At 60.6% G+C, this 57,671-nt stretch carries 43 protein-coding genes (1 of these 43 running past the window's edge); 27 read left to right on the top strand and 16 right to left on the bottom strand.

Annotated features, from left to right (window positions below; all coding sequences use genetic code 11):
- Both NW862_RS05315 and gcvT read left to right on the top strand, forming a co-directional pair.
- On the top strand, positions 1–679 hold the 3' portion of the coding sequence (locus tag NW862_RS05315) for an energy transducer TonB (protein ID WP_414426988.1). It extends 464 nt beyond the left edge of the window; the window shows 679 of its 1,143 coding nt (coding positions 465–1,143); its start codon lies beyond the left edge, outside the window; its stop codon occupies positions 677–679.
- 162 nt (positions 680–841) lie between these two features.
- A complete protein-coding gene (gene gcvT, locus NW862_RS05310) occupies positions 842–1,966 on the top strand; it encodes a glycine cleavage system aminomethyltransferase GcvT (protein WP_414426987.1) in 1,125 nt (374 codons plus the stop codon).
- Here the strand turns inward: gcvT and NW862_RS05305 are convergent.
- Both NW862_RS05305 and NW862_RS05300 read right to left on the bottom strand, forming a co-directional pair.
- Positions 1,963–2,919, bottom strand: a complete 957-nt coding sequence (locus NW862_RS05305) for a sigma-70 family RNA polymerase sigma factor (RefSeq protein ID WP_414335953.1) — start codon at positions 2,917–2,919, stop codon at positions 1,963–1,965. The genes gcvT and NW862_RS05305 overlap by 4 nt on opposite strands.
- Positions 2,920–3,692: 773 nt before the next feature.
- Positions 3,693–4,913, bottom strand: coding sequence for a hypothetical protein (locus NW862_RS05300; protein ID WP_414426986.1), 1,221 nt, complete (start codon positions 4,911–4,913; stop codon positions 3,693–3,695).
- 239 nt (positions 4,914–5,152) lie between these two features.
- Here NW862_RS05300 and ccsB point away from each other — a divergent pair, with 239 nt between their 5' ends.
- The 5 genes from ccsB to NW862_RS05275 all read left to right on the top strand — a co-directional run bounded on the left by ccsB (position 5,153) and on the right by NW862_RS05275 (position 11,511).
- Complete coding sequence (ccsB, locus tag NW862_RS05295; RefSeq protein ID WP_414335454.1) at positions 5,153–6,163, top strand: c-type cytochrome biogenesis protein CcsB; 1,011 nt, start codon at positions 5,153–5,155, stop codon at positions 6,161–6,163.
- Positions 6,164–6,247: 84 nt separating this feature from the next.
- Positions 6,248–6,631, top strand: coding sequence for a LapA family protein (locus NW862_RS05290; protein ID WP_414335441.1), 384 nt, complete (start codon positions 6,248–6,250; stop codon positions 6,629–6,631).
- 88 nt (positions 6,632–6,719) lie between these two features.
- Positions 6,720–8,330 carry a trigger factor gene (tig, locus tag NW862_RS05285; RefSeq protein ID WP_414335443.1) on the top strand — a complete coding sequence of 537 codons (1,611 nt, stop codon included), beginning with the start codon at positions 6,720–6,722 and terminating at the stop codon, positions 8,328–8,330.
- A gap of 222 nt (positions 8,331–8,552) precedes the next feature.
- Complete coding sequence (locus NW862_RS05280) at positions 8,553–10,022, top strand: S41 family peptidase (RefSeq protein ID WP_414335445.1); 1,470 nt, start codon at positions 8,553–8,555, stop codon at positions 10,020–10,022.
- Positions 10,023–10,161: 139 nt separating this feature from the next.
- Complete coding sequence (locus NW862_RS05275) at positions 10,162–11,511, top strand: adenylosuccinate synthase (RefSeq protein ID WP_414335446.1); 1,350 nt, start codon at positions 10,162–10,164, stop codon at positions 11,509–11,511.
- Between the two features lie 15 nt (positions 11,512–11,526).
- On the opposite strand, the gene NW862_RS05270 is transcribed toward NW862_RS05275, so the two are convergent.
- A complete protein-coding gene (locus NW862_RS05270; protein WP_414335448.1) occupies positions 11,527–12,288 on the bottom strand; it encodes a hypothetical protein in 762 nt (253 codons plus the stop codon).
- 192 nt (positions 12,289–12,480) lie between these two features.
- Here NW862_RS05270 and NW862_RS05265 point away from each other — a divergent pair, with 192 nt between their 5' ends.
- From NW862_RS05265 to NW862_RS05250, 4 genes are all read left to right on the top strand, one after another.
- Complete coding sequence (locus tag NW862_RS05265; RefSeq protein WP_414335449.1) at positions 12,481–12,966, top strand: ureidoglycolate lyase; 486 nt, start codon at positions 12,481–12,483, stop codon at positions 12,964–12,966.
- 316 nt (positions 12,967–13,282) lie between these two features.
- A complete protein-coding gene (locus NW862_RS05260; protein ID WP_414426985.1) occupies positions 13,283–13,438 on the top strand; it encodes a hypothetical protein in 156 nt (51 codons plus the stop codon).
- Positions 13,439–13,454: 16 nt separating this feature from the next.
- Positions 13,455–14,624, top strand: coding sequence for a CAP domain-containing protein (locus tag NW862_RS05255; protein ID WP_414335452.1), 1,170 nt, complete (start codon positions 13,455–13,457; stop codon positions 14,622–14,624).
- A gap of 417 nt (positions 14,625–15,041) precedes the next feature.
- Positions 15,042–17,585, top strand: coding sequence for a DNA gyrase/topoisomerase IV subunit A (locus NW862_RS05250; protein WP_414426984.1), 2,544 nt, complete (start codon positions 15,042–15,044; stop codon positions 17,583–17,585).
- 47 nt (positions 17,586–17,632) lie between these two features.
- Here NW862_RS05250 and NW862_RS05245 read toward each other — a convergent pair whose 3' ends face one another.
- Entirely contained in the window at positions 17,633–18,205 is a 573-nt protein-coding gene (locus tag NW862_RS05245) for a hypothetical protein (protein WP_414334288.1), read from the bottom strand.
- A gap of 218 nt (positions 18,206–18,423) precedes the next feature.
- On the opposite strand from NW862_RS05245, the gene NW862_RS05240 reads away from it, so the two are divergent.
- The 3 genes from NW862_RS05240 (at position 18,424) to NW862_RS05230 (ending at position 22,285) form a co-directional block, all read left to right on the top strand.
- Positions 18,424–19,299: an SDR family NAD(P)-dependent oxidoreductase gene (locus NW862_RS05240; protein ID WP_414367972.1), complete on the top strand. Its 876-nt coding sequence runs from the start codon at positions 18,424–18,426 to the stop codon at positions 19,297–19,299.
- Positions 19,300–19,459: 160 nt separating this feature from the next.
- On the top strand, positions 19,460–21,346 hold the full coding sequence (gene ftsH, locus NW862_RS05235) for an ATP-dependent zinc metalloprotease FtsH (protein WP_414334292.1): 1,887 nt from the start codon (positions 19,460–19,462) through the stop codon (positions 21,344–21,346).
- Between the two features lie 126 nt (positions 21,347–21,472).
- A complete protein-coding gene (locus NW862_RS05230) occupies positions 21,473–22,285 on the top strand; it encodes a class I SAM-dependent methyltransferase (RefSeq protein WP_414334294.1) in 813 nt (270 codons plus the stop codon).
- 157 nt (positions 22,286–22,442) lie between these two features.
- Here the strand turns inward: NW862_RS05230 and NW862_RS05225 are convergent, their stop codons facing one another.
- The 5 genes from NW862_RS05225 to NW862_RS05205 form a co-directional block, all read right to left on the bottom strand.
- Positions 22,443–24,392, bottom strand: a complete 1,950-nt coding sequence (locus NW862_RS05225) for a tetratricopeptide repeat protein (RefSeq protein ID WP_414426983.1) — start codon at positions 24,390–24,392, stop codon at positions 22,443–22,445.
- A 15-nt stretch (positions 24,393–24,407) separates the two neighbouring features.
- Positions 24,408–25,889, bottom strand: a complete 1,482-nt coding sequence (locus NW862_RS05220) for a site-2 protease family protein (protein WP_414367971.1) — start codon at positions 25,887–25,889, stop codon at positions 24,408–24,410.
- Between the two features lie 47 nt (positions 25,890–25,936).
- A complete protein-coding gene (gene acsF / locus NW862_RS05215; RefSeq protein WP_414334298.1) occupies positions 25,937–27,028 on the bottom strand; it encodes a magnesium-protoporphyrin IX monomethyl ester (oxidative) cyclase in 1,092 nt (363 codons plus the stop codon).
- A gap of 98 nt (positions 27,029–27,126) precedes the next feature.
- Positions 27,127–31,734, bottom strand: coding sequence for a glutamate synthase large subunit (gene gltB, locus NW862_RS05210; RefSeq protein ID WP_414349248.1), 4,608 nt, complete (start codon positions 31,732–31,734; stop codon positions 27,127–27,129).
- A 291-nt stretch (positions 31,735–32,025) separates the two neighbouring features.
- Entirely contained in the window at positions 32,026–33,012 is a 987-nt protein-coding gene (locus NW862_RS05205; protein WP_414334301.1) for a hypothetical protein, read from the bottom strand.
- Positions 33,013–33,364: 352 nt separating this feature from the next.
- Between NW862_RS05205 and NW862_RS05200 the strand changes: the two genes are divergently transcribed.
- Positions 33,365–34,381, top strand: coding sequence for an ATP-binding cassette domain-containing protein (locus NW862_RS05200; protein ID WP_414334302.1), 1,017 nt, complete (start codon positions 33,365–33,367; stop codon positions 34,379–34,381).
- Positions 34,382–34,435: 54 nt separating this feature from the next.
- Entirely contained in the window at positions 34,436–35,290 is an 855-nt protein-coding gene (locus NW862_RS05195; protein ID WP_414334304.1) for an ABC transporter permease, read from the top strand.
- Between the two features lie 24 nt (positions 35,291–35,314).
- Here the strand turns inward: NW862_RS05195 and NW862_RS05190 are convergent, their stop codons facing one another.
- Positions 35,315–35,530 carry a hypothetical protein gene (locus tag NW862_RS05190; protein ID WP_414334306.1) on the bottom strand — a complete coding sequence of 72 codons (216 nt, stop codon included), beginning with the start codon at positions 35,528–35,530 and terminating at the stop codon, positions 35,315–35,317.
- Positions 35,531–35,648: 118 nt separating this feature from the next.
- On the opposite strand from NW862_RS05190, the gene NW862_RS05185 reads away from it, so the two are divergent.
- From NW862_RS05185 to NW862_RS05170, 4 genes are all read left to right on the top strand, one after another.
- Positions 35,649–36,299 carry a class I SAM-dependent methyltransferase gene (locus tag NW862_RS05185; protein ID WP_414334308.1) on the top strand — a complete coding sequence of 217 codons (651 nt, stop codon included), beginning with the start codon at positions 35,649–35,651 and terminating at the stop codon, positions 36,297–36,299.
- Positions 36,300–36,381: 82 nt separating this feature from the next.
- Positions 36,382–37,404, top strand: coding sequence for a thiamine-phosphate kinase (gene thiL / locus NW862_RS05180; RefSeq protein ID WP_414367966.1), 1,023 nt, complete (start codon positions 36,382–36,384; stop codon positions 37,402–37,404).
- Between the two features lie 304 nt (positions 37,405–37,708).
- Complete coding sequence (locus NW862_RS05175; RefSeq protein ID WP_414334709.1) at positions 37,709–38,302, top strand: hypothetical protein; 594 nt, start codon at positions 37,709–37,711, stop codon at positions 38,300–38,302.
- 84 nt (positions 38,303–38,386) lie between these two features.
- Positions 38,387–39,916, top strand: coding sequence for a S10 family peptidase (locus NW862_RS05170; RefSeq protein WP_414334708.1), 1,530 nt, complete (start codon positions 38,387–38,389; stop codon positions 39,914–39,916).
- Between the two features lie 10 nt (positions 39,917–39,926).
- On the opposite strand, the gene cysS is transcribed toward NW862_RS05170, so the two are convergent.
- The gene (gene cysS, locus NW862_RS05165; RefSeq protein WP_414426982.1) at positions 39,927–41,477 is read right to left on the bottom strand and encodes a cysteine--tRNA ligase; all 1,551 of its coding nucleotides are present in this window, start codon (positions 41,475–41,477) and stop codon (positions 39,927–39,929) included.
- Between the two features lie 403 nt (positions 41,478–41,880).
- Here cysS and NW862_RS05160 point away from each other — a divergent pair, with 403 nt between their 5' ends.
- The 3 genes from NW862_RS05160 (at position 41,881) to NW862_RS05150 (ending at position 46,505) form a co-directional block, all read left to right on the top strand.
- Entirely contained in the window at positions 41,881–43,482 is a 1,602-nt protein-coding gene (locus NW862_RS05160) for a LysM peptidoglycan-binding domain-containing protein (RefSeq protein WP_414426981.1), read from the top strand.
- 90 nt (positions 43,483–43,572) lie between these two features.
- Positions 43,573–44,913 carry an FIST N-terminal domain-containing protein gene (locus tag NW862_RS05155; protein ID WP_414334705.1) on the top strand — a complete coding sequence of 447 codons (1,341 nt, stop codon included), beginning with the start codon at positions 43,573–43,575 and terminating at the stop codon, positions 44,911–44,913.
- 74 nt (positions 44,914–44,987) lie between these two features.
- Positions 44,988–46,505, top strand: coding sequence for a leucyl aminopeptidase (locus tag NW862_RS05150; protein WP_414334711.1), 1,518 nt, complete (start codon positions 44,988–44,990; stop codon positions 46,503–46,505).
- Between the two features lie 128 nt (positions 46,506–46,633).
- Here NW862_RS05150 and smc read toward each other — a convergent pair whose 3' ends face one another.
- The 3 genes from smc to rpmH form a co-directional block, all read right to left on the bottom strand.
- On the bottom strand, positions 46,634–50,176 hold the full coding sequence (gene smc / locus NW862_RS05145; protein WP_414334704.1) for a chromosome segregation protein SMC: 3,543 nt from the start codon (positions 50,174–50,176) through the stop codon (positions 46,634–46,636).
- A gap of 75 nt (positions 50,177–50,251) precedes the next feature.
- On the bottom strand, positions 50,252–50,632 hold the full coding sequence (gene rnpA, locus NW862_RS05140; protein ID WP_414334703.1) for a ribonuclease P protein component: 381 nt from the start codon (positions 50,630–50,632) through the stop codon (positions 50,252–50,254).
- Between the two features lie 59 nt (positions 50,633–50,691).
- On the bottom strand, positions 50,692–50,832 hold the full coding sequence (gene rpmH / locus NW862_RS05135; RefSeq protein WP_011434477.1) for a 50S ribosomal protein L34: 141 nt from the start codon (positions 50,830–50,832) through the stop codon (positions 50,692–50,694).
- A gap of 214 nt (positions 50,833–51,046) precedes the next feature.
- On the opposite strand from rpmH, the gene dnaA reads away from it, so the two are divergent.
- Positions 51,047–52,450 carry a chromosomal replication initiator protein DnaA gene (dnaA, locus tag NW862_RS05130; protein ID WP_414426980.1) on the top strand — a complete coding sequence of 468 codons (1,404 nt, stop codon included), beginning with the start codon at positions 51,047–51,049 and terminating at the stop codon, positions 52,448–52,450.
- A gap of 221 nt (positions 52,451–52,671) precedes the next feature.
- Entirely contained in the window at positions 52,672–53,271 is a 600-nt protein-coding gene (locus NW862_RS05125) for a hypothetical protein (protein ID WP_414426979.1), read from the top strand.
- Between the two features lie 218 nt (positions 53,272–53,489).
- Here the strand turns inward: NW862_RS05125 and NW862_RS05120 are convergent, their stop codons facing one another.
- The gene (locus tag NW862_RS05120) at positions 53,490–53,798 is read right to left on the bottom strand and encodes an OB-fold nucleic acid binding domain-containing protein (protein WP_414334700.1); all 309 of its coding nucleotides are present in this window, start codon (positions 53,796–53,798) and stop codon (positions 53,490–53,492) included.
- A gap of 264 nt (positions 53,799–54,062) precedes the next feature.
- Positions 54,063–54,752 (bottom strand): hypothetical protein, encoded by a 690-nt coding sequence (locus NW862_RS05115; RefSeq protein ID WP_414426978.1) that lies wholly within the window; start codon positions 54,750–54,752, stop codon positions 54,063–54,065.
- A 442-nt stretch (positions 54,753–55,194) separates the two neighbouring features.
- Here NW862_RS05115 and NW862_RS05110 point away from each other — a divergent pair, with 442 nt between their 5' ends.
- Both NW862_RS05110 and NW862_RS05105 read left to right on the top strand, forming a co-directional pair.
- The gene (locus NW862_RS05110; RefSeq protein ID WP_414337322.1) at positions 55,195–56,913 is read left to right on the top strand and encodes an ABC-F family ATP-binding cassette domain-containing protein; all 1,719 of its coding nucleotides are present in this window, start codon (positions 55,195–55,197) and stop codon (positions 56,911–56,913) included.
- A 13-nt stretch (positions 56,914–56,926) separates the two neighbouring features.
- The gene (locus tag NW862_RS05105; protein WP_414337323.1) at positions 56,927–57,562 is read left to right on the top strand and encodes a riboflavin synthase; all 636 of its coding nucleotides are present in this window, start codon (positions 56,927–56,929) and stop codon (positions 57,560–57,562) included.
- Positions 57,563–57,671: the final 109 nt, after the last annotated feature.

Genomic DNA, 57,671 nt, shown 5'->3' with positions numbered 1-57,671 from the left:
AACCCCAACTGCAGCCCCACCTCCGCCCACCCCAGCCCCCCGACCCACTCCCACCCAGACCCCGCCGCCCGTGGCGGCTGCTCCTCCTGCCACGCCGGCTCCCACGCCTCCCCCCACCGCCGAGCCTCTACCCGTGCAGCCCAGCGAGCGGGCTTCGGATCTCAGCCAATTGCAGCCCGTTGCGCCTGCTCCCCAACCGCCGACGGAGGTTCTCCCTGCTGAGCGGCCCTCCGATTCTTCCCAGTTGGGGCCGCCCATCAGCGCTTCCGCTCCCAGTGATGGGGCTGGGATCCAGGGCAGAGGAGCCAGCGGCTTGGCCAACCCCACCCAGTCGGCTCCCAACCCCCCCAGTGTGGCGGCGCGGGCCAATGTGGATTGGGGCCCTTGGCTGGCAGCTTTGCAACGGAAAGTGGAACAAAATTGGATCCCAGGGCAGACCGGCACTTCCCGCCGCACGGTGGTGATCTTCACCGTGGGTCGAGCCGGCGACCTACAGAGCATTCGCTTAGGGCGCACATCTGGCAGCCAACAAACCGACGACGCGGCGCTGACGGCGATTCAGCGGGCGGCACCCTTTTTGCCTCTGCCTGAAGCCTATGAGGGCAACTCGGTGACGATCAACTTCACCTTCGACATCAACGTGTTGGGACAATTAACCGTAGGTGGATCGGCTAACTGACAACGGCCTCACGGTGCTGCCTCCCAAAACGTCGCAGCAGAACTGCAGGGATCGCTCCAGCTTGTCAATTGCGGATCATGGCAGGGACAGAAGGCACTGGACAAGCTCGGAGAATCGGCGACGGTGCGTTTATCCTAGTCCTTGATTCTTAGAGATCCGTTGATGGGCACAACTTCCCTGCAGCGCACCCCCCTGTTTCCCTTCCATCAAGCCTTGGGGGCGCGGTTTGTCTCCTTTGCCGGCTGGGAAATGCCCCTGCAGTACCAAGGGGTGGTGGCCGAGCATCGAGCGGTGCGGGAGCGGGCGGGCGTCTTCGACATCTCCCACATGGGCAAGTTCGAGCTCTGGGGGCCAGAGCTGGGATCCCACCTCAGCCGGCTGGTGCCCAGCGACCTGGCCGCCGTTCGGGCGGGATCCGCTCGCTACACGGTTTTGCTCAATCCGCTGGGGGGCATTGTGGACGATGTCATCTTCTACCGGCATCCACCGCAAGGGGAGCTGGAGCACTGGAGCCTGATCGTCAACGCGGCCACCCGCCACAAAGATAGGGAGTGGCTGCAGCAGCAGGGGATCCCTGGGCTGGAACTGCAGGATCACACCGAGTCGCAGGTGTTGCTGGCGGTGCAGGGGCCGGCAGCGGAAGAGGTCCTTCAGCCCTTTTTGGCGGGATCCCTGAAGGCTTTGCGCCGCTTTCAACACGGGCAGTTTGCTCCTCAAAAAGGGGGATCCTCAGGGGCAAGGGTCTTTGTGGCCCGCACCGGCTACACCGGAGAAGACGGCTTTGAGATCTTGCTTAGCCCCCCAGAGGGCTGCTGGCTCTGGGAGCAACTGGTGCAGGCAGGAGTACAGCCCTGTGGCTTCGGCTGCCGCGATACCCTGCGCCTAGAGGCTGCTTTTTGCCTCTACGGCCAGGACATGGACGAGAGCACGACTCCCCTGGAAGCTGACTTGGGTTGGTTGGTCAACAATCCAGGGGACTACATTGGCAAGCTGGCCCTCGAACGTCAACGCGAGCAAGGGATCCCGCGTCGCCTGGTGGGGTTTCGCCTATTGGATCGAGCCATTCCCCGCAGCGGCTATGCCATCTACGCTCCCAACTCCCCTGAGCCGATCGGGCGGGTAACCAGCGGCAGCCATTCTCCTACCTTGGGCTACGGCATTGGCCTGGGATATGTGGATTCAACTTGGGCCAAGGTGGGATCCCGGCTGGAGATTGAGATTCGGGGCCAGCGCCGGCCCGCCGAAGTGGTAAAAAAGCCCTTCTACAGAGGGGCAGGCTCCGGTTAGCTTGGGGAGTTGAGCTGTCTGCCGGCCTTGGGGGTGGAGTATTCCTGCTGCAGCCGCCGCAATTTCCGCAGGGCCCGCCGCTCAATTTGCCGGACTCGCTCCCGCGAAAGACCGATGTGCTCCCCGATCTCCCGCAACGTCAGGCCCTTCGACCCATCCAGCCCATAGCGGGCCACAATTACCTGCTGCTCGCGTTCGCTCAGTTGGCCCACCAGAGCGCGCACCTCCTCGCAATGGGCAACCCGGTTCAGATGTTCGACCGGATCGTTGTCCTCGTCGGGGATAAAATGTTGCAGCTCGGTGCCGTCTTCGTCCCCTACTCCCACATTCAAAGAACGCATCTCCGCCATGTGGCGGGTGATCAGTTCGCGGTAGTTGTCGCCAATATCCAGCGAATCGAAAACTTCCTCTGCGGCAGGCCGGGATCCCCTTTCGGCGGACAGCTCGCGGTAGCGCCGCTTCACCTGGGAGACCTTCTCGTACATGTGGGCGGGCAGCCGGATCAGGCGCCCCTTGTTTTGGATGCCGCGGTTCACGCTCTGCCGGATCCACCAGGTGGCGTAGGTGGAGAACTTGTACCCCCGCGTGGGATCGAACTTTTCCACGGCGCGAGTGAGGCCGATGGTGCCCTCCTGAATCAGATCCAGAAAGGGCAGACCGCGGTTGCGGTAGCGCTTGGCAATCGACACCACCAGGCGCAGGTTGCACTCCACCATGCGCTTCTTGGCGGCTTCCCCCTGCCGCAGGATCTGCTGCAGCTCCTCTAAAGGGATCCCCAGCCGTTGGCTCCAATCCTCCAGCGACTCGTGCTGCCGCCGCTGCTCCAGAAGGGCCATCATCCGCTGCACTTGGTGGGCCAGACGCAGTTCTTCCTCGGCAGTGAGCAACGAGTAGCGCCCAATGATTTTTAAGAAACGCCCCACTGCGTCTTGCAGCTCAAGATTTTCCGACATATCCAACCCCACACCATAAGTTGATGCCCTGTCAGAATCTTCTCTTCTGCTGTCGCGTCAAGCTTTCTTCCCACTAGGAAGCCGACCTTGCTGCAAACAGCACCTTATTCATATCAGCACAAAAGCATTCTCGTAAAGGCTCTAACCTTAAAAAAATTGAGCTGATGCCGAGTGTTCGACTCACTAAATTTGTTGAGCCTGATTCACTAGACTCTACCAGTAGTGTATATTTTCCTATTTTGACGGACAGTAACCCCACGGCAAGGAATGCCGGAGAAATCAAGCATCTTATAAATCTAAGTTTAAAACCTAGATAGCCTGAGGAAAAATATTCTAGATTTTGGATGAGTTTTTAATTGCTAAATTGGATTTATTGGAGACAAGAAAAATTGTTTTTTATCTGATTCGTAGAACCGGAGATGGCTATTTTTGCTTGCGGGATCATCAGAAAAGCTTTAGTCGTTTCAAATGGCAATGAAACGGTTTGTGATGTCAATCTCTAACTCTCCTCCCCTAGAGGCAGAGAGGCTAAAGGTGAGGCGGGTTTCCCTTGGGAGAGAAGCCAGGAGCGCTTGGGAAGTGTCTCGACCGATTTGAAATGGCCATTACTTGGCAAGGAATAGAACAATTCATGGGTGCGCTTTTGGAACACCCTGAGGATGAGGACGACTTGCTGGGGAACAGGTCTGTGCCTCTATCCCCAAATCTAGTGGAAATTATCGTCGTTATTCGATTTTAGACACTAGCAGCGGAGTCGGGATTTTTGTATCACCCTATCGCTCAACTGAGAGGATCGGGCTGTGGAGTCCCGGGGGGAAAAGCCGCAACCCCTGCTGGCGCACGCGTTGCTCCTGCAGCGGGAGAGGAGTGATGCGCGGCAAAGGCGTAGCCTCAGGTTGAGGTGTTGGAGTGGGAGCAGGCGTAGGCAAGGGGCTAGGTGTTGGTTTCGGCGTGGCCACTACAGCCGCTGGGGTTGGCACAGCAGGTGTGACCTCAGCCGGGATCCCTTCTGAGGTGGGACGGGGACGCCGGAGTTGAAAGCGCGGCTGGCGACGTGGTGCAGGAGTGGGCGTCGGCTCTGGTGTAAGAGTGGGTGCCAGCGTTGATGTCGGTGTTGGTATTGGTTCTGGCGTCGGCGTCGGTGTGGGCTGGGGCTGCACAATGGCCAGGGCCTCTTCCGCTTTCAGCTCGCCGCGGATCAGCTTGGAGAGAGTGTCTTGGCCGCCGGGGGTGTAGGTGATCTCGCGGGCAGCGCTGTTGAACACGTTGCGGATGGGATCCCCTTTGCTGTCCACCAGTTCCACCACCATCACATTGCGACCGGGCCTCAAGCCCTTCAAGTAAAAAGACTCCCAGCGATCCAGCAGGCCAGATTGGCCGTTGAGGGTGTAGCGGATGCGCCAATCCCGCGGCAGGTCGGTCAGCAGACTCTCGCGTACCGGGGCGTTGGCCAGCCAAAAGTCCACCAGGATCGGCTCGGCACCGTAGCTGCCGGTGGGGCGGTTGTAGGTGAGCAAAGGCAGGTGCGGCTGCGGCACGTATTCCGGCGTAGGCGCTAGCACATGGAAGCTGACTTGGGCGTAGGCCTCGGAGTTTTTAAAGCTCTCGTGCCAGGGCTTGCCGGCAAACACCCGCAGAGTATGGGATCCCGGCTCCAAATCCTCAAAAACAAGGGGAGCATCGGCATCGTAATGGGCGATGTAGGGCCGGTTGTCCAGCACTACGTGCAAATGGGGGCCGAGGCCCAGTTGCGGATCCTTAAAAAGGGGGTACCCCTGCACTGCAAAGCGAACGGTTACTTGCCGCTCCGACAACACCTCACCCGGCTTAGGGCTGAGGATCTGCACCCGCGGACGGCAGTGCTCCAAGTGGGCATCCAGCTTGGCAATCTCCGGCGGCACTGGTACCCGCTCGAGCTGAGGTAGCTGTTCCTGGGGCTGTTCAGGCGGGGATCCACCGCAAGCGACCAGCACAAGAGCTGCCACCAGAGCCATCCACCATCCCCATCTCCAGGTTCTGGCCTTTCCCGCGTGTCCTTGCATGAGCCTCACATCCCAACACTTTCGGTATCCTGCCGAGCAGCAGATAAGCCATCCCCACATTACCAGCATGTGTCCTTTGGGGAAGATCCCCTCCCCCACCCTAGAATGGGATCAGCGGTCTGGCCCAAGCGGGGTCAGGAGAACTTTTGAGGTCAGGTATGGCTTGGTTGGCGATAACGGCTTTTGCAGGCTTGGATCTAGCTCAGTGGCAGGCTTTGCTCAACAACATGGCCTTTGCTGTCTGTTTGGGGGCCATGCTGTTTTACTGGGGGGGGGCAGCGTTTCCCCAGGTGCAGCTTCTGTCTGAGCTGGGCTTGGCGGGGATGATCGGGGCAAACTTGACGATCGCCGCCCTGCTGACGGCCCGCTGGATCGATGCCGGCTATTTCCCCTTGAGTAACTTGTACGAGTCTTTGTTTTTCTTGGCCTGGGGGATCACCACCTTGCACCTGCTGGCTCTCCACTGGACTCGTAGCCGTTGGGTGGGGGTGACGACCGCCCCGCTGGCGACAGGCATTGTGGCCTTTGCCGCCCTGGCCCTGCCGGAAGATATGCAGGCGGCCCAGCCACTGGTGCCGGCTTTGCAATCCAACTGGCTGATGATGCACGTAACTGTGATGCTGCTGGCCTACGCAGCCCTCTTGGTGGGATCCCTTTTGGCCATCACTTTTCTCATCGTCACCCGCGGCCAGGAAGTTCAGTTGAAGGGCAACTCCCTCGGCCTGCAATTTCGCCCCTCTCAGCCTGCAACCCACCCGGAATGGACAGAAGCCACCCTGCCATCTCCTGCTGCAGAACTGGTCTACGCCGGGATCCGCTCCCCCCGACCGGCTGAACCTCTTCCCCAACCGGCACCCAACGAAGCGATCGCTTGGCAACGGCTGAGCCTGGCGGAAATCTTAGACAACACCAGCTACCGGCTAATCGGGCTGGGGTTCCCGCTGCTCACCATCGGCATCATTGCCGGCGCCGTCTGGGCCAACGAAGCCTGGGGTACCTACTGGAGCTGGGATCCCAAAGAAACCTGGGCTTTGATTACCTGGTTGGTCTTTGCCGCCTATTTGCACGCCCGCATCACCAAAGGCTGGCAGGGCAGGCGCCCCGCCCTCTTGGCCAGCTTGGGCTTTGGGGTGGTTTGGGTGTGTTATCTGGGGGTGAACTTTCTGGGCAAAGGCTTACACAGCTATGGCTGGTTCTTCTGAGATCTCTCGGGCCAACAAATCAACCCCCGTTTGTGGGTATTCTGGTGCTGGCAAGCCGTCGTGGATCCCTCGAAGGAGAAAATCATGCAACTGTTCAACTACCTGATCCTGTTCTCGGCCCTCCTGGGAATCGCTCTTTTTGCCATGCAAAACGCCACCCCGGTCACGATTAACTTCGCCCCCGGAGTCAGCATCGAAAGCCCGCTGGTGATTGAACTGTTGGCTTCTGCCGGGATCGGGGCCGCCCTTGCCTGGCTGTATAGCCTCTGGATGCGTGTCCAGTTCAGCATCGAAGCCCGCGAAAAAAATCGGCAACTGCAGGAGAAGGAAGTCACCATCACCGAGCTCAAGGAAATGGTGGTGGAGCTGGAAGCCAAAGTCAAGCAACTGCCCCCCAGCAAGCGCGCCGAACCCCAAGAGGACATCCAGGAGGTGAAAGAAGTGGCCACCGAGGGATCCCCTGCCTAGAACTGCCCCGTATGGATCCCGTCGATCCCCAAGCGGTTGGGGTAGAATTGAACTTCTGCTTGCTTCTCTCACCAGCTCATCACTTCCTATGCAGGTCACACAAGAAAAACGCCCTGGCAGCCGGGTTGGCCTCAAAATCGTGGTAGAAGCGGACCAGGTGAAGCGCTCCTACGAAAAAACCTTGCGCCAACTGGAGCGGAATATCCAGATCCCGGGATTTCGCAAGGGCAAGGCCCCCCGCAACCTGGTGATGCGCCAGGTGGGCCGTGAGCGCATCATGGCCAGCGCTGTGGATGACTTGATCAACGAGGCCATCCAACAGGCCTTCCAGGAAACTCAGCTCACCCCCATCAGCCGCTTCGAGCTGGATGAGGAGGTGGGGCAGCTCTTGGCCCAGTTCAACCCGGAAGCCGATTTCAGCTTCTCAGGGTATGTGGAGGTGTACCCCGAAGCCCGCGTCGGCCAATACAAAGGTCTAACCGTCACGGCCACCCGCGTCACCGTCAAGCCCGAACAGGTCGACCAGCTCATCGACCGGTGGCGGGATCAGCGGGCCACCCTCCTGCCCGTAGAAGATCGGCCCGCCCAGTTGGGGGATGTGGTGGTGATCGATTTTCAAGCTCGCGACGCCGAGGGCAATCCCCTGGAGGAGATCGCCGCCCAAGACTTTCAGTTGGAGCTCAAAGAGGAGAACTTCATCCCCGGTTTTGTGGCGGGCGTTGTCGGCATGCAGCTCGACGAAACCAAGGAGATCACAGCCACTTTCCCCGACGATTACTTCAGAGAAGAGTTGGCTGGAAAAACGGTTACCTTCACCGTCCATCTGAACGAGATCAAAGCCAAAGAGCTGCCCGAGTTGAACGATGCCTTTGTGCAGGAGATCAGCAACTTTCAGACGGTGTCCGAGCTGCGGGAACACCTGCAAAAGCGCCTCGAACAAGATGCTCTGAGACAATCTGAGGAAAACCTGGAGACGGCCATCCTCAACGCCATTTTGGAAACCACCGAGGTGGATCTGCCGGAGACCCTAGTCGAGCAAGAAACGACACAACTGCTGGCCCAAAGCCTTCAGTCGCTGCAGCAGCAGCAAGGGGTCACGCCGGGAGAGATCCGCAAGCTCTTGTCCCAAATGCCGCCCGAAACCCTTAACCAGTTGATGGAGCGCTACCGGCCCGAGGCCATCAACCGGCTGCGGCGCACCTTGGCTCTCAGTGCCATCGTCCGGCAGGAGCAGATTGCCGTAGGCCCCAACGAATTGGAAGTCGAAGTGGAAGAGGTGATGGCGGCCTATGCCCAGCAAGGGCAGAAGCTGGATCGGGAGCGAGTACGCCAAGTCGTTCACGAAGATCTTCTGACCAACAAAGTGATGGCCTGGCTGAAGGCTCAGACCACAGTCAACTGGGTCGATGGCGAGGGGAATCCCACCCAGGCGCCCACTTCTTCGGCGAGCTCAGAACAGAGGGTTACAGTGCCAGAGGCGGAGTTCGAGTCCGAGGGGCCAGAGGCAGTGGCAGCCTCTTCAGAGACGGCCACGGACGCTGACGGAGAAGCGGCAGACGAACCGACTCTAGCTGTAGAAGTATCCCCTGCCGAAACTGTCTCCGCCTCTGCGGTCGGCTCGGAACTCGAAGTGACAACCCCGGTTGAGGAGACAGCAGAAAAGCCCAAGCCAAGCAAAAAGGGCAAAAAAGGCAAGTAAGCGAACAACCAGGTCTGTGCGGGGGGGTTTTCTGACTGGAAACACTCTGCTCAAAAGAAGGGGGACGAGGCAGCCACATCTAGTGTTCTAAGATGCAAAAAATAGATATCTGACACCGCGGACAGTGGCAGAGGGAAGCGTTTGGGGTTTATCCTATTCGCAGCATCTGCAAGAGGCCAGGCCGCCATGAAGGGAGTTGCGCGTGCAATTGGAGCGGGGGGAATGGTCGTGGCACTTGCTGGGATCCTTCCCATCAGGGTGATGGGTCAGGCAGGCTTGCCGCCGGTGCCGGTCATCCCGTCTGTTGAGGGGCCGATGGTTGAGCCGGCTCCTTCCCCTCCTGAGAGCTCGCCTTCTCTCCCTTCTCCGCCAGTAGGCCAGGATCTGCGCTACTTAGTGGGACTGTTCATCAACGAGTCTTTGGGGGCGGGCAGCCAAGCGGCTGCAGTCAGTTACCACGACCTCTACACCCGCCTCTTGGCCCGCACCTACGGGGATCCCCGTCCCCCCATCGAGGTGGAGCAGGAGTTGATCCAAGAAATCTTGCGGGAGTATGGGGATCCTGCCGATCGGTTTTGGAATGCGCAAGCTTTTAAGGACTTGCTCAACCGCCCTCGCCCGCCCGTCCAGGCGCGTGGGATCGGCCCGCGCCGGGTTTATTTGGCGGTGCCGGAGCTCACCCCTGCCACCGCTCAGCAGATCCGCCAAACCCTCTACACCCAAGACTACAGCCAGGGCATAGTTCTCGATCTGCGCGGATCCGTGGGCTATGACCCGCAAGTGGTGGCAGATGTGGCCCGCCTGTTTTTGCCCCGCTCCATTCAACCGCTGCTGATTACCGAAGACCGCTTTGGGCAGCCCACCCTCTGGAACAGCGAAAATTTGCCCATTGCCGCCGGGATCCCGCTGGCGGTTCTGGTGGATGGCAACACGCGCCAGGGGGCCACCCTCTTGGCTGCCCAGTTGGGCTCCAGCGGTAGCACCCTTATTTTGGGGCAGCCCACCCAAGGCAGCGAGCGACAAACCCGCTTCTTTGCCCTTCCCTCCGGCGCGGCGGTGGAACTGGCCGTAGCCACCTGGAAAACGGGAGATGGTCGTTCCCTAGCGCAGGGTTTGGTGCCCTTGCAAAGGGTAGAGGGAGATGAGAACGCCTGGCTGAGTGCCGCCCTGGAAGCGCTGGCCCTGCCCCCTCGCCGCCCCAGCCCCCCACCCCGCCCCACCGTACTGGTTCAAGAGGGCCGTGTCGGCCGTTTTGTCCTAGGCATGGATACCCGCAACGTCGATACCCACCTCCTGGGCAATGTGGATCAGATCCCAGCGGCCTCTGGGGCCAACGTCTTTCAGCCCAACAGCGACCTGAAGATCTTTTACCTGCAAGATTACATCCTCTTTACCTACCGCCATCCGGGCATTGTGGATAGCTTTTTTGCCAACCGCATCTACACCACCCACCCAGAAGCTATGACCGGCGAAGGGATCCGCATGGGCTCCACCTACTCCGAAGTGATCGCCGTTTATGGTGGGCCCGGCGAGAACGGCTACAACGAGGTGGTGCCCTATCCCAAGGGAAGCCGAGAATATCTGCGCGACGATCGCTACTACGTCAACTACGATGCCTTGGGCCTGGCTTTTACCTTTGCGGCGGGATCCAACCAGGTCACTGCCATTGGCCTGTTCAAACCAGGGAGCTGAAAGGGGAAGGAAAAAGTTAATCGATTGTTAACGTTTTTGTCCCAAGACCTCAACATTGCCCCGAGCAATGCGGTAAATTAGTGCAGCAGCCCCCGCAAAGGGGATTTTTTGTGCCATCCACGGACTGTAGGAGAAGCTCTTGGCAAACGTTGTGGTTGTCGGTGCCCAGTGGGGCGACGAAGGAAAAGGCAAGATCACCGACCTCCTCAGTGAAAAGGCGCATGTGGTCGTCCGCTATCAAGGTGGGGTGAATGCAGGACATACCCTGGTGGTGGGGGGCCAAACCTTCAAGTTGCACCTGATCCCCTCCGGCATCCTCTACCCCGACAAACGCTGCATCATCGCCAGCGGCACGGTGATCGATCCTGAGGTGTTGCTGGCGGAGATCGACCAACTGCACCAACTGGGGATCTCCACCCACAACCTGTACATCGCCGAAACCGCCCACGTGACCCTGCCCTACCATCGTGTCATCGACGTGGCCGAGGAAGAGCGGCGCGGCATCTATAAGCTGGGCACCACCGGACGAGGCATTGGCCCCACCTATGCCGACAAGGCCGAGCGCATGGGCATCCGCGTCGTGGACTTGATGTACCCCGATCAACTGCGGGAACGCCTCAGTTGGGCCATTCCCTACAAGAACGTTTTGCTGGAAAAAATCTACAACCTGCCCCCGCTGGATCCCGAGCCGATCATCCAGCAATACCTGGCCTACGCCGAGCGGCTGCGTCCCTACGTTACCGACGCCGCCCTGCTGCTCACCCAAGCCATCGAAGATCGGGAGAACATCTTGTTTGAAGGGGCTCAAGGCACCCTGCTGGATCTCGACTACGGCACCTACCCCTACGTCACCTCCTCCCATCCCATTGCCGGTGGCGCTTGTATTGGCGCCGGGATCGGCCCCACCAGCATTGACCGGGTGATCGGGGTGGCCAAAGCCTATACCACCCGCGTTGGGGAAGGCCCTTTTCCCACCGAGCTCAAAGATGAGATCGGGGCGTACCTGGGGGCAACCGGCGCCGAATTTGGCACCACCACCGGACGACAACGGCGCTGCGGCTGGTTCGATGGCGTGATCGGGCGCTATGCGGTGCGGATCAATGGCTTGGATTGCCTGGCCATCACCAAGCTGGATGTGCTGGACGGCTTGGATGAGATCAAGGTGTGCGTGGCCTATGAGTACCAGGGGCGGGAGATCCGTCACTTCCCCAGCGATGCCCGTGTCTTTGCCCAGTGCAAGCCCATCTACGAAACCCTGCCCGGCTGGAAGTGCTCCACCAAAGACTGCCGCTCCATCCAAGACCTGCCCCCCGAAGCCCATGATTACCTGAAGTTTTTGGCGCAGTTGATGCAGGTGCCGATTGCCATTGTTTCGCTGGGGGCCAGCCGCGAGCAGACGATTATTGTCGAAGATCCCATCCACGGCCCCAAACGTGCTCTTCTCTATCCCAACGGTGGCAAGCGCATCCACGCCCTCATGCCCGATTGAGGGAACTTGATATAACTACAAATCAAAAGTTGTTTCCTCTGGATTTTGAACTTTGTCTTGAGCTAGGTTTGCTTCTCGCTGCTGCAGTTGGCGGATTTGGGAGCGCACGTGGAGGGCAACTTGCAAAGCGGCGTCCAAAAGCCGCCCCTGCTCACCGGCCTGCTCCCTCACCTGCAGGGCGGTCAAAGCCGCCAGATTATCTCCGAAAAGCTCACTCTGCTGCTCGATCAGATCCTCGTTTTGCCGCAAAATCCGCTCCGTTTTCAAAGCGCGGATCAGATCTGTCCGCGTCAGCTTCAAAGCCTCGATTACTTCAGCCCGCTGGGCCAGCTTGACCTCGGGGTTGCCGGCTTCCACCAATTGGTCGTTGAGGTGGATGGCTTGGATGATCCGGTTGTAGCGATCTACTTCCTCCAGCAAGTTCAACAGCAGCGGCAGGCGGCGGCTGCGGAAAATCCAATAGGCTTGGCCCAAAGCGGCAATGGCTGCCAGGATCCCCCATTCCACCAGCCAAGTGCGCCAACTGCTGTACAGGCCGGGGATCCAGATCCGCCCCAGCAAGGTCAGCAGGGATCCCCCTGTCCAAAAGGTCAAGAAACGGCAGCAGAGATCCAGCACCAACAACAGGCGCAGCAGATCCCAGAAGGCGGAGAACTGGCGCAGCCAGTCTTTCCAGCGGCGGACGGGCCGAGGTCGGTACAGCCAAGCTACGGGCACCCCAGAAAGACTTTGCACTTGAAAAGGAGAAATGACCAGCTCCTGTAAATCCCGCCGCATCGCCATTGCCGAGTGTTACAAATTTCTCCCATTTTACTGAGACTGTTCTCCGGAAGGAGACTACCGGCAAATCTGGGTAAGATTAAGATCTGCTCTGCTATTTGGGTCTTCACGACCTTGTGCCGGCAGCAGGTGGGGATCGGCTTGCGGAGCAACAACGGGTACAGCTTTGGGAAAGAGGAGACAAACAGGGTGAGCAGTCAACTGCGCCAACTGAAGGCCCATCTCGCTGAACCGGAAAACTTTGCCCTCTACGGGCAGGTGATCTATCCTACTCCTGACGACAAACCCTTCGACGGCCAAGATGCCCAGTTGGTTTTGAATCAGGGGCAACCCCGCTTCTACCTCATGCGCTTGCCCCGCCGTGGCCTTCGGTTCACCCAAATAACTCACCACACCCGTTGCACCCAGTGTCTGGGATCCCTGCACAGCAAGGAGTGGTTTATCGCCGTCGCGCCGCCTGCCGACGAGCTGCAAGTGGATGAGATTCAAGCTTTTCGGGTGCCCGGCGACCGCTTTATCAAACTGGAAATGGGCACCTGGCATGCCGGCCCCTACTTCGACCACGAGGAGTTTATCGATTTCTACAACCTGGAGCTGGCCGACACCAACCTCACCGACCACGAGACAATCAACCTGCTCCAGACTTACAATCTGGAGTTTCAGATCATCCCTTGAGAAAGGGATCCCTTCAGGCAGATGATGGGCAAATCATGTCAACGTGAGCAGTCCGATTCAGCGGCAAAAAGCAGATTCATCCACGCAATCTTTACGCTTGAGCGCAGAAAAAGGTACGCGGATCCGTCGCAGCACTAATGGTGGCGATGGAGAATGAACTTAGGCTCTATCTCTAGTGGGTGGGGCCCAGTTGGGCCGGCATTCCTTGCCCTGTTCTCAGGTTCTGCTCTTGTCGGCACAAGCCCTGGCACGGCGACCGGTTTGGCCAGGTGATAAAACAGGGTCAAGCTCGGTACTGTTTTGGAGATCTGCTGCGATGGCTACACTCCAACCCACCCAAGTGACCCGCCAGCTCTCGGGGGCCCTGGCCCTGTTCCTGTGCCTGGGGCTGCTGTCTGCCTGCGACGAGGGTAGCAGCAGCACCGTCAGTCCCCCCAGCCTCACGCCCACTCCCACCCCCGCCAGTCGGTAAGCCTACAGGATCTTGCATGCCTTGGCAGCGGCTGCCCAGTTTGCAGCAAGTCTGGGCAGGGGTGGTTTTGAGTCTGCTCTGCCTTGTTCTGTTGGCCGCCTGCGGCGGCAGGGGGGAGGGATCCCTTACTGCGGTGGGGCCCCCGCCGGCGGGGGAGCTGCCCATCGCCAGCTTCATGTGCCAGTTGGATCGCCAGACCCGCACCTTTGCCGGCCCCATCTATGCCGAGCAGCCGCAAGTTGCCACTTGTGATCCCGGTCGCCTCACCCCGGCAGCAGCCCAGAAGATGATGGATCGGCTGAACTTTCTGCGGCTGTTGCACGAGTTGCCGCCGGTGGAGCTCAATCCCGAGTTCTTGGAGGCCGCTCAGCAAGCGGCGCTGCTGCAGGTGGCCAATGGCGCCCTCAGCCACGAGCCACCCCCCTCTTGGCGTTGCTTCACTCCTGCCGGGGCGGCGGGATCCCGCTTTGGTAACTTGGCGATCGGCCCGATTCTGGAGCTGAACGGCCCCGACCCAGGGCGGGTGCTGGCGCGCCAGGTGGACATCTACTTTGCCGAGCCGGGCCGGGAAAACTTCGTGGACGTGGGGCATCGCCGCTGGAACCTCTATCCCCAATATGCCCAAGGCGCCTACGGCATCGTCTTTGACCCGCGGGCCGGACGGGTGACCCAGGCCAATGCCAATTGGATCTTCGGTTTTGACGAGTCGGTGCCGGATCCAGAGTTTATTGCCTTCCCGGAGAGGGACGGCTATCTCTACCGTCTGGAGGGATTTTCCGGCCAGCCCTTATCTGCCTACCGCTGGTCTTTCTCGCTGCCCAGCCGCGGCGGCCTGTCTGACCTCAGCCAAGCCCAAATCCGCATCACCGATGCCCTCACCGGCGAACTGGTGCCTGTTGGAGATATCCGGGTTGGGGATCCCGCCTTTGGCCTGGAAACCCTCACCTACTCGGTGGGATCCGTTCAGCCCAATCGCCCCTATCTCTTTGAGATCAGCGGCATCCGCCTCAAGGGTGGGCCGCCGCGCACCTATCGCTACACCACCACCCTCTACGACTGCGACCCTCAGGCTCCGCCAAGGCCCGCACCCCTGACCGAAGGGCTGGGGATCCCACCCCGTCTGCTCTGGCAGATGGAGCCTTTCAACTCTGCCAACCCTCTCAACAACTACAGTCATTTCAAATAGTCGTGAAACAGTTCGTCGCGCCGTTATTGCTACGCAATGCTGTCGCAGGTCGCCGCTCTAACTCCCCTCTCCCTTTGGGAGAGGGGCCGGGGGTGAGGGTGGGAGAGGGGCCGGGGGTGAGGGAGCTGTCTCAAGCTAGCCTGGAACGACCATATCTCGACCAGAAGTGAGAAGAAAAAGCCCAACCAAGTAGCGCCAGATCCTTGCCGAGAATCCTTCCTTTGCCGGCAAAAGTGCAAACTCCGCTAGATTGAAAACCCCAAGCTGACTGGCCGGCCTAGGAGGGACAGAGCTACGCCCATTGATACGCCAACAAACAACGGCTAGCAACAGGCTGGCCTTGAGAATGGGATCCCACCTCGCAAGGGCCAAAGAAACGGCTACAGTAACCTGGAAAGCGTTCCGCTCCGGTTTGCCATGACTCAGCAACTGACTCTCGACGGACTGGGATCTGGATCGGGTAGGGGATCCCGTTCAGGGCGGGTGATCGCTACCGATTTGCAGGGGGAGATGCAACGCTCCTACCTGGAATACGCCATGAGCGTGATCGTGGGGCGGGCCTTGCCGGATGTGCGGGATGGCCTCAAGCCGGTGCATCGCCGCATCCTCTACGCCATGCACGAGCTGGGCCTGACCCCGGATCGCCCCTACCGCAAGTGTGCGCGGGTGGTGGGGGACGTGCTGGGTAAATATCACCCCCACGGGGATCAGGCGGTCTATGACGCGCTGGTGCGCATGGCGCAAGACTTTTCCAGCCGCTACCCCCTGGTGGCGGGGCACGGCAACTTCGGCTCGGTGGACGACGATCCGCCGGCGGCCATGCGCTACACCGAGTGTCGGCTGGCGGAGCTGAGCCACACGGCCCTTCTGCAGGGGATCTCCGAAGAAATTGTGGACTTTATGCCCAATTTCGACGGATCCCAGGCGGAGCCCACCGTTCTACCGGCCCGCCTGCCCATCCTGCTCCTCAACGGCTCTGCCGGCATTGCCGTGGGCATGGCCACCAACATCCCGCCCCACAACCTGGGAGAAGTCGTGGACGGCCTGCTGGCTTTGATCGACCATCCCGATCTCAGCCCTGAAGAGCTGTTGCGCTGGATCCCAGGGCCGGACTTTCCCACCGGCGGCCAAATCGTTGATAGCCAAGGGATCCGCGAGGCCTACCTCAGCGGGCGCGGCTCCATCACCCTGCGGGGAGTGGCCCGCTTTGAGGAGATCCAGCCGGGCAGAGGACGCCACCGCCGGCCCGCCCTGGTTATCACCGAGTTTCCCTACCAGGTGAACAAAGCCGCCTGGCTCGAGAAGGTGGCAGAGTTGGTCGCCCAAGACCGCCTCAGCGGCATTGCCGACTTGCGGGATGAGTCGGATCGCAGCGGCATTCGCGTGGTGGTGGAGCTGAAGCGGGAGGCCAACCCGCAGGCAGTTCTGCAGCAGTTGTACAAGCTCACCCCCCTGCAGAACACCTTCGGGGTAATCCTGTTGGCCCTGGTGGAGGGAAAACCCCAGCAGCTCAGCTTGAAGCAGATTTTGCAGCACTTTTTGCAATTCCGCGAGGCCACTCTCAACCGGATGTTTCGCGCCGAACTGCAGCGGGTACAGCGCAAAGCGGAAGAGGTGGCGGGGATGGTGCTGGCCCTGGCCGATCTGGAGGGGGTGATCGACCTGCTGCGGCAAGCCCCCGATAGCGCCACGGCCAAAGCCCAACTGCAAACTCGCCTGGGCTGCACCCCCCAACAGGCGGAGACAATCTTGGCCATGCCCCTGCGCCGCCTGACAACCTTGGAGCGGGAGCGCCTGCACCAGGAGCAGGCCGAGCTGCAGGCCCGCATCCTCGAATTGCAGGGGCTGCTGGAAGATCGCCGCAAGCTCTTGAATTACCTGAAAAAAGAGCTGCGCCACTTGAAGAAAACTTTTGCCGACCGGCGCCGTACCCAGATCCTTTCGGAAGCCGAGCTGGAGGCAGAACAGGCCCAGATCCCCAGTGGCAAAGTCGGCGAAGACACCCGCTTCCTGCTGCAACTTACCCGCAAAGGCTACGTGCGCCGCCTGCCTCTGCCTGGGCCTCGCTCCCGCAGCAATCCGGCGCAACGGGAATTGGGAGAAGATGTTCTGGTCGGCCTGGAATGCGTGACCCCAGAGCAGGAAATCTTGGTGCTCACCGCCAGCGGCAAAGCTTTCACCGTGCCCAGCGAAGGGATCCCCCTCAGCACCGGCTCCTCGCGGGGGGTACCTCTGGTCACCCTTCTCCCCAACCCCGAGCCGATCGTTGCCACCTTCCCGTTGGATCCCGTTCGCGTCAGCGGTGCGGAGCACTCTCCCGGCGAGGCCACTTTGGTGGTGCTCAGCCGGCAGGGGCGGATCAAGCGGGTGGCCCTGGCGGAGCTGACGGGCCTTAGCCAACGGGGATCCACCGTCCTGAAACTCAAAGAAGGGGACGAGCTGGGCTGGGCGGCCCTTTGGCATCCCGGCCACCAAGGCTACAGCGTTGTCCTCGCCACCTCCGCCGGGCGGGTGCTGCGGCTGGATGCCGAACAGATCCCCTTGATGGGTCGGGCAGCTATGGGATCCCTAGCCCTACGTTTGGGGCGCACAGAACAGATCGCCGGTATGGCGTTGCTGCCCCCGCAAGGGATCCTGATTTTGGCCAGTCGGTCGGGCTATCTGAAGCGGCTGCCTCTGGGCGAGATACCCATCCTGGAGCAGGGTAAAGTGGGCGTGTCAGCCTTTCACTTCTCCAACAAAGGGGATGGCTTGGTGGGCTTGGTGGGTTTCCCCCCCGATCTGGCGGCGCACCCCCATCTGCAAGTCGATGTGATCACGGAGTCCGAACGGGTACACTCCTTCTCTCCTGAGGAAATTCCCCTGCAAGGCCGGTCCGGCGGCGGCTCCCTGTTGGTCAAGGGGGAGCAGGTTAGGGAGTTGCGCCTGTTTTGGCCCCAGCCGGAGGGCGGGATTGGATAGCTCTGCAGGCCACGTGCAGCGTTCGGGGAAGGCAGAAGTCTGGGTTGCTAGGACAGAGAGCCATCCCCAGGCGAGGCAGAATCAGGCGGCTGGGAGCCGGGATCTGGCGCTTCGGGGTGGCGGACAGGCTTGGGAAGGGTGCCGCCCGACTTGAGAACCAGGCAGCGCACGGTTTGGTGCAGTTCCTCCAGCAAAATGCCGATGGCGGAGCGGAAGTCGCGGTGGTCATCCCGCATTTGCTCCAGAATGGCGCGGATGACTTCCTTACAGTCCTTCAGGATGTGCTGCTGCTGGGCGATGATCTGCACCAGTTCGCTTTGTTCCTTGAGCAAATCCCGCAGACAAGAGCGCAGCTCGTCCACCTGGCTTTGCCAAAAGGCTTGCCCCTCCCGCAACTCCATCACGCTGGTGCGCAAGTCGGCCGTGGCATCGCGCAGGGCTTCGCTGTGGCGGCGCTCGGCCTCCAGTTGTCGCTGCTGTTCTTGCTGCTGTTGGCGTAGCTCAGAGTTGGCCTGTAAGTTAGCCTCCGCTGCCCTGAGCAATTGAGCCAACCGAGCCTCGGTAACCGCCCCCGGCAACGGAGCTCGACCTCGGCCAACTCGCCTGCGGAAGTACTTCACAGTCGCTGCATCCTACCCGCAACTCGCTACTTCACACCCGAAGACACCCGCCCAAGAAGAACTCGTCCGTCGAGCTCTACCCTAGCCGTTTCCCGGGTTCATCTAATCATAGCCACAATACCGGGTGCCGAATACGGAAACTCCAAGGGCGGGGTTGCCCCTCTCCAGGGATCCCGGAAATCCTTCTAGGATGGAAAAAGTTTGCAGGAAAGAAAGCCATGCCTTCACTTGCCAATCAGGTGGTGCTGATCACCGGAGCCTCTGCCGGCATTGGAGAGGCCGTTGCCCTGGAAGCGGCCAAACGCGGGGCCCGCTTGGTGCTGGCGGCCCGCCGAGAGGGGCTGCTACAAAACGTCAAGGACTTGGTGGAGAAGCAGGGGACAGAAGCGCTGGTGGTGCCCACCGACATGGCCGATACGGCCCAGGTGGAGGCGCTGGCCCAAAAGGCTCTGGATCGCTTTGGCCGGGTGGATATCCTGGTGAACAACGCCGGCTATGGCCAGATGGGGCCGGTGGAAGAGGTGGATGTGGCGGCGATGCGACGCCAGTTCGAGGTCAACGTGTTTGGCCTGCACGCCCTCACCCGCGCCCTCTTGCCCCAAATGCGGGAACGAGGCAGCGGCCGCATCCTCAACCTCAGCTCGGTGGCTGGCCAGATGTCGATGCCTTTCAGTGGGGTTTACAACGCCACTAAGTTTGCCGTGGAGGCCCTCAGCGACGCCCTGCGGGTGGAAGTGGCCCCCTTCGGCATCAAGGTTATCTTGATCGAGCCGGGGCCGGTGGCCACCGAGTTTGGCCGCGTGGCTGAAGAGACCTTTGCTGCTGTTGTCAACCCAAATGGCCCCTACAAGGCGATCTTGGACAAAACTGCCGATCTGGCCAGCTCGTTCAACAAAATGGCCTGGCCGGTGGAGAAGGTGGTGGAGCCGATCCTGAGAGCCATGACGGATCCCCACCCTTCCGACCGCTACACTGCTTTCACCGGCGGCAAGGTGGCGCTGGGGCTGATGCGGCTGCTGCCCGCCGCTCTGGCCGACCAAATGTGGCGGCGGGTCTATGGGCTGGATCGGCTGGGATCCTCCGGCTCGGCCTAGTTGCAGGGGATCATCCCACTCCGGCAGGGATCCCCATCAGCAAGATCTCAAGTTCATTGGAGTTGGAGATCTCATCGAGGCCAGGGCAGGGTTGTGTCTTCCAGGATGGACAGGTTAAGTTTGTTAAAGGACTTTTAATCACCGGGTGTTCCTCTTCCTTATGAACAAGCCTCTATCTGCCCAGCGCTGGTTGATCGCCCTTGTGCTGGGCCTTTGTCTCTGGCAGGGATCTGGTCTGGTTCCTGCCCACGCTGCCCTGGCCTCTGCCCTCACCTACGATCGCTTTTTGCGCTACGTCGAGGAGGGGCGGGTTACCGATGTGCGCCTCACGGACAACAACCTGGTTGCCGAAGTTACAGCTGTCGATCCGCAGACACAGCATTCCACCCGCTACCGAGTGAACCTGCTGCCCAACACCGTGCCGCAACTGGTGGATCGCCTCACCGAGCAGGGGATCGAGGTGGCCGTGGTGCCCACCCGCGACGGCAGCGCCTTCTGGGCGATTTTGGGCAACCTGATCATCCCGGTGCTGCTGTTGGGGGGGCTGTTCTTGTTCCTGCGGCGCGCCGGTGGGGGAGCGGGCGGCCCCGGGCAGGCGATGAACTTCGGCAAGTCGCGGGCCCGCTTCCAGATGGAAGCCAAAACCGGTGTTAAGTTCGACGATGTGGCCGGGATCGAAGAGGCCAAAGAAGAGCTGCAAGAGGTGGTTACCTTTCTGAAGAAGCCGGAGCGCTTCACCGCGGTGGGGGCCAAGATCCCCAAAGGCGTGTTGCTGGTGGGGCCGCCGGGGACGGGTAAAACCCTCTTGGCCAAAGCCATTGCTGGCGAGGCAGGGGTGCCCTTTTTCAGCCTTTCCGGCTCTGAGTTTGTGGAGATGTTTGTCGGGGTGGGGGCCTCTCGCGTGCGGGATCTCTTCAAGAAGGCCAAGGAGAATGCTCCCTGTATCATCTTCATCGACGAGATCGACGCGGTGGGCCGACAGCGGGGGGCCGGCATCGGCGGTGGCAACGACGAACGCGAGCAAACCCTGAACCAGTTGCTCACGGAGATGGACGGCTTTGAGGGCAACACCGGCATCATCGTGATTGCGGCCACCAACCGCCCGGATGTGTTGGATGCGGCTCTCCTGCGTCCGGGGCGGTTTGACCGCCAGGTTACGGTAGATCGGCCCACCTTTAAGGGGCGCTACGAGATCTTGCGCGTGCATGCCCGCAACAAAAAGTTGGCAGAAGAGGTCAGCCTGGAGGCCATTGCCCGCCGCACTCCCGGCTTTGCTGGTGCGGATCTGGCCAACCTGCTCAATGAGGCAGCCATTTTGGCGGCCCGCCGTCAGCGCATGGCCATCACCAACCAAGACATCGACGATGCCATCGACCGCATCACCATCGGCCTGACCAAGCCGCCGCTATTGGACGGCAAGAGCAAGCGCCTGATCGCTTACCACGAGTGCGGCCATGCTCTGCTGATGACGCTGCTGCCCCATGCGGATCCCTTGAACAAGGTGACGATTATTCCTCGTTCCGGCGGCGCGGGTGGCTTTGCCCAGCAACTGCCTAACGAAGAGCAGATCGACTCCGGCATGTACAGCCGCGCTTGGCTGTTGGATCGGGTGGTTGTGGGCTTTGGCGGTCGGGCGGCTGAGGAGATCGTTTTCGGCTACTCGGAAGTGACCACCGGAGCCAGCAACGACCTGCAGCAGAACACGAATCTGGTGCGGCAGATGGTGACCCGCTTTGGCATGTCCGAGCTGGGGCCGCTGATGTTGGATCCGCCCAACAACGAGGTATTCTTGGGCGGCGGCTGGATGAACCGCGTCGAGTACTCCGAGGACGTGGCCGCCAAGATCGACCGCCAGGTGCGGCAGATCCTGGAGAGCTGCTACCAGAAAGCCAAGCAAATTTTGTTGGAACACCGCGTTCTGCTGGATCGCCTGGCCGATACTTTGGTAGAGCGGGAGACGTTGGATGGGGACGAGTTCCGGGCGATTGTCTCAGAGTATGTGCCCATCCCAGAGAAGGTCGGCTTGCCCAGTCCAAAGTTGATCTGAGGGATCCTCTCTAGATGGTTGGTCTGGGGTGTTGCATGGATTAACTTGGGAGGGCGGTTGTTGGGGGTTGGATCCCGGCGGCTGCCCTCTTTGCCTTGCGGGTTGTGGGTTGCGTTGGGCTGTCTCATGCTCTCTGCTTTGCCGGTTCACCTCTACCGCTGCCTGAGCTGTGGTCAAGACGGGCTGAACCTGTCACCGGGACGTGAGCCGGGATCCGCGGCGGATCGGGTTTACTGTCCCAGTTGCGGGCAAATTTACCCCATCACCGCCTTTGGAGCGGTGGATTTTTTGGCCACCTTGCCGGACTGGCCGCTCACTCCCGCTCAGGCCATTGCCCATCTGCCCGGGTTTGCCTGGGGCTACGATCGCCTCTGGCGGCCTTGGGCACTGTCGCTGTTGTCGGGAGAGAGCTTCGGCAGCGAGCGGGAAGGCCAATTGCTGGCGGAACTGGTGGGCGAGGCGGATCCCGTCTTGGACTTGGGCACGGCAGGGGGGTACTGGAGCCGCTTGCTCCTGGCCAGGGATCCGCAGCGGACGGTGATCGGCTTGGACAATGCGGCAGGGGTATTGGCCGAGGCAGCCCAACAGGCGCAGCCCCACTGGCAGCGCTACAGCCTGGTGCGGGCCCGAGCCGAACAGCTTCCCCTCGCCTCTGGAACGTTTGGGGCGGTGATCAGCGGCGCCACCCTGAACGAAGTGCCTTTGCATCCCTGTCTGCGGGAAGTTGCCCGTGTTTTGCAACCGGGAGGGGTGTTTGTCTCGATGCACAGCCAGCAGGTGCAGGGATGGGGGCAGATGGTGCAGCGGTGGTTGGAAGCAAGCGGCCTTCGGTTTTTCTCAGAAACCCAGTTGCGTGAGCACTTTCAGCAGGTGGGGTTGCACCTGGAGCGCTATCTCAGCCTGGGTTGGGTGGCCTTTGTGCGGGCGCTGCGCTCCTAACCGGCCATGTAGATCCCTTGCCGCTCTATCCCTTTTTTATAGCAAGCAGTTATGGAATAGCTTGCTGGTTGATCTCTAGCTCCCCTCTCCCACAAAGGAGAGGGGCTGGGGGTGAGGGCGTCTCAATCTTGTTTGAAACGACTGTGATTTCTCACACCTATAAGCTTTGCAACCAGGCTTCCAGGGCGCGGATGGGGGCCGGATCCCGGTAGACGCGCTCCTGGCGGGCTTTTACCTGCTGGCCCATCTGTTCGCGCCAGCGGTCATCCAGGCCCAGCCGCACGGCAATCTGGACATACTCATCTAGGTTAGAGGCGATGGTTGCGTGGATCCCCATCTGCTGCAGAATGGCGTAGGTGTGGCGACCCCGCATCAGGGATCCCGGCAGCGTGACGATGGGCAGCCCGTGGGGCAGGGCTTCCAGGGTGGTGTTGCCGCCAGACCAGCCAATGCTGTCCAGGTAAACATCTCCCAGGGCGTTGTAGGCGGCATATTGGGCGGGGGAGAGTTCCGGCAGCAGCAGCACATAGTCTTCCGCGGCCAGGCCGTAGGCGCGGAAGGCCCGCTGCAGCCGTTGCCAAAAGCGCTGGCGGATCCCTTGGGAGAGGCGGCCCCGCAAAAACAGGAATTGACACCGCCCCACCTCCCGAGCAATGCGGGGGAAGACCTCGTCGTACAGGGGCAGGTACTTAAACAGAGATTGGGCGCAGAGGTAGAGCACCCTATCGGGATCCATACCCCAGGCTGGCCAGTCCACAGGGGCGGGGTCAATAGCCAGAGGAATGTAGTAGGTGCCGATGCCGGGCAGGGGCAGGAGCTGCTCGGTGTAGTGGCCGGTCCCATCCGACGGCTCCATCAGTTCGCTGCTGATGAAAACGTCCAGCGTCGGCAGGCCAGAGGTTTGCGGATGTCCCCAGGCCATGGCCTGCACAGGGGCCAAACGCAAGGCGGCCAACTGGGCGCAGACGGGATCGATGCCCACTTCCGGGTAGAGGAGCACGTCCAGTTGCGCCTCTCGAATGATCGCCTGCCACTCCGCCAAGCTGCGGGATCCGGCTATAAACTGCTCAAAACGCGGTGGCAGGGAGCGCGTAATCTCGTCTTGGACGGCCGAGGTGTGGAAGCCGTAGAGGGCCACTTGGGAGCGATCCAAAGCTTCTACCCAGCCGTGGGTCAGGATCTTCCAAACAGAGTGATCCCGGAACAGGCCGGAGACGATGCCCACCCGCAGCCGCCCAGGACGGCGCCGCAGGAGAACGGGGGGCTGGGGGTGGCGGGCCGCCATCACCTCCCCCACCAGGGATCCGTACAGGTGCTGCAGCTCGCGGTCGTTCTGGCCCTGGTAGGGCAAAAAGAAGGGTTGGACGGAGCCAACACCAGCAGCCGCCCGCTCCAGGGTTTTGGGATCCCGCGGCAGTTGTGCCCAGCGGGCCCTGACCTGTTCCAGGGCCTGGCGGTAGCGCTCCCGGGCAACTGGGATCTGCTCAGAGGTGTCGTAGAGCAGGGGCAACTGGCTGACACACCAGCCCAGGGCCGCCGCCAAATCGGCCGGATCGGCTTGCCAGAGGCGGTAGAACAGCTCGGCAGCTTCCTCCTCCCGGCCACAATCCCGCAACAGGATGGCCAGCGTATAGGCGGCATCGGCAAAGTCTGGCTGCAACTCCAGAGCCTGCCTCAGCGGCACCAGGGCCGCCTCCAACTCCCCCTGCTGCCGCAGCACCAGTCCCAACTGGTACAGAACTTCCGGATCCGGTCCCCCCTGCTCCAAGGCCTGCTGGAGGTGGGCTTTTGCCTCCCCCAGCCGCCCCGCCTGCTTGAGAACAATGCCCAAATTCAAGTGGGCGTCGGGAAACCACGGCTGCTGCGCCAAGGCCTGCTGCATCAGGGCAATGGCTTCTTCCAGGGATCCCTGCTGCTGCCGACAGACCCCCAAGAGGTGCAGCGCCTCCGGGTGGGCGGGCTGGGCTTGCAACACCTGTTGGTAGAGGGAGATGGCCTCCTGCAGTTGCCCCGCCTGGTGATGGTGGACAGCCTGAAGCAGCAGGCGCTGCAGGTGCTTCTCTCTATTATCTCGGCTGGGACCAAAGCCCTTTCCCGGCGGCGACATCGAGCTTCCCAGACTTTAGCCGTTGGGGAGGTTGAGGAAGCCCGCCAAGGCCGGGGCAATGGGCAGCAGGGTCATCACCATCAAAAAGAGGGCCAGCAGCGCCAAGGCATCCCGTTGGCCGTCGGTCTCGGTAATCTCATCCTGCGGCGGACGCTCCGGCTCGCGGGCAATAAAGAGAATCAGCAGCGCCCAGTAGAGAGCCAAAACGTTACTGATGGCCGCCACCGCCAGGGCAATCAGGGTAATCACTGTGGCACGTGCCGCCGTCTTGCGCCCGTACACCGCCTGCACGATCCGCCCGCCGTCCAACTGCCCTGCCGGCAAAAGGCTCAAGGCGGTGATGGCCAGGCCAATCCAGCCCACGGCCACGAAGGGGTGAATGGGCACCAGCTCCGCCTGCAACTGGGATCCCAGCACCAGCCGCGCCAGCGTGCCCACCAGGATGGAACTACGGAAGATCTCCGTGGGCACGTATAGGCCACCGGAGCCGGAGAGCTTCAGGCCAACCAGCAGCACCACCAAGGAAAGGAGACCCCCCGCCGCCGGGCCGGCAAAGGCAATGTCAAACAGGGCCTTGCGGTTGGGCACCGGCGACTGGATGCGGTTTAGGGATCCCAGCGTGCCGATCCCCAAACTGGGAATAACAAAAGCTGGGCTGAGGCGTACGCCGTACTTGCCGGCCATCCAGCGGTGTCCGGTCTCGTGCACCAGCAAAATGGCAAAGATCCCCGCCGCCACCGGCAGGGCCTCCACCCAGCGCCCCGGCGCCTCCAACAGCCGGAAGCCCAGCAGGTTGGCCCCCACCTCCAAAGTGGCCAGAAAGCTAGCTATCATCAGGCCCGCGGCCAGGATCTGTGCCCCTGTCGAAGCGCGGTAGTTGACAATCTCATCTGGCAAGACCACCACCGCCGGCTTTTCCGAGGCATCCTCCACCAAAAACAGTTGGTAGCGGCCGCCCACTCGTTCCTTCAGCTTTTCTGTCAGCAGGGGCACCACCACCTCTGCCTCGCCGCGCAGGTTGCCCTTGAAGATCGCCCCCTCCCCATAGGGGATGGTCTCGGTGACGAAGAAGGTGTCCAGACCGAAGATGGATTGAATCGCCTGCAAATCTTCCGCAGAGATGCCCCGCAAGACCAAAGGTTGCTCGACAGGCGTCTCCCCAGCCCCTTCCGAGGGGATTTCCTGCCGCTCCTCCATCTGGGCCAACTGCTGCCGCCGCGCCTGCAGCTCCTGCTGGGCCAACTGGCGGGTTTTGCGCCCCACGGCAATGTAGAGCCCCGTGAACACCAGCAATAGCAGCAGGAAGCCAGCAAAGCTGAGGTAAACCCCAAACAGCAGCAGCCCCAGGAAGACCACCCACGGCAAAAGGAGCAGGGATCCCTGGAACCACACCCAGACGGCCAGGGATCCCCGCCGGCGGGCTCGCCAGAACCCCCAACCCAAAAACGCCAGCGTTCCCAACAAAAAGAGGGGCGTAATCTCGGCGGCGATGTTCATGGCTGACCTACGAGGCTTACCGATACTGAGCTGGAATCAAGAGCCGCTCAAGCAGAAACAGGCGCTTCTTCAAAACGAGGCTCCGGCTGCTCCCACAAGTAAAAGCCAGCTTTGCGCGGTTTGAGCAGGAACAGCCGCAGGAACTGGTAGGCGTTGTTGAGGTAAAGGGGCAGCTTACGCAGGCCCTTGAAGGGGCCAGATCCGCGGGCAATCTCCCTCAACTTGGCGTTGTTGGCCACGCACTTCTGCAGCCGGCGCACAAACTCCGGGTTCTCCACATCCAGCACCACCGGGAAGACCTTGGCCGCCTCGCGGTTGGTCTTGTAGATCACCTCCATATCGTAGGTATGCGGATCCAGACCGATGAGACGGTAGAAATCCGGGCGCTCGCCCACGTCGTTGAGGTACATGGTGGCAAACACCGACAGCAGGAAGAAGCGGCACCACAGCTCCGCCACCCATCCCTTGAGCAGCCGCGGCTGGCTCAGGAGCATGAGGGCAAAGAAATCGCCGTGGCGGTTCTCGTCCTGGCACCAGTTCTTGAAGAAGTTGAAGATGGGGTAGATGCGGTCTTCGGGGTGAGCTTCGAGGTGGCGGTAGATAAGGATGTAGCGCCAGTAGCCGATCTTCTCGGAGAGATAGGTGGCGTAGAAGATGAAGCGGGGCGCGAAATAGGTGTAGGACTTGTGCTTGGTCAGGAAGCTCAGATCCAAGGCCAAGTTAAAGTCGCCCATGGCGCGGTTGAGGAAGCCGGCGTGGCGGGCCTCGTCGCGGCTCATCAGGGCAAAGCACTCAGCCAAAACCGGGTTGGTCTCCTTCAGCTTGCGAGATAGCTCCTTGTAGAGCAGGAAGCCAGAGAACTCCGCCGTGCAGGAGCGCTCCAAAAACTCCACAAACAGCCGCCGCGCCTCCGGATCGAGACGGCTTTCCCAATCTTGGTTGAACTCCTCGCCGCGGACAAAGTGGTGGCGGTTGTAGTCGGCGCGAAACTCCTCCAGGATGGCCCGGAAGTCGGCCTCTCGATCGCCTAACCCCATCTTGCCGATGGCCTCGAAGTCGGTGGTGTAGAAGCGCGGTGTCAGGATGGTCTCAGTGGGCACTCGCGCCTGGGTTTGGGCAGCTTGCAAAGTGGAACTCATAGGGGTTACAGGATGAAAAGGCCAGGATACACTCGCAGTTTACCAGCCTCTTTGGCCGTCGAGGGGATAAGAAGTGTTACCGACAGGCCCCGGATCCCCTACGACTGTACCGCCACCGGCTGGGATCGCGCCGGATCCGTCAGCTCACTCCCCTCCTCCGAAGGCGGGATCACCTGCCAAAACAGGGGCAAGTAGCGCTCCCAGTTCTGCAGGATGCGCTCGGCTTTGGGGGAATGGGTGCGGCGGTAGTGCTCCTGGATCAGGCCCTTCAGTTGCGCTTCCGCCGCCGCCGTCTGTATCCGCTGGATGCGCACGATCTCGCCGTTGACCTTGGCGGGGAAATTGCCCTCCTCGTCCAGCACGTAGGCCAGGCCGCCGGTCATGCCCGCCCCCAGGTTGCGGCCCACCCGCCCCAGCACTACCACCACGCCGCCGGTCATGTATTCGCAGCAGTGGTCGCCGGATCCCTCAATTACCGCCTGAGCGCCGGAGTTGCGCACGGCAAAGCGCTCTCCCGCCTGGCCGTTGGCAAACAGGGATCCGCCGGTGGCCCCGTACAGACAGGTGTTGCCTAGGATGACGTTTTCTGCTGGATCCCGCGGAGCTTCTGGGGGAGCCAGAATGACAATTTCACCGCCACACATGCTCTTACCCACGTAGTCGTTGGCTTCCCCCGTCAGGGTCAGGCGCATGCCCGCCAAGGTAAAGGCCCCAAAGCTCTGGCCGGCGCTGCCCACAAAGCGCAGATCCAGTAGCCCCCCTTGTCGGGCAAAGCCGGTATCCCCATACAGCCGGGCCAGGGTGCCGGCAATGCGTCCGCCCACGCAGCGATCCGTGTTGGCGATGGGGAGCTCCACTGTAGCTGTGTCGCAGGTCTCGATGGCCTTTTGCACCTCGGGCCGCGCCAGGATTGCCTCGTCCAGCACCGGGCCGTTGCCATGCACCAGCTCATGGTCTATCCACTCGGGCCGCTGGTGGGGAGCGAAGCCGGGGGGAGTCCGCAGCAGATAGTCCAAGTTGAGGGACTGGGTTTTCTCCAGAGCCGCGTCGGTACGGGGGCAGAGCAGATCCACCCGGCCGATCACCTCCTCCAAGGAGCGGTAGCCCAGTTGGGCTAGGACTTGGCGCACCTCCTCGGCCACAAAGGTAAAGAAAGTTACTACCTGGTCAGGAGTGCCGGGGAAGCGCTTGCGCAGCTCCTCTTTCTGGCTGGTCACCCCCACCGGGCAGTTGTTGGTGTGGCAGACCCGCGCCATGATGCACCCCTCGGCAATCATGGCCACTGTCCCGAAGCCAAACTCTTCCGCCCCCAGCATGGCCGCCATCACCACTTCCCAGCCGGTGCGAATGCCGCCGTCCACCCGCAGAATCACCCGCTGCCGCAGTCCGTTTTCCAAAAGGGCGTGATGCACTTCCACCAGGCCCAGCTCCCAGGGCGCCCCCGCGTGTTTGATCGAGCTCAAAGGAGAAGCCCCTGTGCCTCCCTCGTGGCCGGAGATCTGGATGATGTCGGCATTGGCCTTGGCCACCCCCGCCGCCACGGTGCCGATGCCCACCTCCGCCACCAGCTTCACCGACACCTGCGCCTGCGGGTTGACCTGGTGCAGGTCGAAGATCAACTGGGCCAGATCCTCAATCGAGTAGATGTCGTGGTGGGGCGGCGGCGAGATCAAGGTCACCCCCGGCTTGGAGCGGCGCAGCTTGGCAATGTAGGGGCTGACCTTTTTGCCCGGCAGTTGTCCGCCCTCGCCCGGCTTGGCTCCCTGGGCAATTTTGATCTCGATTTGCCGCGCGTTGAGCAGGTACTCTGGCGTCACGCCAAAGCGGCCCGAAGCCACCTGCTTCACTGCCGAGCTGGCGTTGTCCCCCATGCGCAGGCCCTTCAGGTGGGGGAAGCGCGCCGAGGTGCCCTCCGGCGTCACATCGGTGATGGGGATGTAGCGCTCCGGATCTTCTCCACCTTCGCCGGAGTTGGACTTGCCGCCAATGCGGTTCATGGCAATGGCTAGGGTCTCGTGGGCCTCGCGGCTGAGGGCCCCTAGCGACATTCCCCCCGTGGCAAAGCGCTTGAAGATCTCGGTGGCCGGCTCTACCTCTTCTAGGGGAATGGGATCCCGGTCGCTGCGAAAGTCCAGCAGATCCCGCAGGGCTGTGGGGGGGCGGTGGCGCAGATGGGCCCGGTAGATCTCGTAGTGGTCGGGCTGTCCTGAGGCGATGGCCTTGTGCAGCAGCTTGGCCATCTCCGGGCTGTTGATGTGGTACTCCCCCTTGGGCCGCGCTTGGATAAAGCCAAAGTTCTCCAATTTTTTCGCGCTCAGCTCGGGGAAGGCGCGGCAGTGGTTGGCCATGCCCTCGCGGGCCAGATCTGCCAGCGTCATCCCCCCGACCCGCGACACCGTGCCGCGGAAGGCCAGCTCGATCACCTCTTGGCTGAGGCCGATGGCCTCGAAGATCTGCGCCCCGTGGTAGCTGGAGAGCAGAGAAATGCCCATCTTGGAGAGGATCTTGAGCAAGCCCGCCTCGATGGCCGTGCGGTACTTCAGTTGGGCTTCGGCCAGAGAGAGCTGGGGCAGCTTGCCGGCGGCCATTTGGGTTTGCGTCTTGGGCTTGTGCCACCACTGCCGCACCGCCTCGTAGGCCAGGTAGGGGCAGACGGCGCTGGCCCCATAGCCGATCAGGCAGGCAAAGTGGTGGGTACTCCAGCATTGGGCGGTCTCCACCACCAGAGAAGCGCGTAGGCGCAGCCCCTCCTGGATGAGGTGATGGTGGACAGCACCCACGGCCAGCAGGGGCGGGATCAAGGCTTGCTCAGCACTGAGACCGCGATCCGAAAGGATCAAGATCTCGGCCCCCTCCCGCACCGCCTGCGCCGCCTCTTGGCACAGGGCCCGCACCTGAGCGGCCAGCCCTTCTGGCCCAGCGGCTACCGGGTAGAGGATGGGCAGCGTCCGGCAAGAGAAAGGCGTCCGCTGCAGGGCAGCCAGCTCCGCCTCGTTGAGCACCGGGCTGCGTAGGTGCAGCAGGCGAGCATGCTCCGGACGGATCTCCAGCAGGTTGCCTTTGGATCCCAGGTACACCTCCAAAGACATCACCAAGCTTTCCCGCAGGGGATCGATGGCCGGGTTGGTGACCTGGGCAAAGCGCTGCTTGAAGTAGTCGTAAAGGGGGTGGGGCTGGGTGGAGAACACCGCCAGCGGCGCGTCGTCCCCCATGCTGAAAACCGGCTCCTTGCCTGTGGCCGCCATCTCCTCGATGATCATCTCCACATCTTCCGAGGAGTAGCCGCAGGCGGTTTGAACCTGCAGCAACTGCTCCTCCGCAAGCTGCGGGGCAACCTCAAAGTCTTGGCTGGCCAGCTGGACGCGGCAGGTCTTGAGCCATTCCCCATAAGGGTGTTGGGCCGCCACCCGAGCTTTGATCTCCCAGTTTTTGTAGAGCCGGCCACTTTGCAGATCCACCGTCAGCATCTGCCCTGGTCCCAGCCGCCCCTTTTCTAGGATCTCGGCTTCCGGCAGGGGAACCACCCCGGCTTCTGAAGCCACCACCAGCAACCCATCGCGGCTGAGGGCGTAGCGGGCCGGGCGCAGGCCATTGCGATCTAGAGTGGCGCCAATGGTTTTGCCGTCGCAGAAGACCACCATCGCCGGCCCGTCCCACGCTTCCTGCAGGCCGGCGAAAAACTCGTAGAAGTCCACCACTTCCGGGTGATCTTGCAGCTCCGGCTGGTGGCGGTAGGCTTCCGGGATCAGCGCCATCATCGCCTGCTGACTGGAGTAGCCCGACGCGATCAAGAGCTCGAAGACCGCATCCAAGCCTGCCGAGTCGCTGGTGCCGGGATCGATGACGGGTTTGAGCTCTTCGATGGCCTCGCCCCAGAGGGGATGGGCCAAAGAGGGCTCGCGGGCAGCCATCCAGTTGACATTGCCCAGGTAGGTGTTGATCTCGCCGTTGTGGCAGAGGTAGCGGAAGGGCTGGGCCAGCGACCAGCGGGGCAGGGTGTTGGTGCTGAAGCGGCGGTGGTAGGTGGCGTAGGCGGTGGTGTAGAGGGGGTTGTGCAGATCGCGGTAAAACTGGCCCAACACGGCTGACTGCACCATGCCTTTGTAGACGATGAGCCGGCAGGAGAGGGAAGCAAAATAGATGGAGTAAAAGCCGAATCGGCTTTCCACCTGCCGCCGCAGGCGCCGCCGCAGCAAATAGAGCTGTCGCTCCAGCTCATCCCCCTCCAGCCTGGGATGGGTGAGGAGCATTTGCCAGATAGAAGGCAGGGTTTGTCGCGCCATTGGCCCCAGGCACTCCGGATTGACCGGCACCCGGCGCCAGAGGGGCCGTCCCCACTCCGTGGTGGCCAAGTAGTCGTCGATGAGCTGCCGCACTGCTTGGCACTCGGCGGGATCCGGGGGCAAGAACACCATGCCCACAGCACTGCGGCGGGGATCCCAAGCTCGGATCTCCTCCCTCTCTGCCTGCAGCAGCGCCCAGGGAATGGCCGTGGTAATGCCGGCTCCATCGCCGCTTTGGCTGTCCCCGCCGCAGCCGCCCCGGTGCTCCATGCAGGTGAGAGCTTGGAGGGTTTTTTGCAGCAGCTCGTGGCTGGCCCTCCCCTGGCGATCCACCAGGAACCCAACGCCGCAGGCATCCCGCTCTTGAAAGTGCCAGTTTTCCTGCAGGATAGGAACCGAAGCCTGGGAGCGATGGGGATTCATGGGCAGAAAAACAGCTCGGAGTCGATCACATTTTAGAGTTGGAAAACCAGCATATCGCAATCCAATCCGACAGGAAAAGGGGTTAGGCCCAAGTCAGGGCTAGATTTTGCCAATAGGGCAATCGAATAAGCCAGGAAAGCCAAAAAAGCTTGCCATGAACAGATTTTTCGAGTTTTTTCGGCTAGCTTCTTCAGCAGACTTTGGACGATCTGGGAAAGCCAGGCCGTACATTCCAGCTTTTACTGGCTCCGCTTGCTGCAAACCGGCAGGTGGAAAGCTGTGGCTTAATTGTTATCTGAAGAAGTCAGAAAATGTATTGCGCAGATCGGAGAGCCGGTCGTTAAAGCAGGTGAGCCGATCAGCGGTGGAGTTCACCATCGTCAAGTCTGCCCTGCCGGTTGTGCCCTCGGATCCCAAGAGGGGAACGCTCATGCGGCTGGGATCCGCAGCATTCTGGGAGACGCGGATAACGGCTCGCTCGCGGTTGAACTGATAGGCTTCGGCCACGTAGCGGATGGGCTCGCTCAAGCTGGGATCCACCGGCAAGCTGGGGGCCGGCAAAAGATCCACCAGCTCGGTAAAGGTGCCGCTCCGCAGGCCCACCACGGCAGCAGCCCCCAACTGGTTACAGATGGCGATGAGCACCGGTTCTTGGGCGCTGGCGCTAACGTTGGCCAAGGTGACGGTGACGTTGGCCCGGCTGGGTGCCGGGGGATAAGTAACCTCAAAGATGCGGGCGGGAGCGTTGCCCAGCTCGTCGCGGGCGCGGAAGCGAAGTTGCCCCCTGTAGGGCAGGATGGAGGAGAAGTAGAGGCCAAAGCGGTCGCCGGGGCCCCGTCCGGGGATGTTGGCCTGGCGGGGGACGTAGGCGAGGACGGCGCGGCTTTGCCAGTTGTTGGGCGGCGCATAGGGCAGCAGCGGGCTACTGTCGAGGCTGGGAGGTTCTCTGGGAGGCGGATCCGGCTGGCCATCCCTGTTCAAGTCCAGGCCGTTGCCCAAAAAAGCCACCGAGCGTTGGAGAAGGATGGGGCGGTTTTGGTTATCGACCAGAGGAGGTCGCCCTTCCGCCAGCCCCGCATTTTCCACATAGACGTTGAAGGGGCGATTCAAGATCTGGTTGTCCCGCTGCCGCCGCAGGTTGAACTGAAGGTAGGGCCCCACCCCGCCTGCTGTCGGGGATCCCCCTGTAATTTCAAAGTCGTCAGCTCGCAAAAAGGCATTTTCCAGCGGGCTAAGCGGAGTTGTCGCCTCGCCGCAGCCGACCAGGCCGAGCGCCAAGATCGCCCAAGCTGCAAAAGATCCCAGTTTAGGTTTGATGAGATTTTGGATGAGAGATTGAAGAGGGGGAGTCGGGCCCGCACAGGTGGGATGCGCAGGCCAGCGGGCGAGCTCTGGTTTCAACATTCATCTCCTCCCCACAACAGACATTGGCGACCGTTCGGCGCGAGCGGGCTGAGCGGGAAATCGGCGAAAATCCACCTGCAGCCCCTCAGCGTCGCCTGAACCACTATATCCTGAGCCTCGGTCTGGATCCCACCATCCCAGGGAGTCGGCGGCTACAGAGCTGCCGAGAGGGGGCGCCCCCCCTTTCTCCTGAGCGGCTTGATAGCCTAGAAGGAGCGAAAGGTGGATGCCCATGTCAGATACCCCTGCAGTCTTGGTAGAACAACTCCAGAAGCGCTACGGCTCCACAGTGGCCGTGGCAGATGTCTCCTTCCAAGTAGAGCCCGGCCAGATCTACGGCCTTCTCGGCCCCAACGGCGCCGGCAAAACCACCACTCTGCACTGCCTGTGCACCCTGCTGCGCCCTGACGCAGGTCGGATCGAGGTGTGCGGGATCCCGGTCAACCAAAATCCCAAGGCGGTACGGGAAAAGCTGGGCTTTGTTGCCCAGGAGGTGGCCTTGGATAAGGTGCTGACGGGGCGAGAATTGTTGCAGTTGCAGGCCGATCTCTACCACCTGCCTCGCCCCTTGGCCCAAGAGCGGATCGCCGCTGTCCTGGAATTGCTGGGGCTGGCCGACCGGGCCGACCAACGCATCGGCACCTACTCTGGCGGCTTGCGCAAACGCCTAGATCTGGCGGCAGGACTGCTGCACCAGCCGCAGGTGCTGGTTTTGGACGAGCCCACGGTGGGCCTGGATATCCCCAGCCGGCTGGCCATCTGGGACTTTCTGCGCCAACTTAAAAACACCGGCGTTACGGTGGTGCTCAGCAGCCATTACCTGGAGGAGGTCGACCTGTTGGCCGACCGGGTGGCCATCATCGACCGCGGCAAGGTAATTGCCGAAGGCACCCCAGAAGAGCTAAAAGCCCGCGTCGGCGGCGAGCGCATCACCCTCAAGCTGCAGGAGTTTGCGCCGCCAGAACTGGCCCAGCGGGGGGCCGAACTGCTGGGATCCCTGCCCTTTGTCCAAAAAGTGGTGATCAACAGCGCCCAGGGCAACGCCCTCAACCTCGTGGTGCAGCGCAATGGGGAGGATCCCCTCAGCCAGATCCGCGCCCAGCTCGAGGCCCACGGGCTGGAGATCTTCAGCAGCACCCAATCCCGTCCCAGCTTGGATGACGTGTATTTGGCGGCAACCGGGCAAACGCTCCTGGATGCGGAGCTGGCTGCCGCCGAAGCCAACCTGGGCAAAAAGAAGTAGTTTTTCCCTGATTCCCGATCCCTACCTCATTCAAAACTTTGCAGGAGCCTTGGTATGACCTCTGCTGCTTCCCCAACCCCATCCAACCCAATTCCTCTATTTACAGCCGACTTTTGGCAGGAGACCTTTGCCCTCGCCCGCCGCTTGTTTATCCAACTGCAGCGTCGCCCCACAACCCTGCTGGTCGGCATCATCCAGCCGCTGCTCTGGTTGATTTTGTTCGGGGCCTTGTTCCAGAATGCCCCTGCCGGCATTTTCGGGGCCGGACAAAACTACACCCAGTTTTTGGGGGCAGGGGTGATCGTGTTTACGGCCTTCGGCGGGGCCTTGAATGCCGGCGTGCCGGTGATTTTCGACCGGGAATTTGGATTTTTAAACCGATTGTTGGTGGCTCCCCTCACCTCTCGCTTTTCCATTGTGCTGGCCTCTAGCCTGTTCATCGTCAGTTTGGCGCTGCTGCAGACGGCGGTGATCGTGGGGGCAGACTATGCCCTCGGAGCCGGGATCCCGGACGGGCGGGGCTTGGCGGTGGTGGCCCTGATCGTGGGCCTGTTGGTCTTGGGCTTTACAGCCCTGAGCTTAGGCCTGGCCTTTGCTATGCCGGGGCACCAGCAGTTGCTGGCCTTTATCTTTTTGGTGAATCTGCCACTGATCTTTTCCAGCACGGCTTTGGCTCCCCTCAGCTTTATGCCCACCTGGCTGCGCTGGGTGGCCAGCCTCAACCCGCTCACCTTTGCCATCGAGCCGATTCGACATGTTTACCGCAGCAGCCATTGGAGCTTTGCCGATGTGGTACTGCAGGCCCCCTGGGGCGACCTCACCCTGGCGGGATCCCTGGGCCTATTGACGGGGTTTGTGGTGGTGTCGGTTCTGCTGGTGCAGGGGGTGCTGCGCAAGAGTTTGGCTTGAGCACCTCTGCTCAGGCTGTGCCCCTCAAAGCCACTGGCGGGAGACGGACTTCTCCAGCTCCGCTTGCGCCTGCTGCACCAGGGCCTGGGGGCTGTCCTGAGCTGGGGAAACGTCCAGAGACGGGGTGAGGCTGCGGGCTTGCAGGGCCATGTGGAGCTGCAGCTCGGTTACATAGTCGCGCAGGCCAAAGCCAGCGGCAGAAGAGGAGCGAGCTGTCGAAGAAGCGTAAGACGCAGACATCACGGCAAGAAGTCCCTCGCAAAATTGCCACCGTCGCCCTGCTACGCTATCACGCCCGCCCCCTTTCTGAGGGTTCCAAAGTGTTAGCTTTGATTAAGCTTTGCAAAGGATTTTTGTCATGGCGGTTCTTGAAGATTGGCAGCGCTCCAAGTTGGATCCCAGCGACGATGCCTTCTTTTATGACTATCCCCGCTTTGTAACCCACGTGGATGCCGGCTTTATCGGCCAGCTCACCGACCTGTACCGCCGGTATTTGCGGCCCCAGACCCGCATTCTCGATCTGATGAGCAGTTGGGTTTCTCATCTGCCGCCGGAGATGGATTTTGCCCATGTGGAGGGGCATGGGATGAATGCCGAGGAACTGGCGGCCAACCCCCGGCTCCATCACTTCTTCATCCAGAACTTGAACCAAAACCCAATTCTGCCCTTCCCAGATCAATCCTTCGATGCGGTGCTGAATACGGTTTCGGTGCAATACCTGCAGCAGCCGGAAGAGGTGTTTGCCGAGGTGCACCGCATCCTCAAGCCCCAGGGCCTTTTCATTGTCAGCTTCTCCAACCGCATGTTTTTCCAGAAGGCGATTCAGGCTTGGCGGGACAGCTCGGAAGCAGAGCGGGTGGAGCTGGTCAAGCGCTATTTTAAGTCGGTGCCGGGGTTCGAGATTGTCGAGGCCATCCAGCGGCCTGCCCCCATGGGTTGGCTGAGCTTGTTGGCAGGAGGAGGCGGGGATCCCTTCTATGCCTTGATTGGACAGCGAGCGGCAGAATAAAGTTCTCCGGCTTGCCCATGGCACTATTGGATCCTGATATCCAGATCTCTCTTTCCGCTTTGTTTGTCCGCAAAAGGTGCCTTTGTTTTCCGGTCTTTCTCACAGCTCTCCTCAGCAAAGCAGCGATCCCTTTCCCCTGGAGATCTCAGCAATTGGCGAGGCAGGGCTGTTGCAGATCGTACAGCGCTACTGCCCTGACCAGGTGGTGGGGGATGACGCGGCAGTGTTGGCCGCTCCCAAGGGGCAGTTGGTGGTGACCACCGATGTCTTGGTGGAGGGGGTTCACTTCAGCGACTTGACCACCCCGGCCCATGCAGTGGGCTGGCGCGCGGTGGCGGCCAATCTCTCGGATCTGGCGGCGATGGGATCCCGTCCCCTGGCTTTGCTGGTGGGCCTGGGCCTGCCGGGATCCACGCCGGTGGCTTGGGTGGAGGAGCTCTATCGAGGGATGCAAGCCTGTTGTGCCCCTTGGGGAGCGGAATTGGTAGGGGGGGATCTGTGTCGGTCGCCGCAGCGGTTTGTGGCGATCACGGCTCTGGGATCGGTACAGCCGGGGCGGGCTATTGAGCGCAAACGGGCCCAGCCGGGCGATTGGCTGATCGTAACAGGGCCCCATGGCGACGCGCGGGCCGGCCTGGAGCTGCTGCTCCATCCCGAACAGGGATCCTCAGCCGCGGCAGCCGAGCGAGAGCAGTTAATCAGGGCGCACCAATATCCGCGCCCGCGCTTGGATCTATTACCCCTTTTGGAAGGGATCCCGGATCCTTTGCGCCTGGCCGGCATGGACACCAGCGATGGCTTGGCAGATGCTCTGGTGCAGGTGTGCCAGACCAGTGGGGTGGAGGCGCGGATCGAGGCGGAGCGGATCCCGATTTCGGCGGCTTTGCAACATGTTTTTCCGGGCCAAGCCCTGGAGTGGGCGCTCTACGGCGGGGAAGATTTTGAGCTGTTGCTCAGCGCCGAGCCCGCGCTGGCCCAGCGCCTTCTGGAACAGTTGCCGGGGGCGACCTGGATTGGGGAAGTAACCGGCTGGGATCCGCAGGGAACGGTGTGGTTGAGTGACGGACAACCCCTCAGCCGCCAGCACGCCTTCCAGCACTTTTGAGCCCCATCCCCCCTCTCCCTCTGGGAGAGGGGCTGGGGGTGGTCGCGTGAGCGGCGCGGAGCGCTTGGGCCTCTGGGAGAGGGGCTGGGGGTGAGGGCCGTGCGCCTCAATTCAAGTTGAACAAGTAGGCTTTCGGGCTGCCCAAAACTGCCCAAAGTTGCAGATAAAGCTACTCACCCCGGAAAAGGGGCTGGCACTTTGATTCGATAACCTAGAAGTTATGGAGAGATCTGCACAGGGAAGGCAACTGGCCCCGCAAGGCCACAGACACCCGCCAGAACTCTGGAGAATTAGGAGATTTGCAATGAAAGCTATCTTAGCAGCCGCTGTGATTGGTTGGGCAGGGATCCCTCTGCTGGCCCCCTTGCCGGTGGTGGCCCAGCCGCTTTTTGAATTGGGCACCTACCGCCTTGAGCAGGGGACGATCATTCCCGTCGGCAGCCTCAGCAGCGAAGGGCCGCAATACTTTTATCCAGACACCATCTATCCCCTGGAAGTGGCCGTCACGCAAAACATTTTCGACAACCAGGGGCGTTTGGTGATCCCGGCTGGCAGCCGCGTCTTCGGGCAGATGGAGCCGGCGCCGGGCGGATCCCGCTTTGTTGCCACTGCCATCGTCCTCGGGGGTCGCACCTATAGCCTGCGGGCTGTTTCCAACATTCTTCACGACGAGAAAGATCCCCGGCAGTATTCGGCTGAGGCCATCGCCCAGGATGCGGCCATTGGGGCAGCCGCAGGCACCCTTTTGGGAGCCATCACCGGCGGTGTCTCGGCGGGCAATGTCCTGGGAGGGGCAGCGGCTGGCGTAGTGGTAGGCAATGTTACCGCTCCCCAGGTGGTGGTGCTGCGCCCCGGCCAATCTTTTAATCTGACCTTGGAAGCGCCGCTCACCCTGTAACCCTCGGCTCCTGTTCCAAGGCAGGGGTGGAGATCTGGCAACTTGTGATTTACTGGATAGGCAAGTTGCAGCTCCCGTGTCTCTATGCCTGCAGAATCTAAGTCCACTCCTGTCTTGCACACCACAGAGCACACGTTCAACGCCGGGGGGGAGTCCTTCCCCTACAGGGCGGTGGCTGGCTGGCAGACGCTCTTCCGCCGAGAAAAGCCGGTGGCCGAGATCTTTCACGTCGCTTATCTGAGGCAGGATTCTGACTCCCCGCACCGCCCGCTGACTTTTGTTTTCAACGGCGGGCCGGGGGCCGCCTCTGCCTATTTGCACATGGGATCCCTGGGGCCGAGACGGATTTGCTTTGGGCCCAACGGCAGCCTGCCGCCCTCGCCGGTGCAACTGGTGGATAACGCCGAAAGTTGGCTGCTGTTTTCTGATTTGGTCTTCGTCGATCCGGTGGGGACAGGCTTTAGCCGCGCCCTGCCCAAGGAGTCTCAAGACGCCAAAAGTTCTCAGGAAAAATCCGATCCGGCGGCCAAGCCCACTCAGCCGGAGGAGAAGGAGGAGGAGCCCCCCAAAGAAGCACCCTTCTGGGACGTGGAGCGGGATTTGCAATCTTTGGGCGAGTTTATCCAGGGCTTCCTCTCGCGGTATAAGCGCTGGCTCTCTCCCATTTTCATTGCCGGTGAGAGCTACGGGGGATTTCGGGTGGCGCGGCTGGCCAAGGAGCTGCAAGCCAAGTTTGGGGTGGGCCTGTCAGGAGCGATTCTCATCTCGCCGGCCATCGAGTTCGGGCTGCTGGAGACCACCGATTACAACCTCAGCACCTGGGCAACCCTGTTCCCCTCTTACGTGGCCACGGCAGCCTATCACGGGCGGTGTGGCTGGGGGGAGGATTTGCAGATCTTGCTGCCCAAAGCAGAAGGCTTTGCCCGCCAGCGGCTGTTGCCTCTTTTGGCCATGGGGGAGGCGATGCCAGAGGCAGAGCGGCAGGCCATCTACACAGAGATGGCGGCAGGGATCGGACTCTCACCTGAGTATGTGGCCCACAAAGGCGGTCGGATCGACCCGGCCAGCTTTGCCCGCGAGCTGTTGCGCTCCCAGCGGCTGGTGCTGGGGCTGTACGATGCTTCCGTCACCACGGTGGATCCCTTTCCGGATCGGCCTACCTTCGAGGGATCCGATCCCACCTTGGATGGGGTGGATCGCCTCTTTACCGCCGCCATCAACAGCCACCTGCGGGAGACCCTCCAGGTGGACACAGACTTGACCTACCACCTCCTGAACTTAGAGGTGTTCAAGTCCTGGCGGTTTACCCCCAAAGGGGAACTCAAGCAAGGGTTTATTGGCGCCATGGACGAGCTGCGCAGCAGCATGGCCCTCAATCCCCACCTGCGGGTGGGCATTCACCACGGCTTCTACGACCTGGTCACCCCTTACTTTGCCTCCGACCACCTGGTGGACTTGATGAAGCTGGATCCCCGCCTCAAGGCCAACCTTCTCTTGCGCCACTACCGCGGCGGCCACATGTTCTACACCTGGGATCCCTCGCGAGTGGAGTGGTTTGCCGAGATGCGCCAGTTCTACCGCCAGGCCGTTTCCGGCCTAGGGATCCCTTCGTGATGGGCAACCCCTACTCCCGCAGCCAACGGGTGGTGCCGTCTTTTTGGTCGATGAGGGTGATCCCCAGGGCCTTTAACTGCTCCCGGATTCGATCCGCCTCGGCAAAGTTTTTCGCCCTGCGGGCTGCCGTGCGTTGGGCCACCAGCTCCTCGATCTGCTTTTCTTCGAGGGGTGGAAGCTTGGCCAGTTCCCCATTGGCGACGGCTTTCTCAGATCCCTGGGCGGTGGCAGGCTGGGGCCAGCAGAAGCCCAGCGTGGCCAAGATCTCCAGCAGGGCGGCGCTCTTCTGCCTCAGCACCTGCGGCTGCAGGTGGGTGTGGCCCTGGTGGGTCAAGAGGTTGTGCTCACGGATCAGTTCTTTGGCCAGCTCAAAAGCAAGGGCCAGCGCCCCAGGGGTGCCAAAATCATCGTCCATGGCCGCCTGAAAGGCTTGCATCGCCTCGCAATCGGGAGATGCCGTCTGGCAAAACTGCTGGGCGCAGTGGATCCCTTTTTGGAGGGTTTCCCAGCCGTGGCTGGCCGCCTGCATCGCCGGCTCGGTGAGGTCAATCGGGCTGCGGTAATGGGTCTGGAGCAGGAACAGCCGCAGGGCCATGGGGTGATAGACGGCAAGCGCCTGGCGTAGGGTGGTGAAGTTGCCCAAAGATTTGGACATCTTCTGGCCGTTGATGTTGACAAAGCCGTTGTGCAGCCAGTACTTGGCCAGCGGCTTGCCGGTAATCGGCTCCGATTGGGCCAGCTCGTTCTCGTGGTGGGGAAAAATGAGATCCGCTCCGCCGGCGTGAATGTCGATGTGATCCCCCAGAGTCTCTCGCACCATAGCCGAGCATTCGATGTGCCAGCCCGGACGTCCCCAACCCCAAGGGGACTCAAACCCCGGCTCGGAAGGGGGAGCCGCCTTCCAAAGAGCAAAATCGAAGGGATCCTGTTTGCCAGCCCCTTCCTCCCCCACCCGGCCACTGGCCCCTGCCTCCAGCTCCTCTAGCTTGCGACCGGAGAGCTGGCCGTAGTCCGGGAATTTACGGACGGCGTAGTAGACATCGTAAGCAGGGATCTCCGCCTGACGGGCAAGGGGATCCCGTACCCGGTAGGCAAAGCCCTTGAGCTCCAGCGATTGGATCAGCTCGAACATCGCCCGCAGCGATCGGGTTGCCCTGGGGTAGAGATCGGCCCGCTTGATGTTGAGGCGATCCATATCCTGGAAATACTCGGCGATGAAGCGTTCCGCCACCGCCTGCATCGATTCGCCCCGCTCTAGGGCCCGCTTGAGGATCTTGTCGTCCACATCGGTAAAGTTCTGCACATACTTCACCCGGTAGCCCCGCCACTCCAGGTAACGACGCACCATGTCCCAGACCACATAGGTGCGCGCATGGCCGAGGTGGCAGAGATCGTAAACCGTGACGCCGCAGACGTACATCCGCACCAGGGGCTTCTCCCCAGCAGCCGCCTCGGCGGATCCCTGAGAAGGATCGGCAGAAATGAACCCAGATCCCCCTGCTGCCAGTGGCTGAAACACTTCCTTGCGGCGGGTTAATGTGTTGTAGACAACCAAGTCCATTGATATCCCCAGTTTGTAGTTTCAGCTACAGCAAGGTGGGCTCTATCTTTCAAAAAAGTAAGGTGGCACACTTTGCCCTGAATCGGATAAGGCTGGACAAAATCTCAACGGGCCAAGGGCTGAAATCATTGTGGGGTAAGCGTTTTAGCCGAAATTACCTGCAAAGGCTTGTCTAGATTTGTTAACTACGGTACCCTAACCTGAGTGCGAACCAACCTGTTCATGATCCAACTTCACTTCGGCTTGAGCCACCGCAGTGGGGTTGGATAACAAGGGGTCTGTGCCCCTCATTTTGACATCTTCTTCTCTTGCACTCTAGTGTCAGCCTGTTGGTGTGAGGATGCCCCCAAAATTGACGTTCTCAACTCCCCGCCAGGGAGAGCTGGAGCACAGGGGTGCTGCCGTGAGCCCCCTTTCTCCGCCCGAGATCCCAACGCTTCAGGATCCTTCTGCCTATGAAGGCTGGGACAGGGATCCTGCCGCCCCCTTGAGGCTCCGGTGGGCCGGTTTGGCCCTCTCTCTCAGCTTAACGGGCCTGGTGTGGCTTCTGAAGCTGGAGGCGGATCCCTGCACAGAAGCTTTGGCAGAGCAGATGGCGGATTTGCAGCCGGCCAGGCGCTCAACCGAGGCTGAGACAGCTCAGCCAGAGCCTGGGGATTCAGCGCCGGCGCGGCGGGGTTATCCGGCTTGGGCCACCAGCCTTCTGCTGATGCTGGGCTTGGCTGGGGTCGCTACCCTACAGCAGCGACAACTGCATCGCCACCCTTGGGGATCCCAGGTGGCGGAGCCGATTCCGCCCTCGGTGCACACGCTGTCCGGCGCCCTGCAGCAGAACTACGAGCAAAAAAAAGCCCAACTGCGGCAAGCCTTCGAGGCCGGCCAGATCCCAACCGGGGAAGGGCCTCGAGGCATTCTCAAGCATGAGGTGCAGCCGGGAGAAACCCTCTGGCATCTGACCCAGATGTACCAGCTCGACGCCGCCGCTATCGCCGTCTCCAATGGTATGCAGGCCAGCACGCCACTGCAGCCGGGGCAGAAGTTGCTGATCCCCAGCCAGCCGGGATTGATCTACACCGTCCAGCCAGGAGATACCCTGGAAGACATTGCCAACCGCTACCAAGTTCCGCAGCAGCGGATCATCGAGGCAACCCCCCTGGATCGGCCTGAATATCTGCGCATCGGCCAGCGGCTACTCATCCCCGGCGATGTGGGCGAGCTGATCCGGCGCGAGAAGGAGAGGATCGCCGCCCAGAAGGCCCGCGAAGCGGAAGAGCGCCGCCGCCAGGAAGAGGAAGCCCAACGCCAAGCCGAGGAGCAAGCTCGATTACAGGCCGAGCAGCAGCGCCGGGCCCAGCAGATGCAGCAAGAACGGCAGGCCCTCTTGGCCGGTGGCTCCCTGACCCACACGGTGGGAGCCGGTGACACCATCGAGCGGATCGCCGCTCGCTATGGGGTAACGCAGCGGTCGATTATCGAGGCCAACAACCTGCGCAATCCCCACTGGCTACGCATTGGCCAACGCCTGACGATTCCGGCACCGGGCACGCAGCCCCCCCGCCCGGCCCCCGCCCGACAAGCCCAGAGACAGACCCAAGCTCGGCCAGCGCCGCCAGCTCCTCCCCGGGCCCGCAGCAGTGGCTTCATCTGGCCGGTTGCCGGGCAAATCACCTCCGGCTTTGGCTACCGTCGCGGTCGCTTCCATGCGGGGGTCGATATTCCCGGCCCGGTGGGATCCCCCATTGTAGCCGTTCAGGAGGGGGAGGTCATTTTTGCCGGCAACGCCGGGGATGGCTACGGCAACCGCGTGGATATTCGCCATCCCAACGGGATCGTTACCCGCTACGCCCACGGCCACCAGATCTACGTATCCCAGGGCCAGTATGTGCAGCAGGGGCAGACGATCATGAGCCGGGGCAATACGGGCCGCAGCACAGGGCCGCACCTGCACTTTGAAGTCCGCCCCGGCGGGGGTGCACCTGTGGATCCCCGCCCCTATCTGCCCTGATCCTATCCCCAAAGAACCTGGGTCGAACAACCAGTTCGGGCATAAATTGCTAGCCTAAAAAAGCAAACTCCAGACCGTAGGAACACGCCGATGCAGTGGGTGAACGCGCTCTCCCAGCTCCCTTCTCTGGAAGCGGCTCTGCGGCAGGTGGTGGAGGAAGCCAAGGCTAAGCTGCAGGCAGCCCAACTGAAGAGCGCCCTGACGCGACAGGTGCAGGCGGTGGGATCCGGCAGCTTGCCGGGGCTGCTCACCGGGTATGTCCCCTCTCAGCCTCTGCGGCCCAACTTGGGGGTTTTGTTTGTGTCGGCGGCCTTTGCCAGCGAGTACATTCGCGTGCTGCCCCTGTTGTCGGAGCTGTTGGAGGTGGACGTTTTGATCGGCTGCTCCGGCGGCGGTATCGTGGGTGGGGGGCATGAAATTGAGGATGGGCCGGCCCTGTCCCTGTCTTTGGCGGTGCTGCCGGATGTAGCCTTGCGCCCTTTTTATTTGCAAGGGGAGCAATTGCCGGACTTGGATGCACCCCCTTCGGCGTGGATCGATCTGGTGGGAGTTGCGCCGCAGACCCAGCCGCACTTTTTGCTCTTGGCGGATGGGTTTTCCTCCCGCATCTCCGAGCTGCTGCAAGGGTTGGATTTTGCCTATCCAGGGGCGGTCAAGGTGGGGGGATTGGCCAGTGGCGGCCGCGGCCCGCGCGGCAATGCTCTGTTCTTGCTGGATGCGCGTACCCCCACACCCCGGCGGGAGCTGTATCGGGTAGGCACAGTGGGGTTGGCCCTTTCCGGCAACGTGGTGCTGGAAGCCGTAGTGGCCCAGGGGTGTCGCCCCATCGGGGATCCCTTGCGCGTCACCGAAGCGGAGGGGAATGTGATCCTCGGCTTAGAGGGGCGTCCTCCTTTGGCGGTCTTACAGGATTTGGCCGAACGGCTCAGCCCATCGGATCAACGCTTGGCCCGCCAAGCTCTCTTTATCGGCCTGCTGATGGACGAGTTCAAATCCGAGCCGACGCCGGGAGATTTTCTCATTCGCGTGATCCTGGGCATCGATCCACGGCTGGGGGCAATGGCCATCGGGGATCGGGTGCGCCCCGGCCAAACGGTGCAATTTCATCTGCGCGATGCCCAGACTTCGGCGGAAGATCTGCAGTGGGCCCTCAGCCGCTATCGTGCCGAGCGCAACCTACAGCAAAGCTACTCCTCAGAGGGCCCCTCGCAACCAAGGCCGGAGCCCTGTGGGGCGTTGATGTTCTCCTGTCTGGGACGAGGCAAGGGGCTGTACGGCACCCCCGACTTTGACTCGCAACGGTTTCGGGAATTGCTGGGGGAGCTACCCCTGGGGGGCTTCTTTTGCAACGGCGAGATCGGCCCAGTTGGGGGATCCACCTTTTTGCACGGCTACACCTCTTGCTTCGGGATCTTCCGGCCCGCCCACTAGACCCCCATCCCGGGAGCCGGTGAAATTGGATAGACTGAGGATCGCTTGTGAACGGCGTAACCGAAGGGTTTTTCATGCAGCTTCATCTCAGCGAGCCACCACTCACTCAAGGGGAATGTGCCCTGGTCTACTGCTTTGCGGCTTCTGGCGGAAATGGCCGCCTACCTCTGCCCCCTGAGATCGCCTCTTGGGATGAAAAGGTGTGGTCGGGTCTGGTGGCGGAAACAGTACAGGAGCAAGGGTTTCAGGGCAAGCCGAACAGCAGTGTTGCCCTGCGCCTGACCGGAGAGCTCCGCAAACTGGTGCTGGTGGGGCTGGGGGATCCCGCTGCCCTGACGCTAGAAGCCCTACGACGGGCCACAGCCAACGGCCTGCGCCAGGCTCATGGCTTAAAAGCCAAGCGGGTGATGCTGTCTTTGCCGGAGACGGGGTTGGATCGGGTACGTGTGGTTCAGGCGGTGGCCGAAGCCTGCCTATTGGTGGCGCACCGGGACAATCGATTTAAATCTTCAGCCAAACAGGAAGAGGAAAACAGCTTTTCTGTGCAGGAGGTAACCCTCTTGGTGCCGGGGTTGGCCCAGGCTCGCCCCGATTACGAAGCCGCGCTGCAGCGGGCTACTGAAATGGCTGCAGGGACGATCTTGGCTCGGGAATTGGTGGCTGCCCCCGCCAACATCGTTACTCCTCTGGCCCTGGCCGATACGGCCCGCCAACTGGCTCAGGAATACGGTCTAGAGGCGGAGATCTTGGGGCAGGAAGAATGTGAAGCTCTGGGGATGGGGGCCTTTCTGGGTGTGGCCAAAGCCTCTGATCTGCCGCCCCGGTTCATCCACCTCACCTACAAGCCGGCACAAGGGGATCCCGTCACCAAATTGGCACTGGTGGGCAAGGGTCTGACCTTCGATTCGGGTGGATTAAACATCAAAACCGACTCCCGCAGCATCGCCATGATGAAAACCGATATGGGGGGAGCAGCGGCGGTTTTGGGGGCTGCGCGGGCCTTGGCCGCCCTCAAGCCTCAAGCGGAGCTGCACTTCATTGTCGCCGCCACGGAAAACATGATCAGCGGCCATGCCATCCATCCGGGGGATATCCTCACCGCTTCCAACCAAAAGACCATCGAGGTTAACAACACCGACGCAGAAGGTCGCCTTACCCTGGCAGATGCACTGGTATTTGCAGAAAAGCTGGGCGTCGATGCCATTCTCGACCTGGCTACCCTGACCGGTGCCTGTGTGGTTGCCCTGGGGGAAGAAATTGCCGGATTGTTCACCCAAGATGAGACGCTGGCCCAGGAGCTGCAGCAAGCTGCCAACCTCTCAGGAGAAAAAATCTGGCGAATGCCGATGGAGGAGGGCTATTTCGAGGGCCTCAGCTCGATTGTGGCCGACATGAAAAACACCGGCCCCCGCTCAGGGGGATCCATCACCGCCGCCCTGTTCCTGAAGCAGTTTGTGGAGAAAACTCCTTGGGCCCACCTGGATATAGCAGGCCCCGTTTGGACAGAGAAGGATGCAGGCTACAACAACAAAGGGGCCACCGGCTATGGGGTGCGCACGCTGGTGGAGTGGGTCTTGGCGCGCAGCTCATAACTCCGCCTTGGGGCCCTGCAAAATCACCAAAATCTCCCGGTTTGCCCTGCGGAGTTTTTGGAATCTACGCTCTTGTCTGGATAGCGAGCGAGATGGGATCTCGCCGCGATGGCCGCCTGCTGGCTGCTTTAGCCGACGTGAGCGGTGGGGTTGACCAGGCCAATTACTTGGGTGTAGGCGCCGCGAGCCTGGGTCACCCCGATGGTGCGCTCGGCTTTTTCGAGCATGGGGCGGCGCAGGCTGACCACCAAAAATTGTGCCTGGCGGGATTGCTGCCAGATCATGTCGGCCAACTTTTCCACGTTGGCCCCATCCAAAAACATGTCCACTTCGTCAAAGGCATAAAAGCTGGAGGGGCGAAACCGTTGCAACGCAAAAATAAAGCTGAGGGCCGTCAAGGATTTTTCTCCGCCCGACATGGCGCTGAGACGACGCACCGGCTTGCCTTTGGGGCGGGCCACCAGGGTCAGACCCCCAGCCAAAGGATCCTCTGGGTTTTCCAATTCCAAGTAGCCCTCGCCCTCGGAAAGCTGGGCAAAGATGGTCTGGAAATGGCTGTTGATGGCATGGAAGGCATCCAAAAACGCTTGGCGGCGCAGAGTAGAAAAGTTCTCGATGCGCAGCAGCAATTCGGTGCGCTCTTGGTGCAGGGTTGCCAGTTTGGCGCTGAGATCCCCTAGGCGGGCTTGGGTCTGTTCGTATTCGGCGATGGCCAACATGTTCACCGGCTCCAGGGATCGCAATTGCTCTTCGATTTTGCGTTTTTGCTGCTGCAGCTCGTCTAGGGTCAGGTGGGGGGGCAAGGGGGGAAGGGGATGCGGCAGCGCTTGGGCCGCAGCTTGCAGTTGGGTTTGCAGTTGGGCCAGGATGGCCTCTTTTTCTTGCTGTTGGGTGAGGGCGTTGTAGCGTTCCCATTCCAGGCGTTGGAGCTGCTGCTGTTGGGCGCGCAGTTGAAATTCCTGCCGCTCTCGCTCTTGGCGCAGGTGGGCGAGGCGGGCTTCAATCTGGCCCATCTGTTGCCGTTGCTCGGCAATGTGCTGCTGGATTTGGGCGAGAGTGGCCTGGGCCTGGGCGATTTGCTCTTGAAGTTGGGCCTGACGCCGTTCGCCCTCTTGCAGGCGCTCCTGGTGGTGCTGGATCTGGGCCTGCTTCAGGTGTTGCTGGCTGAGGTTCTCCTGTTGCTGTCGCTCCAGGTGGGCCAGGTGGTGTTGCAGCTCCGCCAGGTGGCTCTCCTGCTGCTGCACTGTCTGCTGCAGTTGCTGCCAGTGCTGGTTGACCGGGGATCCCTCCAGTTGGCTGAGCTTGAGGGTGAGGTCGGCCAGGCGCTGTTGCAAGGGATCCCAGCGGAGTTGAATCTGGTGCAGCCGCTGCTGGATCTGGTGGCTTTCGCTTTGCCATTGCGTCAGGGATCCCTGTAGGTGTTGCAGGCGGGCCTGCTGGTTTTGGCAATCGGCCTGGTGTCGCTCCAGATATTGCCGGGCTTGCAGGGCATCCTGGCGGGCCAGGAGCAGGGTCTGGGCCAGTTGTTTTTCGCGGGCTTGGGCGGCTTTTAGGCGAGGGGTGAGGGCGGCCAGCAGCGCTTCCAGATCGGCCAGGCGGGCGCGCAGGGCTTCCCCTTCCGAGTGTTCGCCGGCAGAAAAATGGATCCCCTGTCGCTGCGGGCTGGTGCCGCCGCTGATGGCCCCTGAGGTTTCCAGCAGCTCCCCTTCCAGGGTGACCATGCGGTGCTGGCCGATGTAGGGCCGGGCCAACTCCAGGCTCTGGAAAACCAGGGTGGATCCGAGCACAAAGCCAAAAACATCTCGGTAGCGCTCTTCAAAGTGCACCAAACGAATGGCGTAGTCGATCAGACCGTTTAAGTTGAGGGGGGCGGGCGGGCGGGCGGGCGGCAGCTTGTTCAGAGGCAAAAAGGTGGCGCGCCCCAGTTTTTCCCGCTTTAAGAGGTTGATGGCGCTGACGGCGACGCTGTCATCTTCCACCACCACAAAGTGCAGTCGGTTGCCTGCCGCGATCTCCAGCGCCAGTTGATACTGGGGATCCACCTGCCCCAACTGGGCCACCAATCCCAAAACCCCCGGCAGGCGGGCGCTCAGGATGGCCTGGGTGGCGCGGGATCCCTGGGATTCTTGCAGCACTTGGCGGCGGGTCTCCCATTTGTCCAGTTGCCGCTGCTTGGCGTGGAACTCGGCGGCCAGCCGCTCGTGGGTGGCGCGATCCAGCTCCAGGTTGGATTGCAGTTGCGCCAGCTCTTGGGCCAGGGCCTGCACCTGGGCTTCCGACTGCCGGCAGGCCTGTTCCAGCTCGGCGGTGAGGGCCAGGTGGGATCCCAGCCACGTCTCGATCTGGGCGATCTCCGCCTGGGTCTCCTGGCTTTGCCGTTCCAGTTGCCGTTGTCGCTCTTGCAGGCGAATTTGCTCCTGCTGCAGAGGCTCCTGTTCGGCGCGGATCTCTTCGAGGTGGCGGGTGAGGTAGCGCTGCTGCTTGACCCAGGCCTCGGCAGATTGGGCCAGGGCCCGCAGTTGTTCGCGGCTTTGCTCCAGGCTGATTCGGGCTTTCTGCACCTGGGCTTGCAGGGATCCCTGGGCTTGGGCCAGTTGCTCCTGTTGGCTTTGCAGGTGTTCCAGCTCTGTCTGCAGGTGCTGCTGTTGGGTTTGGCGCTCCTGCTGCAGGCGCTGCGCTTGCTCGATTTCCTGCTGCCAGGCTGCGATCTGTTGGCTGAGCTGTTGCCGTTGCACTTCGGTGGCAGCGATCTGGGCCTGCAGGTGCAGGTATTCTTCCTCCCCCAGGGCGTGGATGCGGCTTTGCAGCTCGCTCAGGGCGGCTTCGGCCTGCTGCAACTGCTCGCTCAAGGTCTGCACCTGAGCAGTGGCTTGCTCCTGAGCTGCCAAAAGCTGACGAATGGCTGCCTGGGTTGCTTCCACTTGGGCTTGCAAATGCCGCCAGAGCAACACCTGTTGCTGCTGCTCCAGCGTTTGCCACTGCAGCCGCAGTTGCTGGTACTGCTGCGCCTTTTCGCTCTCCTTGAGCAGCCGCTCTCTTTGGGCTTGCCATTCCTGCTCGATGAGCCGGAAGCGCTCAATTTGTTCTCGCACCCCCTCCAGCTTGGCGTTGGCCTGGGCGATCTTGCGGTCGAAGGTGGCCACCCCCGCCAATTCGTCGAGGATCTGCCGCCGCTCCTTGGAGTTCATGGAGATGATGCTGGTAACATCCCCCTGCAAGACAACGTTGTAGCCGTTGGGGTAGATGTGCATCGCCTCCAGTTGCTCGTGCAGCTCGCTCAGGGTGCAGGGCACATCGTTGATGTAGAAGGTGCTGGTGTAGGGCAGGGAGTCGGGATCCTCCCCCTTGCCGGGGCTGACCCGCAGCCGACGGCTGACTTTCCATTCTCTGGGCTGGCCATCTTCTCCCGGCCCCAGATCGAAGGTGACGGAAACGTGGGTCTCCACCCGCCGGTTGCTGTTGAGGCTGCCGGAATGCACCAGATCCGAAAGCCTCTCTGCCCGCATCCCCCGTGAGGAAGACAGCCCCAGCGCAAATAGGATCCCATCCAGGATGTTAGACTTGCCGGAGCCGTTGGGGCCGGAGATGACCGTAAAACCCGGCAACAGGGGCAGCGAGGTCGTGCTGCCAAACGACTTAAATCGGGTCAGCTCGATCCGCTTGATGTACATCCCACCCCATATCTGGTGCAACCAGCAGCAGATGATGGCACCAGGCTAGCACGGGTAGTGCAGCCTGCCCAGCCTCTAAGAAGGCCCAGGATCTGGGCTTGGATCGACGAGCAGATCGGCCTTTTGCAAAAGACGATGCACCTCTGCCTGTAGCTCTGGCCACTTGTAGGTGAGCAGGTTGGGCTTGGGGATGAGCAGCAACTGGTAGCCAGGCTTTAGGTTTGGACAGAGAGGCCGTATGGCCTCCCGCAGGCGACGCCGCAGCCGGTTCCGCCGTACCGCCGATTTGCTCACTTTTTTGCTAACTGCCAACCCCACCTGGCTGGGGATCCCTTCACACCCTGGGGGCATCGGCTGAAACAGAAGGGTCAAGCCCGCACCGGAACGACGCTGCCCCGCTTGGTAAAGCGCCTGGAAAGCTCGCCGATCCCGCAAGCGATAAGGAGCAGGCAGCATGGTGGCGGATCCCACCCTGAACTAAACAAAGGGCCCTGCCCTTAAAGCCGGATCGCGCCTCAAGAAACAGCCAGGCGATAACGCCCCTTGGCCCGCCGCCGCCGCAAGACCTGCCGCCCGGTTGCTGTGCGCATTCTGGCCCGAAACCCAGAGACGCGAATGCGTCTGCGATTGGTGCCGCGAAGGGTACGCTGAGTCATGGTGAGAAGCCAACCTATGAAGCCAACATCACTTGCCAGAGCCGACCAGAGCGAAATTCAGCCTGGGGCGAATAATTATAGCAGACTCAACGGAAAATAGCTAGATTGGCCAGCCCACGCCGAGCAGCTAAATTGGGAATCCTAAAGCCACTGTCGAGGGAGCAGAGGCTGCTGTTCCTCTTGGGCTTTTGCTGTGTCGCTCTGGGTGTGTGGTGTGGATATCTCCCTGGATCAGCTCTGGAATGAAGCTCTGGGGCATCTACAGGTACAGCTCAGCCGTCCAACTTTTGAGGCTTGGATCAAGACGGCGCGGCCTGAGTCGTTGGTGGACAACCGCCTCACCATCTCGACTCCCAGCGAATGGGCGCGGGGTTGGCTGCAAAAGCACTACGCCTCCACCATCACCGAGGTGGTGCAGCGGGTGGCCGGGATCCCTTTACAGGTGGAGTTTTCGGTTTCCCCCCACGCTTTGGTTGAGGAAGAACCCCCTGCAAAAGCCATTTCCCCAACATTGCCCAGAGCCGGCAGCTTACCTGCCTCCCCCACTCTAGGGCTGGAAGTCGGCGGCAGCCTGCCGATGCGAGCGCCGGATCTCAACCCCAAGTATTCCTTCTCACGGTTTGTGGTTGGCCCCAACAACCGCATGGCCCATGCTGCAGCTCTGGCCGTAGCCGACAAGCCTGGGCGCGCCTACAACCCGCTGTTTCTCTGCGGCGGAGTAGGGCTGGGCAAAACCCACCTCATGCAGGCCATCGGCCACTACCAACTGGAGGCGAATCCGCAGGCGAAGGTCTTTTACGTGTCCACCGAGCGCTTTACCAACGATTTAATCGATGCCATCCGGCGAGACAGCATGCAGTCTTTCCGGGAGCACTATCGAGATGTGGATATTTTATTGGTGGACGACATTCAATTTATCGAAGGCAAAGAGTACACCCAAGAGGAGTTTTTCCACACCTTTAATACGCTGCACGAATCGGGTAAACAGATCGTGCTGGCTGCCGACCGCTCCCCTCACCTGATCCCTCGTCTGCAGGAGCGGCTCTGTTCTCGGTTTTCGATGGGCTTGATTGCAGAAATTCAATCGCCGGATATCGAGACCCGCATGGCCATCCTTAAGAAAAAAGCCGAGTACGAGGGGATGAATCTACCACCTGAGGTGATCGAATACATTGCCACCACCTACACCAGCAACATTCGCGAGCTGGAAGGCGCCCTCATCCGCGCCGTCGCCTACGTCTCCATTTCTGGCCTGCCGATGAGCGTGGAGACCATTCAACCCATCCTCAATCCACCCAGCGAGCCGAAAGAGATCACCGCCGATATGATTATCGAAGTCATCTGTGAAGAATTCGGTGTTGACCGGGAGAGCTTATTGGGATCCTCCCGCAAGCGCGACATCAGCCAAGCGCGGCAAATTGCTATGTTCCTGATGCGCCACTACACCCATCTCAGCTTGCCCAAAATTGGCGATTATTTTGGCGGGAAAGACCACACCACCGTTCTCTATAGCTGTGAAAAAGTTCGCCAGTTGCAGCGAGAGAATCTACAATTTGAGCGGCAACTGCAAAAGTTAGCCGAGCGCCTGCGGGTTGTTGCCCACAGCCGAAAGAGCTAGGTTTTCCGTTGTCATTGAGCCGCCCCCGGTTCTCCGCTGTCCCGTTTTCTGTGGAGGATCCCTCTCGAAGCAGCTAGAGTTAAAAACGGGATAGGCGAGGGTTGCAGTTGGTGGAGCGATCTGGCAAAGGGCTTTGCTTGGGTCTGTTGCTCCTCGGGGCCGAGCTGACGCCAGGGTGGCCAGTTTGGGCCAATTCGACGCAAGCAAGTCTTCCAGATCCTGTGCCGGCCCCGCTCTCAGCCGCTTTGGATTTGGGGCTGGAGGGCCAAGTTCTGGAAAATAGCCCGGTGCTGCGCCGCTGGCTGCAAAATCCACCCAATCTCCTGGAAGAAATCCGCAATACCCCCGTCCTGCCCACCCGCCTGCAGGCCGGTTTCGAGTCCTCCTCTCACTGGCGAATCAGCCTGCAGGACTTGCGCCTGGCCGATCGCCTCACCCTCAGCGGTGACTATCGACAATCTTCCGAACATCCAGAAGTGCGCCAGTACGGGTCGGAGATACGCTACTTTCTGGCCCCTATGGGATCCCCTTTCAATCTGGCACCACAACTGGGGTATCGAGCTTTGGAACAGAAAAACCACAGCCTCAGCGGAGTTAGCTATGGGGCTTTTGCCGTTTTGGCCCTGGCGCCCGAAGCAGCAGATTTGACCGGCAGCTACAGTTGGGTTGCCCCCCAGGAAAAAGGACAAGCCACCCTGGCGGAGATCACCGCTGCCTACGCCATCAGCCCTTCCTTTCGCCTTTCTGCTCGCTATAGCTTGCGCAACTCGACCTTGGCACAGGAATCCAGCTTTGGCTTTGGCCTGGAGTGGATCCCTTAGGTCGCAAGACCCGCTTTGGGCCCTCGGCGTCCTCCCCCCCAGTCCCAAGCATTGGAAGAGGGATTGGGGCCAAGGAACAGGCAGCGCAGAGCACGAGAAACGTCCTGAGCAGCTTCAAATAAAAACACCGCCTGGAGTCAGGATCCCTGACAGTGTTGACAAGGATCGGCAGCGATCAGCAACAAGCAAGCATTGGAAAAGGTTTAAAACCTGGAGCCCTATCTGGGATCGCGGGAACCTCCCGCCCAGGGTGGTGGGCCGCTTGCCGGACGAATCTCGATGACCTCACCGTTCTCGCGGGTGATCCGGTAAGCGTCGAAGTCTTCATCGTCGTACTTCCCCAGCACCGTAACCCGCTCGCCGGGCACCAGTTGGATCTGGCGGTACCAGCTTGGGCCGGCGTCAACAAGCAGTTGGCCCGTTCCATCGTCCAAAATAAACTTGTTGCCGAAAACGCTCGTGATCCGACCGGCAACCAAAACCCCGGTATAACGCTGGAGCTCACGAATAGGAACCTGAGCTTGCACAGGAGAACCCCCACCGCTAGTGCTAGAAAAGTCAGAGCAATATATCCAGGCGCAACCCTCATACAAAGAACCCCGACATTGTTAAAAACTGCCTCGGGTCTAACAATCCAAGAAGAACACGTCAACAAGCTTAAACGCAAATCAAAGATACCTTAACCCTAAATCGCGTCTTTGCTTCCCTAGGGCTCTCTTAACATTTTCGGGGATTTTGCAAGAGCTAAACTTCCTGTCCCAAACTTTTTTGCAAGCACGCTCCTACGGCGTTTAGTCAGCGGCTCCCCTCTCCGGTTCGGGAAGAGCTTTTCTGTCAATGCGGCGCATCGTCAGGGTGGCAATTTCTCTTCCTAAAGTCTCAGCTTTTTCTTCTATGTAGGATGTAAACAACGTGATCTCACCCGCCGTTCTAGTTTGAAGTTTGAGCTCGTAGAGCTTATCCCCATCACTATCGACTTTTTCTATGAGGCTAATACTTTTGACATCCTCGAAGTCAACAAAAGTTTTTCTATTAGACAGCAAATTAATCTGGGTAACTATAACTTTTCTAAGCTGACCATTAATATCAACAGACTCATAGTTTATTATTAAAAATAACATAAAAAGAGGAATTAGACTAATGGATGAAAAGATAATGGCTGCAGAGAATGCATCCATAGATTTTGACGGAAGATCATGGTGGACAACGTTTAAACTTCCCTGGCCTTCGCCTAAGAACTGATTGATTTGCTCACTGGCCCATTGGGCGCGATTATTGCTATCGACCTCCACTCTATCCAAAATCCTTCCACTTGTGAACAGAATTAGGTAGTAGCTATAAGTATAAGACTTATCTCCCTCATCATCTATAAACTCTTCAACTTCGGTTTGATGTTCAGCTCCTGTAATTTCCGAGTAGATTTTGTTAGAAGGAGGAAAAATCCTAAGCTTGGGGATGGTTGTAAATTGACAATCCGCCATCCTAACTCCCCTCTTTACACAAGATATCTCTAGGCTATCTACACTAGCAGCCTGAAGAGTGGCAAATGAGAGGAAAGCAGATGCAACAAATATAAGTATAAAAAGCGAAAACCAGTCATTCTGCGAGCGTAATATTAGCCGATCCCTCTTTCTAACAATAGTGCTGGCCATCTTGGGCTACCCTAAACTTACTTATAAACTAGCTCAGTTTTTTCTATTAGTGGTTAAGGACAGTTTAATCTCCGAATTAAGTAATGTTAAAGGCCTCAGCAGGTACCGGCAAAACGACCATCGAGTGGAGAAGACGAGATGAAAAGATGAAAAAACGAAGCGGGAACCGCCCAGGGCCCGTGGACGCGGATCCCAAGACTGCCTAAGATGAGTGAGGCATGTAAAGAAAACGCCACATTTCCCCCGTCGGCCCCCAGAACCGAGGAACCCCATGCTGCGACTGGAACACATCAGCAAGATCTACCCCACCGGCGAGGTGCTCAAGGACGTGACCTGGGAGGTCAAGCCCGGGGATCGCATCGGCTTGGTGGGCGTGAATGGGGCTGGCAAAACCACCCAGCTCAAGATCATTTGTGGGCAAGAAGACCCGACCAGCGGCGAGGTGATCCGCCCTGCCAACCTGCGCATCGTCTATCTCAGCCAGGAGTTTGAGGTGGATCCCGCCCGAACGGTGCGAGAGGAGCTGTGGACGGTCTTTCGGGAAGAAAGCCGCATCCAGTCGGAGATGGCCCAGGTCACCGGGCAGATGGAACAGGCGGATCCCGACACCTTAGAGTCCCTTCTGCGCCGTCTGGATCGCCTGCAGCGGCAATTTGAGAGCCTACACGGCTATGAACTGGCGGCCCGCATCGACAAAATCTTGCCGGAAATGGGATTTGAGCCGCAGGATGGGGATCGCCTGGTGAGCGCCTTCAGCGGCGGCTGGCAGATGCGCATCGCCTTGGGCAAGATTCTGCTACAGGAGCCGGATTTGCTGTTGCTGGACGAGCCCACCAACCACCTGGATTTGGAGACCATCGAGTGGCTGGAAAACTACCTCAAGAGCTTGACGATCCCTATGGTGATCGTCTCCCACGACCGCGAGTTTTTGGATCGACTTTGTACCCAAATTGTGGAGACAGAGCGAGGTGTTTCCAGAACCTACCTAGGCAATTATTCTCAATATCTGGCACAAAAAGCTGAGCAACGAGAAGCGCAACAGTCGGCTTACGAGCGACAACAAAAAGAGATCGAAAAGCAACAGGCCTTCATCGATCGCTTTCGGGCCAGCGCCACCCGCAGCACCCAGGCCAAGAGCCGCGAAAAACAACTAGAAAAAATCGCGCGCGTGGAAGCGCCGGTTGGCGATGTGCGCACCCTTAGGTTTCGCTTCCCTCCTGCCCCCCGCAGTGGCCGCGAGGTGGTGAAGATCGAAAACCTAACCCACATTTATGGCGACAAAATTCTATTTTTGGGCGCAGAACTGCTGATCGAACGCGGGGATCGCGTCGCCTTTTTAGGACCCAATGGGGCGGGAAAATCGACGCTGCTCCGCCTTATCACCGGCCTGGAGCAGCCGACCGAGGGATCCGCAAAATTGGGGCCCCACAATGTTATTCCTGCCTACTTTGAGCAAAATCAGGCAGAGGCTTTGGATCTGAACAAAACCGTGATCGATACAATTCATGACGAAGTCCCCGACTGGAACAATGAGGAAGTGCGCACGCTGCTGGGGCGCTTTCTCTTCAGCGGCGACGCTGTTTTTAAGAAAGTAGCAGCTTTGAGTGGGGGAGAAAAAGCCCGCTTGGCCCTGGCAAAAATGCTGCTGCAACCGGCCAATGTGTTGATCCTGGATGAGCCCACCAACCACCTGGATATTCCAGCCAAGGAGATGTTGGAAGAGGCTCTACAGCATTACGACGGCACGGCAATTCTGGTCTCTCACGATCGCTACTTTATCTCAAAAGTGGCCAATAAAATTGTCGAGATCCGCAACGGCGAGTTGGTAGCCTACCAGGGCGATTACCACTACTACTTGGAGAAGATTGCCGAAGAGAAAGAGAGAGCTCGACAAGAGCGGATTGCTGCTGAAAAAGCAGCCAAAGCTGCTGAAAAACGAGCCAAAGAGCGAGAAAAACAAAAAGCCAAAAAAGCAGCTGGCAAAGCTTAAGGAGGGCAGAGTCATGTTCACAGGTTTGGTGCGCAGTCTCGGCACAGCCCAGTTGATCAGTTCTTCACAGCTACGGGTTACCTGCCCAGAGCTACAGCCGCAGTTGGCCTACGGCGATAGCGTGGCGGTGGACGGCCTCTGCCTGACGGTGGTGGAGATTCTGCCCGATGGCTTTTTGGCCGATGTCTCGCCGGAAACGCTGCGCCGCTCGGTTTGGGGCCAGGGATCCCGCCCGCGCACGGTTAACCTCGAACCTTCCCTGCGCGTGGGAGACAAGCTGGGGGGACATTTCGTCAGCGGCCATATCGATGGAGTGGGACAACTGTGGGATCAGGTCGCCAGTGGCAACGCCTGGGAGCTGAGCTTCAAAGTTCCTGCGGAGATTGGGCGCTACATCGTGCCCAAAGGCAGCGTGGCGGTGAACGGCGTGAGCCTGACCATTGCCGAGGCGCGCCAGGGGGGCTGCTGGTTTAAGGTGGCGGTGATCCCGCAGACCTACCGCGAGACCAACCTCTCCCTGCTGCAGGTGGGGGATCCGGTGAACGTGGAGGCGGACATGCTGGGCAAGTATGTGGAAAAATTGTTGGGCCTGGCTCCGCCGGAGAGCGGCATTTCTCTGGAGTTTCTGGCCGAGCACGGCTACGTTTAACGTAAGGTGCGGAATTCCCCACCGTCTATACGGTGGGGATGGATAGCACCCTCTGACTGATTCTGGATGTATTGCTTCACAATTTCTAGGGAGCAAATCATGCCAAAGC

The sequence above is a fragment of the Synechococcus sp. H55.8 genome (genome assembly GCF_047462375.1).
Taxonomy (GTDB): domain Bacteria; phylum Cyanobacteriota; class Cyanobacteriia; order Thermostichales; family Thermostichaceae; genus Thermostichus.
This window is presented reverse-complemented; position numbering and strand designations above follow the sequence as displayed.

Excerpts from the sequence above, each read along its gene's own strand:
- NW862_RS05280 (WP_414335445.1), top strand. The coding sequence starts at position 8,553 with ATGGTCGTGGCACTTGCTGGGATCCTTCCCATCAGGGTGATGGGTCAG.
- NW862_RS05185 (WP_414334308.1), top strand. The coding sequence starts at position 35,649 with ATGGCGGTTCTTGAAGATTGGCAGCGCTCCAAGTTGGATCCCAGCGAC.
- NW862_RS05200 (WP_414334302.1), top strand. The coding sequence starts at position 33,365 with ATGCCCATGTCAGATACCCCTGCAGTCTTGGTAGAACAACTCCAGAAG.
- NW862_RS05115 (WP_414426978.1), bottom strand. The coding sequence starts at position 54,752 with ATGGCGGATTGTCAATTTACAACCATCCCCAAGCTTAGGATTTTTCCT.
- cysS (WP_414426982.1), bottom strand. The coding sequence starts at position 41,477 with ATGGACTTGGTTGTCTACAACACATTAACCCGCCGCAAGGAAGTGTTT.
- NW862_RS05110 (WP_414337322.1), top strand. The coding sequence starts at position 55,195 with ATGCTGCGACTGGAACACATCAGCAAGATCTACCCCACCGGCGAGGTG.
- NW862_RS05195 (WP_414334304.1), top strand. The coding sequence starts at position 34,436 with ATGACCTCTGCTGCTTCCCCAACCCCATCCAACCCAATTCCTCTATTT.
- NW862_RS05220 (WP_414367971.1), bottom strand. The coding sequence starts at position 25,889 with ATGAACATCGCCGCCGAGATTACGCCCCTCTTTTTGTTGGGAACGCTG.
- acsF (WP_414334298.1), bottom strand. The coding sequence starts at position 27,028 with ATGAGTTCCACTTTGCAAGCTGCCCAAACCCAGGCGCGAGTGCCCACT.
- NW862_RS05300 (WP_414426986.1), bottom strand. The coding sequence starts at position 4,913 with ATGGCTCTGGTGGCAGCTCTTGTGCTGGTCGCTTGCGGTGGATCCCCG.
- NW862_RS05155 (WP_414334705.1), top strand. The coding sequence starts at position 43,573 with ATGCAGTGGGTGAACGCGCTCTCCCAGCTCCCTTCTCTGGAAGCGGCT.
- NW862_RS05170 (WP_414334708.1), top strand. The coding sequence starts at position 38,387 with ATGCCTGCAGAATCTAAGTCCACTCCTGTCTTGCACACCACAGAGCAC.
- NW862_RS05255 (WP_414335452.1), top strand. The coding sequence starts at position 13,455 with ATGCCTTGGCAGCGGCTGCCCAGTTTGCAGCAAGTCTGGGCAGGGGTG.
- NW862_RS05260 (WP_414426985.1), top strand. The coding sequence starts at position 13,283 with ATGGCTACACTCCAACCCACCCAAGTGACCCGCCAGCTCTCGGGGGCC.
- NW862_RS05175 (WP_414334709.1), top strand. The coding sequence starts at position 37,709 with ATGAAAGCTATCTTAGCAGCCGCTGTGATTGGTTGGGCAGGGATCCCT.
- rpmH (WP_011434477.1), bottom strand. The coding sequence starts at position 50,832 with ATGACTCAGCGTACCCTTCGCGGCACCAATCGCAGACGCATTCGCGTC.
- NW862_RS05190 (WP_414334306.1), bottom strand. The coding sequence starts at position 35,530 with ATGTCTGCGTCTTACGCTTCTTCGACAGCTCGCTCCTCTTCTGCCGCT.
- tig (WP_414335443.1), top strand. The coding sequence starts at position 6,720 with ATGCAGGTCACACAAGAAAAACGCCCTGGCAGCCGGGTTGGCCTCAAA.
- rnpA (WP_414334703.1), bottom strand. The coding sequence starts at position 50,632 with ATGCTGCCTGCTCCTTATCGCTTGCGGGATCGGCGAGCTTTCCAGGCG.
- NW862_RS05150 (WP_414334711.1), top strand. The coding sequence starts at position 44,988 with ATGCAGCTTCATCTCAGCGAGCCACCACTCACTCAAGGGGAATGTGCC.
- NW862_RS05290 (WP_414335441.1), top strand. The coding sequence starts at position 6,248 with ATGCAACTGTTCAACTACCTGATCCTGTTCTCGGCCCTCCTGGGAATC.
- NW862_RS05270 (WP_414335448.1), bottom strand. The coding sequence starts at position 12,288 with ATGCGGCGGGATTTACAGGAGCTGGTCATTTCTCCTTTTCAAGTGCAA.
- NW862_RS05230 (WP_414334294.1), top strand. The coding sequence starts at position 21,473 with ATGCTCTCTGCTTTGCCGGTTCACCTCTACCGCTGCCTGAGCTGTGGT.
- NW862_RS05240 (WP_414367972.1), top strand. The coding sequence starts at position 18,424 with ATGCCTTCACTTGCCAATCAGGTGGTGCTGATCACCGGAGCCTCTGCC.
- NW862_RS05305 (WP_414335953.1), bottom strand. The coding sequence starts at position 2,919 with ATGTCGGAAAATCTTGAGCTGCAAGACGCAGTGGGGCGTTTCTTAAAA.
- gltB (WP_414349248.1), bottom strand. The coding sequence starts at position 31,734 with ATGAATCCCCATCGCTCCCAGGCTTCGGTTCCTATCCTGCAGGAAAAC.
- NW862_RS05105 (WP_414337323.1), top strand. The coding sequence starts at position 56,927 with ATGTTCACAGGTTTGGTGCGCAGTCTCGGCACAGCCCAGTTGATCAGT.
- gcvT (WP_414426987.1), top strand. The coding sequence starts at position 842 with ATGGGCACAACTTCCCTGCAGCGCACCCCCCTGTTTCCCTTCCATCAA.
- NW862_RS05250 (WP_414426984.1), top strand. The coding sequence starts at position 15,042 with ATGACTCAGCAACTGACTCTCGACGGACTGGGATCTGGATCGGGTAGG.
- NW862_RS05225 (WP_414426983.1), bottom strand. The coding sequence starts at position 24,392 with ATGTCGCCGCCGGGAAAGGGCTTTGGTCCCAGCCGAGATAATAGAGAG.
- ftsH (WP_414334292.1), top strand. The coding sequence starts at position 19,460 with ATGAACAAGCCTCTATCTGCCCAGCGCTGGTTGATCGCCCTTGTGCTG.
- smc (WP_414334704.1), bottom strand. The coding sequence starts at position 50,176 with ATGTACATCAAGCGGATCGAGCTGACCCGATTTAAGTCGTTTGGCAGC.